Source organism: Streptomyces sp. TRM68367, assembly GCF_014495685.1.
Classification (GTDB): Bacteria; Actinomycetota; Actinomycetes; order Streptomycetales; family Streptomycetaceae; genus Streptomyces.
Genome location: NZ_JACTVI010000029.1, coordinates 1 through 57,671, shown reverse-complemented (window position 1 = coordinate 57,671; position 57,671 = coordinate 1). Strand labels below are relative to the sequence as shown.

Genomic DNA, 57,671 nt, shown 5'->3' with positions numbered 1-57,671 from the left:
GTCGGCGCCCTCGAAGATGGCGTCGGCGATGCCGAGCTCGTGGACCTGCTTGCCCTTGAGCTGCTTGTTCTGGTTGAGGCTGTTCTCGATGACGACCGAGACGGCCTTGTCGGCGCCGATCAGGTTCGGCAGCAGCGTGCAGCCGCCCCAGCCGGGGACCAGGCCGAGGAAGACCTCGGGCAGGGAGAAGGCCGGGAGTGCCTTCGAGACGGTGCGGTAGGTGCAGTGCAGGCCGACCTCGACGCCGCCGCCCATGGCGGCGCCGTTGTAGTACGCGAAGGTCGGGACCGCCAGCTTGGACAGCCGCTTGAAGACCTCGTGGCCGCCCTTGCCGATGGCGAGCGCGTGGTCGTACTCCTTGAGGATCTCCACGCCCTTGAGGTCGGCGCCGACCGCGAAGATGAACGGCTTGCCGGTGATGCCGACGCCGGCGATGTCGCCGTCCGCGGCCTCCTTCTCGACCTGGTCGATCGCGGCGTTCAGGTTCGCGAGCGAGGCCGGGCCGAAGGTGGTCGGCTTGGTGTGGTCCAGGCCGTTGTCCAGGGTGATCAGGGCGAAGCGCCCCGCGCCCTGCGGCAGGTCGAAGTGGCGTACGTGCGCCTGGGTGACGACCTCGTCCGGGAACAGGTCGGAGGCCTGCTTCAGAAGCTCGGCGGTGGTGCTCACTTGTCCCCCTCGAAGTGCGGGTTCTCCCAGATGACCGTCGCGCCCATGCCGAAGCCGACGCACATGGTGGTCAGGCCGTAGCGGACGTGCGGCTGCTCCTCGAACTGGCGGGCCAGCTGCGTCATCAGGCGGACGCCGGAGGAGGCCAGCGGGTGGCCGAAGGCGATGGCGCCGCCGTACTGGTTGACGCGCTCGTCGTCGTCGGCGATGCCGTAGTGGTCCAGGAAGGCCAGCACCTGGACGGCGAAGGCCTCGTTGATCTCGAACAGACCGATGTCGGAGATGCTCAGCCCCGCCTTGGCGAGGGCCTTCTCCGTGGCCGGAATCGGGCCGTAGCCCATGACCTCCGGCTCGACGCCCGCGAAGGCGTAGCCCACCAGGCGCATCTTCACCGGCAGGTTGTGCTCGCGGGCGAAGTCCTCGGACGCGATGAGCGAGGCGGTGGCGCCGTCGTTCAGACCGGCCGCGTTGCCGGCTGTGACCCGGCCGTGCACGCGGAACGGGGTCTTCAGGCCCGCCAGGTTCTCCAGGGTCGTCCCCGGGCGCATCGGCTCGTCGGCGGTGACCAGGCCCCAGCCGGTCTCGCCCGCCTCTTCATTGGTGCGGCGTACGGAGATCGGCACCAGGTCGGCCTGGATCTTGCCGTTGGCGTACGCCTTGGCGGCCTTCTCCTGCGAGCGCACCGCGTACTCGTCGGCGCGCTGCTTGGTGATGTGCGGGTAGCGGTCGTGCAGGTTCTCCGCGGTCATGCCCATGAACAGGGCGGACTCGTCGACCAGCTTCTCGGACACGAACCGCGGGTTCGGGTCGACGCCCTCGCCCATCGGGTGGCGGCCCATGTGCTCGACACCGCCCGCGACGGCGACGTCGTACGCGCCGAAGGCGATGGAGCCGGACACGGTCGTCACGGCCGTCAGGGCGCCCGCGCACATGCGGTCGATCGCGTAACCCGGGACGGACTGGGGGAGACCGGCGAGGATGCCCGCCGTCCGGCCGATGGTCAGGCCCTGGTCGCCGATCTGCGTGGTCGCGGCGACGGCGACCTCGTCGATCGTCTTCGGGTCGAGACCGGGGTTGCGGCGCAGCAGCTCCCGGATCGCCTTCACGACAAGGTCGTCGGCGCGGGTCTCGTGGTAGATGCCCTTCGGGCCCGCCTTGCCGAACGGGGTTCGGACGCCGTCGACGAAGACGACGTCCCTGACGGTACGAGGCACGATGGCTCTCCTCCAGATGCGGGATGCTGAGCGCTTGCTTAAGACGCCATGCTACTTATCAGTAACGTAGCTGCCCAGTCCTGGTGGGCCGAGCGGTGAAGGTCACACCTGCGGGTGAGTCTCCAGTGCAGCGCTGGCCGACTACCCGCGGGGCGCTGCCGTAGACCCTCTGGGCGTCAGTACCGGCGTAGGCACCGGATGCGACATCACCCCTTCCTCCATGATCACCCCGAACAGCGTACGCGCCGCATCCGCCCCGAACCCGTGCACGTCATGGCTCATCGCCGACAGCGTCGGATGCGTCAGCCGGCACAGCTGCGAGTCGTCCCAGGCCAGCAGCGACACGTCCTCCGGCACCCGCAACCCCATCTCCGCCGCCACCGACAGCCCGGCCACCGCCATGATGTCGTTGTCGTACACGATCGCCGTAGGCCGGTCCGGCGGCGCGGCCGTCAGCAGCGACCGCGTCGCCCGCGCGCCCGCCTCGCCGGAGTAGTCCGTGGCGACCTGCCGGGCCCCGCCGAGCCGGAGCGTACGCGCCGCCTCGTCGAAGGCGGCCGCACGCATGATCGTGTGGCCGAGCGCCGCCGCGCCGCCGACCCGGGCGATCCGCCGGTGCCCGAGCGCCGCCAGATACCGCACAGCCTCCGTCACGGCCGTGGCGTCGTCGGTCCACACGGAGGTCAGGCCGCCGGTCAGGGAGGGGTGCCCGACGGCGACCACCGGCATCCCGAGCCGTTCGACCGCGGCCACGCGGGGGTCGTCCGCGCGGAAGTCCACGAGGATCGAGCCGCCGATCTGCCGCCCCCGCCACCACGACTCCTGCAGCCCGATCTCCTCGTCCAGATTCCGTACGAGCCGCAGCAGCAGCGAGCAGGAGTGGTCGGTCAGGACGCTCTCCACGCCCGAGATGAACTCCATGAACCAGGGCTCGAGCCCGAGCATCCGCGCCGGCCGGCAGATCGCCAGCCCCACCACGTCCACGCGCGACCCCGCAAGCGTCCGGGCAGTGAGGCTCGGCTCCCAGCCCAGCTCCCGCGCCGCCCGGAATATCCGGTCCCGGGTCGCCTCCGACAGGCCCGGCTTGTGGTTGAAGGCGAGGGACACGGCACCCTTGGACACGCCGGCGCGCGCGGCGACGTCCTTGATGGTGACGCGCGGACCTGAGAGTCCTGTCATCGGTGGGGCTCCATGCAGTACAGGGCTGATCTTGCTGTCCGGGCATCCGGAGTCTGCCAGCCGCGCACCCCGATGGTGACCTGTTCGCCGGGCAGCAGCGTGGCCAGCCCCCGGTCGGCCCGCGCCTCCGGACCGAGCCGGTCGGCCTGGAGCAGCAGGTCCCGTACGAGAGTGCGGGCGGTCACCGTGATCCCGCCGGGCGCCGGCGCCACGTCGAACTCCGGCCGGGGATACGGGATATCCCGGTCCGGCACCGGGAAGTGCAGCGCGCGCAGCCCGTCCGCGTCGGCGACCAGGAACTCCTTCGGCCCGTCGGGCGCCAGCTCGTCCGGTACGCGCACCACGCCCACCGCCCGCCGCTCCACGGACAGACCGGTACGCGTCTCGCCGAGCACCTCGCCCTCGACGGACATCCGGCGCAGGGTCAGGGCGGCGCCCCACTCGCCTGCCGACTGGTTCACGGCGGCCAGCACCAGCCTGCCGTCCCGCACCTGGAGGCTGAGCAGCCGGTCGGCGTACAGCCGCCGCAGCTCGTGGTACAGCGGCTTCTCGCGCCCGTCCCCGTCGATCGCGGCCCAGCTCGTGACCGGCCAGCAGTCGTTGAGCTGCCAGACGACGGTGCCCGCGCACACCGGCCAGTGCGACCGCCAGTGCTCGATCCCGGCGGCGACGGCACGCGCCTGGTTGACCTGCGTGAGGTAGTGCCAGCGGTCGAAGTCCCCCTCGGGGAAGGCGAAGTGCCGCTCCAAGCCCCGCCTGAGCTTGCCGTTGCCGTCGTCCGCCTTCTGGTGGTGCATCATGCCGGGGGAGCCGGGCGCGAACTCCTCGCCGGGCAGGGCGCGCCGCAGCGTGGCGAACGCGGGCGGCGCCTGCCAGCCGAACTCGGCGACGAACCGCGGCACGCTCAGCCGGTAGTCGGCGTAGTCCTCGCGGTTCCACACCTCCCAGGAGTGGTGCGTGCCGTGCGCCGGGTCGTTCGGGTGGTGGGCCCACGACCCGGACCACGGACTGCCCGCCGTGTACGGCCGCGTCGGATCCAACTCGGCCACCACCCGCGGCAGGACGCCCAGGTAGTACCCCTCGCCCCACGAGTCCCCGGCCAGCCGCCGCTCCCAGTCCCAGTCGCGGAAGCCCCACAGGTTCTCGTTGTTGCCGTTCCACAGCACCAGCGACGGATGCGGCATCAGCCGTACGACGTTCTCCCGGGCCTCGGCCTCCACCTCGCCCCGCAGCGGCTGCCCCTCCGGGTAGGCCGCGCACGCGAACGGGAAGTCCTGCCACACCAGCAGCCCCAGCTCGTCGCAGGCGTCGTAGAAGTCCTTGCTCTCGTAGATCCCGCCGCCCCAGATCCGTACGAGGTCCACGCCCGCGCCGGCGGCCTGCGCGAGCCGCTCCCGGTACCGCTCGCGGGTGATCCGGGACGGGAACACGTCGTCCGGGATCCAGTTGACGCCCCGCGCGAAGAGCCGCTCGCCGTTGACGACGAGGGTGAACCCGGTGCCGTGCGCGTCGGCCGACGTGTCCAGCTCGACGCTGCGGAAGCCGATCCGCCGCCGCCACCCGTCCAGCGCCTCGCCGCCCCTGTGCAGCAGTGTCAACTCCACGTCGTACAGCGGCTGTTCACCGTACCCCTGCGGCCACCACAGCGCGGCGTCCGGCACCCGGAGCCGTACGACCCCCCGCGTCCCGTCGATCTCCGCGCGCGCCCGCACCCCGCCGACGTTCGCCTCGACGGCGAGCGGCGCCTCGACCCGGGTCCGCTCGACGTCGACGTGCAACTCCACGACACCGGTGCGCTGTTCGAGGGTGACGAGCGGGCGCACCCGCGCGATCCGGGCCGTCGACCACTGCTCCAGCCGTACCGGCCGCCACATCCCGGCCGTCACCAAAGTCGGCCCCCAGTCCCAGCCGAAGGAGCAGGCCATCTTGCGGATGTACTGGTACGGCTCGGCGTACGCGGCGGGCCGCTCGCCCAGCTTGCCGCGCACCACCTCGGCCTCGGCGTACGCGGACACGAACCGCACCGACAGCCGCCCCGAGAGACCGGTCACGTCGAAGCGGTACGAGCGGTGCATGTTCCGCACCCGCCCGAGGAGCTGGCCGTCGAGCGTGATCTCCGCGGCGGTGTCGAGCCCCTCGAAGACGAGGTCGGTCTGCTCGTGCCGGGACGCGGGCCCCAGCTCCCGCTCGTACGTCCACTCCCGCCGCCCCACCCACGCCACCTCGGTCTCGTTCTGGCCGAGGAACGGATCCGGGATCAACCCCGCCGCCAGCAGATCCGTGTGCACACAGCCCGGCATCGCGGCCGGGAGCGCGTCCGCGGCGTCCTCAGGGTGTCGCAGGGTCCATCCGTCGGCGAGCGGTGTGGCCTCCAGCATGCGCACTCCCTAAACCGGTCCAGCACAGAACTGAGCGTCATGTTCGCATCGTTGGCGGGAATGGGACTTTACCGGTTGAGAAAGCGCTGACAGAGTGCCGAAACCAGCCAACCCGCACGTGCTCTTCCGTCCGTGACAAGAACGGAGCTGATGCACATGAACCGCCGTACTGTCCTGGCACTCGCCGTGGGAGCCGCCCTGGTGGCCGCCGGCTGCACCGGAACCTCGCGCGGGACCGAGGGCGCCGAGGCCGAGGCGCCCACCGACCCGTCGAAGGTGAGAGGGACCATCACGGTCCTCACCGTGCGGACCGACCTCGTGCAGGACGGCACGATGGACCGGTACGCCGCCGAGTTCAGGAAGACCTACCCGAAGGTGAAGGTCGAGTTCCAGGCCCTCACCAACTACGAGTCCGAGATCAAGATCCGGATGAACACGGAGGACTACGGCGATGTCCTGCTGATCCCCGCGGTCATCGAGAAGGACGACTACCCCAAGTTCTTCGCCTCACTGGGCACCCAGGCCGAGCGCAGCAAGAAATACCGCTTCACCGACTACACCACCGTCGACGGCAAGGTCTACGGCCAGAGCCCGGTCGGCGTGATACCCGGCTTCCTCTACAACAAGAAGGTCTGGCGTGAGGCCGGGGTCACCGAATGGCCCACCAGCCCGGCCGCGTTCCTCGACGCCCTGAAGGCCATCAAGGACAAGACCGACGCGACCCCCTTCTACACCAACTTCGCCGCCAAGTGGCCGATGACGCAGTGGACAGACGTCCGCGGCGCGGTCAACTGCGACACCCAGGCCACCACGAAGCTCGCCGAGGGCGACCCGTGGGCGAAGGGCTCCGAGTTGCGCGTCGGCGACACGCTGCTGCACGACATCGTCAAGCAGGGGCTCGCTGAGAAAGACCCGACGACGACCAACTGGGAGGAGTCCAAACCGCGTCTGGCCCGGGGCGAGATCGCCACGCAGTGGCTCGGCACCTGGGCGATCATCCAGTTCCAGGACGCCGCGAAGAAGGCCGGCGTGAACCCGGACGACATCGGGTTCATGCCCTTCCCGGCGAAGAAGAACGGCACCTTCTGCGCGGTCGCCCAGCCCGACTACAACCAGGCCGTCAACGTCCACTCCAAGCACAAGGCGGCGGCCCGAGCCTGGATCGACTGGTTCACCGACAAGTCCGGCTACGTCGAGGACAACCTGGCCGTCTCCCCGCTCAAGGACGCGGCCCTACCCGCGGTGCTGAAGCCGTACCAGGACGCGGGCGTGAAGATCATCGAGGTGGACGACACCGCGGGCGCGAAGCTCAAGAAGCTCGACAACGCCTCCGAGGTCGGCATCTACCAGCCCACCTACCGCCAGAACCTGGTCGACCTCGCCCGCGGCGCGAAGAAGGGCAGCCTGGCTGACTTCTTCGCGGACCTCTCCAAGAAGTGGACCGACACGCAGGCGAGCCTGGGGTCCTGATGACGGACACCACCGAGAAGGCGGCCGCCTCCCGGCCTCCGGCGCCACCGGGCCCGGAGACGGCAGTCGCCGAACCCGCGCCGCGCAGGGCCCGCCTGCGGCGGGTCGTCACCCCCTGGCTGTTTCTGCTCGCCCCGCTCGCCCTCCTGATCACCTTCACCTACGCGCCGATCGCCAACATGGTCGCGTACAGCTTCACCGACTGGGACGGCGTGAGCCCCGAACTGAGCTACACGGGCGCCGGGAACTACGCCGAGATCTTCACCCGCGAGGACCTCTTCCAGGTCTTCTTCGTCAGCGGTTACTACCTGGTCGCCTCGGCCGTGCAGATCGTCCTCGCGCTGTACTTCGCGACGGTGCTGAGCTTCAACGTCCGCTTCCGGAACTTCTTCAAGGGCGTGCTGTTCTTCCCGTACCTGATCAACGGCGTCGCGATCGGCCTGGTCTTCCTGTACTTCTTCCAGGACGGCGGCACCCTCGACTCGGTGCTGAGCCTGTTCGGCGTGCACACCGACCACACCTGGCTGGGCACGCCGTCCTCCGCGAACACCTCTCTCGCGGGCGTGTCGGTCTGGCGCTACCTGGGCCTGAACTTCGTCCTCTTCCTCGGCGCGATCCAGTCCATCCCCGGGGAACTGTACGAGGCGGCCGACCTGGACGGCGCGAACCGCTGGCACCAGTTCCGCCACATCATCGCGCCGGGCATCAAGCCGGTCCTCACGCTGACGGTGATCCTGTCCATCTCCGGCTCGCTGGCGGTCTTCGAGATCCCGTACATCATGACCGGCGGGGCGACCGGCACCGAGACCTTCGTGATCCAGACCGTGAAGCTGGCCTTCCAGTTCAACAAGACGGGCCTCGCCTCGGCCGCCGCCGTCGTGCTGCTGCTGATCATCCTGACGGTGACCTGGGTGCAACGCCGGCTCGTCCCCGACGACAGGGTGGACCTCGTATGACCCGCCGAGCCGTTGCCCGCATCCTCATGTACCTGTCGCTGATCGCCGCGACGGTGATCGTCCTGCTGCCGCTCGGCGCCGTCCTCCTGACCTCCCTCAAGTCGGAGGAGGAGATGGCCAAGGGCAGCGGAGCCCTCTCGCTCCCCGAGGACCCGCTCAACTTCGCCAACTACGTGACGGCGTTCCAGGACGGCCGGATGCTCTCCGCCTTCGGAAACACGGCGATCATCCTGGTCGTCGCCATCGGGGGCACCGTCCTCATCGGCTCGATGACGGCGTACGCGATCGACCGGTTCACCTTCCGTTTCCGGAAAATCGTCGTCGCCCTGTTCCTGATCGCCGCCCTCGTCCCCGGCGTGACGACACAGGTGGCGACCTTCCAGATCGTGAACAGCTTCGGCGCGTTCGACACCCTCTGGGCGCCGATCCTGCTCTACACGGGCACGGACATCGTGTCGATCTACATCTTCCTGCAGTTCATCCGCTCGATCCCACTGTCCCTCGACGAGGCGGCGCGCCTGGACGGCGCCAGCGCCTTCACGATCTACCGCAGAATCATCTTCCCGCTCCTGAAACCGGCGATCGCCACCGTAGTCATCGTCAAAGGCATCACCACCTACAACGACTTCTACATCCCCTTCCTCTACCTGCCGTCCCAGGACCATGGCGTGATCTCAACGTCCCTCTTCCGCTTCAAGGGCCCGTTCGGCGCGCATTGGGAAACGATCTCGGCAGGAGCGGTCCTGGTCATCTTGCCCACACTGATCGTCTTCCTCTGCCTGCAGAGGTACATCTACAACGGTTTCATGCGAGGAGCGACGAGGTGACCCACCTCTAAGGGGCGCGGGGAACCGGGCGACAAGCCACTAGAACCCGCAGCCGCCGTACGACAAAGACTCCTACGGCGGCTAGGCACCCCCAACAGCCAGCGCACCCAGAAGCACCGGCGTCACCAGCTCGACCTGCCACACCCGCGCACCGTAACCGGCCAGCGCAGCCCCCACGGACTCGGCACTCAAGACCTTCGGCGGCTCCCAGCAAACCCGCCGAACCGTATCCGGCGTAATCAAGTTCTCCTGCGGCATATTGAGCTGCTCGGCAAGCGCCGTCACCGCAGCCCGCGCCGTAGTGAGCCGCTCCGCCGCAGCGGGATCCTTGTCGGCCCAGGCCCGCGGCGGCGGTGGCCCCGTCACCGGCTGCCCCGGCGCGGGCAACCGCGCATCGGAAAGCCCCTTGGCCCGATCCACCGCGGCCTGCCACTGCTCAAGCTGACGCCGCCCCATGCGATGCCCGAACCCATTCAACGCCGCCAAAGCCTGGACGTTGCCCGGCAGGGCCAACGCGGCCTCCACAATGGCGGCGTCCGACAACACCTTGCCCGGCGACACATCCCGCCGCTGCGCGATCCGATCCCGCGTCTGCCACAACTCCCTTACGACAGCCAGCTGCCGACGCCGCCGCACCTTGTGCATCCCGGACGTCCGCCGCCACGGATCCTTCCGCGGCTCGGCCGGCGGCGCAGCCGCAATCGCCGCGAACTCCTGCCGCGCCCACTCCAGTTTCCCCTGCCGGTCCAGCTCCTTCTCCAGCGCGTCCCGCAGATCGACGAGCAGCTCCACGTCCAGCGCCGCATACCGCAGCCACGGCTCGGGCAGCGGCCGGGTGGACCAGTCGACCGCGGAGTGGCCCTTCTCCAGGACGTAGCCGAGCACGTTCTCGACCATCGCGCCGAGCCCGACCCGCGGGAACCCGGCGAGCCGCCCGGCCAGCTCGGTGTCGAACAGGCGGCTGGGCACCATACCTATCTCGCGCAGGCACGGCAGGTCCTGGGTGGCCGCGTGCAGCACCCACTCCACGCCGGACAGCGCCTCGCCCAGGCCGGACAGGTCGGGGCAGGCCACGGGGTCGATCAGCGCGCTCCCGGCGCCCTCCCGGCGCAGCTGGACGAGGTAGGCGCGCTGGCCGTAGCGGTAGCCGGAGGCGCGCTCGGCGTCGACGGCGACGGGGCCGGAGCCGGCGGCGAAGGCGGCGATCACCTCCGCGAGGGCGGCCTCGTCAGCGATCACCGGGGGGATGCCCTCGCGGGGTTCGAGCAACGGGATCGGCGCCTCCGTAGCAGAAGATCCGCCGTCGTCCGGAGGAGCGCCTCCGGTGGTTCGCAGTGAAGTGTCTGCTGCGGTCTCTTGGGCGTCGGTCACCTGTCAAGGGTATCCGGGGATGGACGGCGCCCGCCGACGGAACGTTCCGTCGACGGGCGCTCAAGGGTCGTAAACCAGTCAGGCGGGTGCCCTGCCGGGCTCACGGGGCGGGCCGGACCTGAGCCGGGCCAGCGGCCGGGCCCGTTCACGTCGGCGAACAGGGGTGGGAACAGGTGGGGGTGCGGTCAGTGGATGATGCCGGTGCGCAGGGCCACCGCGACCATTCCGGCGCGGTCGCCGGTGCCGAGCTTGCGGGCGATGCGGGCGAGGTGGCTCTTGACGGTCAGCGCGGACAGGCCCATGGAGACGCCGATCGCTTTGTTCGACTGGCCCTCCGCGACCAGTCGCAGCACCTCGACCTCGCGGCCGGACAGTTCGCGGTAGCCGCCCGGGTGACTCGGGGCACCCGGGGGGCGGCGGTGCAGACGCGCGGCGGCGGCGCCGATGGGGGCGGCACCCGGCCGGGTGGGGAGCCCGACGTTCGTACGGGTGCCGGTGACGACGTAACCCTTCACGCCGCCGGCGAGGGCGTTGCGGACGGCGCCGATGTCGTCGGCGGCGGACAGGGCGAGGCCGTTGGGCCAGCCGGCGGCGCGGGTCTCCGACAGCAGGGTCAGGCCCGAGCCGTCGGGCAGGTGGACGTCGGCGACGCAGATGTCGCGGGGGTTGCCGATGCGGGGACGAGCCTCCGCGATGGACGAGGCTTCGATGACATCGCGCACACCGAGCGCCCAGAGGTGGCGGGTGACGGTGGAGCGGACGCGCGGGTCGGCCACGACCACCATGGCGGTCGGCTTGTTCGGGCGGTAGGCGACCAGGCTTGCGGGCTGCTCAAGTAGAACGGACACCAGGCCTCCTGGGGTGCGGGACGGGGCCGGCTCGTGGGGGTGAAGCCGGGACGAACCGTGCTTTCAAGGTCACAGTGGTCTTCGGCAGCAAACCCGGCGTCCTTTAGAGAATGATCACGATTCAGTGAGTAACAATCTGTGCAATTCGGACACGCGATCGATCGCCCGACGAACGAATCGGTTCGGTCGGGCCCGATTGGGTGGCTGATTTTTTCGGAATGTGTCCGTATCGACAAAGTGATCGGTCGGATGGGGTGCATGAGCGGGTCACAGGGTTGACACAGGGAAACAGGGCGGGAACCCGACGGGAACCGCAGGGAACGGCGAACGGGATCAGCAGGACTGCGGGCCGCGCCGCTGGGGCAGCGTCACCACCGACGCGTCGCCCGGACCGGCCGGCGGCAACCCCGCGACCTGGGCGAGCAGATCGCACCAGGAGGCCAGGTGCGCGGCGGTGTCCGGAACGCCGCCCAGGCCCTCGCGGGGCGTCCAGGACGCCCGGATCTCGATCTGCGAGGCCGACGGACGCTCCGCCAGCCCGCCGAAGTAGTGCGAACTCGCGCGCGTGACGGTGCCGCTCGGCTCGCCGTACGTCAGTCCGCGCGCCTGGAGCGCGCCGGTCAGCCAGGACCAGCACACGTCGGGCAGCAACGGGTCAGCGGCCATCTCCGCCTCCAGCTCCGCGCGCACCAGCGTCACCAGCCGGAAGGTGCCCCGCCAGGCGTCGTGCCCGGCCGGGTCGTGCAGCAGTACCAGGCGGCCGTCCGCCAGGTCCTGGTCGCCGTCGACGACCGCGGCCTCCAGCGCGTACGCGTACGGGGCGAGCCGCTGCGGTGCGCGGGTCGGCTCCACCTCGATCTGCGGCCGCAGTCGCGCGGTGCGCAGCGCGTCGACGGCGGCCCGGAAGGGCAGCGGGCCCGCGCCCGCACGCCGACCCTCTTCCTCGGTGTCCTTCGCTTCGTCCATTCCGCCAGCGCCGTCCGACAGTCGTCCCTGAGCCGCAGCCATGCGGGAAGATTAAGGGGAACCGGGCTATGGCGCTGGGCTAGACACCCTATGTGGGCATACGCAGCTGAGGGCAGCCGTGGCTCCCCCAGTGCCCTGAGGCCCAGGGAGGCACCCCACAGGCGTGGGCGAGCGACCCCGCCCCGGGCAACCCCCGCGCCGGGCAACCCCCGCGCCGGGCAACCCCCACACCGGGTAAGTGACCGGCGACCGTCATGCGAGACTTGCCGTCGTGAGTGCCAACGGAAGCCCCTCGGGCCAGCAGCCGACCGCGACGTACGACTCTCCGTTCCTCAAGGCGTGCAGACGCGAACCGGTGCCGCACACGCCCGTGTGGTTCATGCGGCAGGCCGGGCGCTCCCTGCCGGAGTACCGCAAGGTCCGCGAGGGCATCCCGATGCTGGAGTCCTGCATGCGGCCCGAGCTGGTCACCGAGATCACGCTCCAGCCGGTGCGCCGGCACAACGTGGACGCGGCGATCTACTTCAGCGACATCGTCGTCCCGCTCAAGGCCATCGGCGTCGACCTCGACATCAAGCCCGGCGTCGGCCCGGTCGTCGAGCGCCCCATCCGTACCCGCGCGGACCTGGCACAGCTGCGCGACCTGACCCCCGAGGACGTCTCCTACGTCACCGAGGCCATCGGCCTGCTCACCCGCGAACTCGGCACCACTCCGCTCATCGGTTTCGCGGGCGCCCCGTTCACCCTCGCGAGCTACCTCGTCGAGGGCGGTCCGTCCCGCACGTACGAGAACGCCAAGGCGATGATGTACGGCGACCCCGCGCTGTGGGCCGACCTGCTCGACCGCCTCGCGGACATCACGGCCGCCTTCCTCAAGGTCCAGATCGAGGCGGGCGCGTCGGCGGTCCAGCTGTTCGACTCCTGGGCCGGCGCCCTCGCCCCCGTGGACTACCGGGGATCCGTGCTGCCCGCGTCCCGCAAGGTCTTCGAGGCCGTGGCGGCGTACGGCGTCCCGCGCATCCACTTCGGCGTCGGCACCGGTGAACTCCTCGGCCTCATGGGCGAGGCCGGCGCGGACGTCGTCGGCGTCGACTGGCGTGTCCCGCTCGACGAGGCCGCCCGCCGCGTCGGCCCCGGCAAGGCGCTCCAGGGCAACCTCGACCCGACCGTCCTGTTCGCCCCGCGAGAGGCCGTGGCGGCCAGGGCCCGCGAGGTCCTGGACACGGCGGCGGGCCTCGAGGGCCATGTGTTCAACCTCGGTCACGGCGTACTGCCGTCCACCGACCCGGACGCGCTGACCCGGCTCGTGGAGTACGTCCACACGGAGACCGGCCGCTGACTCACCACGGGTGCCGGGGCCGGGCCTGCCTGCCGAACAGCAGGCCGGGCGGCTCCGGCGGCGGTGTCGTGCCGCGGCGCAGCGGCCAGGCGATCAGCATGCCGGTGGCGAAGCCGACGACGTGTGCCACGTACGCCACGGTGCCCGCGTCGGTGACGGCCTGGCCGGAGGAGTACACCGCCTGGAGCACGAACCACGAGCCCAGCACGATCCAGGCGGGCAGCCTGAGCGGCAGGAAGACCAGGAAGGGCACGAGGACCCAGCCGCGCCGTAGGATGCAGCAGCAGATAGGCACCCAGGACGCCCGCGATCGCGCCCGAGGCCCCGAGCATCGGCTGGCCCGAGCCGGCGTTGAGCAGTGCGAAGCCGTACGCCGACGTGTAGCCGCAGACCCCGTAGAACAGCGCGAAGCGGATGTGGCCCAGGCGGTCCTCGATGTTGTTGCCGTACATCTACGCCTGAGGCATATGTGCAGGTCAGAGGCACGATGTTGGGGTCCTGGTCAGCAAAAGGCGGCCGAGAGGAGTTGCCAAGCACCGCCTGTCATGGCCTCCACCGTGTGATTCCGAGACAACGGGGACGTCCTTGACAGTGGATTGGGAGTTGCTGCTCCCACACCCGCCAGTCGTAGCAAGACACTGATGTCGCTCCGGCCTGCGCCGCGCCCTACGGCGCCAGCGCCCGACTGGAGCAGTCGGTGTTCCAGCACGGCGGTGCCGGCGGTTCTTGCCGTGGGAGGGGGAGAGCCGACGGTACTCCATGGAGCCTCGTTACGGCATGGCGCTTCGCTACGACCCGTCGCGCACCGTGCAGGTGACTTCCGGGCCCTCGGCCGGTCCCCTGTTGTCGTCGTAGGTCCGCAGACGCAGCCGCAGCGACTCCGTCACTTCCCTCACCTGGTCGGTGACGGTGGGCACCGTCACGTCGATGCGGCGGGTGCCCTCCGGTTCGAACCGCAGTCCGAAGGCGTGACCGCTTGGCGCTGCCGGACACTTCGGGTCGTCCGGCAACTGGGCAGTCCGGAGCAGTTCCCCTTCCAGGGGGTCGTCGGCGGGTTCCAAGAGGGTGATCCCCCAAGGCAGCAGCTGTCCCTCGGTGACCTGGTCGGCGACCGGCATCACGGTCACCGTGGGCTTGGGTCGTCGTTCTCCACGGTGATTCCGCCCCGGAAGGAGCCGACCACGGCGCCGCGCACGGTCTTGACGGACACCGGGTGGTCGACATCGTCGCCGTAGCCGGTGTTGCCTTCGACCGTCACCGGGATGTCGACGCGGGTTTCCGGCCGGACCGTCACCGAGCGTACGACCGGGTAATCGCTGCCCGGCCTGCCCACGAACAGCCGGACCTCGCCGCTGCCCGAGCCTGACACCCTGACCGGCACGCGGTAGGTGCGTGTGCCGGAGTCGCCCTCCTTGACGGTCAACCGGCCGACGTCCACGCGCGTCGGCTTCGTGGGCTCGGCCGCGGGGGTGCCGGGGCGCCAGCCGTAGGCGTCCATCAGCCAGGCCTTCCCGGACACGTTACGCGGGGTAAGCCGCAGGGTCTTGACGTGGGTGAGGTCGATGCGGGCCCTGGCCGCGGCGGACAGCGGCACGCGGACCTCGCGCGCCCAGTAGGAGGAGGTCCGGCTGGTGCCCGGCAGGCCGTCGACGCGGACCTGACCGAGGGAGGCCTGCTTGCCGGAGGTGTCGGTGAGGGCGACGTCCAGCTTCGTGCCGGTGGTGTTCGGCGGGACGATCACGCGCAGGGTCAGCGCCTCGGCGCCGGACAGGGACACCGGGCGGGCGGGGCTGAGCCGGGTGGCGGTGCCGGGGCGGGTCCAGTTCATGGCCAGTGCGTAGCGGCCCGGCTCCTTGGCGGTCACCATCCTCCAAGGCGCGAAGTGGGGAGAGGCGGATTCGAGGCCGGAGGGCAGGCAGGAGACGCTGGGGCTCGGGTTCACCTGGGAGCACAGCCGGCCGCCGCTGATCGTGGTCGAGGAGTCCGGCCGGAACGCCCCGGAGCGGGCGGCGCCGACGGCGTGGGTGGCCACGCGGGCGGGGCCGGCGGAGGCGGCGCGCGTCGGCGCCCCGTCGAGCAGCAGGCGGACCCGGTCGTCACCGGCGACGAACAGCCTGGCCGCGGCGGCTATGTACGTCGAGCCCGCTCGCTGCTGCTGCCCGGCGGTCAGCCGGCTGGCGGTGCCGGGGGAGCACAGCGGGTCGTGCTCGTCGCCGCCGTAGGAGAAGTCGTCGTCGGCCGGGGCGGTGGCCTGGCCGGGGGTCCACTCGCTGTTGAAGTAGTTGTGGTTCGCGCCGATCATGTAGACGGCGCTGTGCAGGGCCCTGCCGCGGCTGACCCCTCGGGTGCCGTCGACGTAGATCTCGCCCTGGAGGTCGAGGACGTCGCCGTCGCAGCCCGGCAGGATCGTCATGGACGGCACGTCGGGTTCGGGGTTCTGGCCGAAGGCCGTGGGGCCGATCAGGACGGTTCCGCGTATCGTCCAGCGGGTCTGGCCGTGGTAGCCGTCCTGGAAGGCGGGCGGTGGGGTGAGGCTGTCCAGCGCGGCCCGGTTGACGCCCTCGCCGCCCCGGGAATGGCCCACCAGCAGGACTCGGCCGAGGTCGGCCCTCGGCGCCTTCCGCGCGATCGCGGGGGCCGTGGCCGGGTCGGCTGCCCAGTCCGCCCAGCGCGCCAGGTGCAGCCGTACGAGCGAGGACCGGGCCTGTGCGCCGGCGTCGTCGGGTCTCCAGTCCTGGGCGTTGATACCGTTGGCCGAGATCGAGACCGTCAAATAGCCCTGGGAGGCCAGGAGTTCCTGGTCGTGCAGGTAGCCGCGGTGGCTCGGCACCGGCTTCGCGCCCGTCGGGCACGGCCATTCCATGGACAGGTCGTCCAGGTCGTCGCCCTTGAAGCAGGTGGCGTGGCGGCCGTGCAGGAACAGCGCCAGCGGGCGCCGGCCCGGGGCGCCCTGCGGCGCGACGACCTCGGCCCGCATCTCCACCTCGGCGTCGTAGCCGGGCAGGCGCACCGACGGCAGGGAGTACTCACCGCTGACGGTGCGAAACGGGCCGGCGACGCCGGGATCGATGTCGCTCACGGTCGCCGTCAGCGGCAGGGGGCCGGGAGCTGAGGCACCGTCACTTCTCTGGCGGTCGCGCGTGGTCTTCACTCCGGCCGCTTCCAGGCGGCGTCCCGCGGCAACGACCCGCAGGTCGTCCGTCTTGCCGAGGCGTACCCCGGCGAGCGGAAGCCGGAAGGTGCGCCCGTCCGCAGAAGGTTCCGGGGTGCCCAGCGGGCGGTCGCCGCTGTGGAACTCGACCCGGGCATCGCCCGCCGGCACCCTCTCGGGCGAGCGCCACACCAGCTCCCCCGACTGCCAGGAGCCGGTGATCCGCCAGCCTTCTGGAAGGCCCGGGGACAATGGAGTCGACGGCCGCCCGGGCTCCGGTTCCGGTGCCGCCCGCCCCGGCCCCGGTAACCCAGCAGCCACCGCGAGGGCCACTGCCACGGTGGCCGCCGCACGCGGGATACGGATCACTTCTGGTCCTCCTCATGGTCTGTCGGCCCCGGGCAAACCCAGGCCCGGGCTCTCCTGGCGTTTCTCAAGGCGCGCACGGCCGCAGGGAGTTGACCGGTTCGGTGCGGCCGACACTGCCGGTCGGCGGCGATATCGCCGGGTTAACGGGGCTGGCGATGCTGATGGCCCTTCGTTTCCGATCCGGAAGCGTGCCGTTCCCTCACACCCACTGGAGGTAGGCGTGCGCCGCCGTCACATCGCTCCGCTCTTCGCCGCTGCACTCGCACTGCCGGCCGTGCTGCTGTCCGCCGCCGACGCGAGCGCCGCGCCGGTGGACAAGGCACAGGTGCTCAGCTCCTGGACGCAGACCGACGCCGGGAGCTACGCCGCCTGGAACACCGCCCGGGAGAACCAGGCCGCCTGGAGCGCCTACGGCTTCGACTGGTCGACGGACTACTGCACCACGTCCCCTGACAACCCCTTCGGCTTCCCCTTCAAGAACGCGTGCGCGCGCCACGACTTCGGCTACCGCAACTACAAGGCGGCCGGCGCCTTCGAAGCGAACAAGTCCCGCCTGGACAGCGCCTTCTACGCGGACCTGAAGCGGGTCTGCGCCACGTACAGCGGAGCATCCCGCTCGACGTGCGATGCCACGGCCTGGACCTACTACCAGGCGGTCTCGGCCTTCGGTAACTCGGCCGCCGTCGACGGTTCGGCCGTTTCCTGATCCCGTTCGTCGATCAACGGCCCGGGTGTTTCCCGACCTGGGAAGCATCCGGCGCCCCGGACGATTCGCGGAGCATTTCGGCGACACGAAACGCCAGATCCAGTGACTGGCTCCGGTTGAGCCGGGGATCGCATGCCGTCTCGTAACGACGGTGCAGCTGGTCGACCTGAATGTCGTCACTGCCCCCGACGCATTCGGTCACATCGTCGCCGGTGAGTTCCACGTGTATCCCCCCGGGTGCTGTGCCCAAGTCCCGATGGACTTCGAAGAATCCCTCCACCTCGTCCAGGATCGCCTCCATATGGCGGGTCTTGCGGCCGTCCGGAGCGGTGAACGTGTTTCCGTGCATGGGATCGCACACCCAGCCGACCCGAATGCCTTCGGCAACGGTCTTCTCGATGAGCGGGGGCAGCAGGTTCCGGACGTTCGCCGCGCCCATGCGCACCACGAAGGTCAGGCGGCCGGGCTCCCGTGCGGGGTCGAGCCGCTCGACGTAGCCGAGGACCTCGTCGGGCGTGGCCGCCGGTCCCAGTTTCACGGCCACCGGGTTGGCGATCCGGGAGAAGAACTCCACGTGCGCGCCGTCCGGTTCCCTGGTGCGTTCGCCGATCCACAGCAGATGTCCGCTCGTGGCATAGGTTTTCCCGGTCGTCGTGTCCCGCCGCACCAGAGCGCGTTCGTAGTCGAGCAGCAGGCCCTCGTGACTGGCCCACACGTCCGTGGAGCGGGTCGCGCCGGGGTCGACGCCGCAGGCGGACATGAAGGCCAGCGCGCGGTCGATCTCGGCCGCGAGCGCGGCGTAGCGCGAGCCGCCGGGCGAGTCCGCCACGAAGCCCTGGTTCCAGGTGTGGGCCCGGTGCAGGTCGGCGTCGCTGCCGGCGAAGGCGCGCACGAGGTTGAGCACCACCGCCGACTTCTCGTACATGGTCAGCAGCCGCCGCGGGTCCGGCGTACGGTCCTTGGCGGTGAAGTCCAGCCCGTTCACCGCGTCACCCCGGTAGGAGGGCAGCGCCGTCCCGTCGCGGGACTCCACCGCGCTGGAGCGCGGCTTGGCGAACTGGCCCGCGAGGCGTCCCACCTTCACCACAGGGACGGACGCGCCGTAGGTCAGCACCACGGCCATCTGCAGCAGTGTCCGCAGCTTGCCGCGTATGCCGTCCGCGGTCACCGCGCCGAACGTCTCCGCGCAATCCCCGCCCTGCAGAAGAAAGGCCTCGCCGCGCGCGACGGCGGCCAGCTGGGCGCGGAGTTGCTCGCACTCGGGACCGAACACCAAGGGAGGAGCCGCCGACAACTGAGCGACGACGGCACTCAGGACCGACGCGTCCGGCCAGCCCGGCTGCTGTCTCGCGCGTACTCGTGGCTGTTGCTGCGGCTGCATGATGGACGATCAGTCCTTCCCGATAAGGCGACAAGGATTTCCGCTGCAGGGATCCGGGAAATCCGGCGTCCACAGTGAATCCGCATTTCACACCGGCGGGCAAGCGCCGCAGCAGTGGTCCGTATCCGTGCCGCGGAAATGGTCTGGTCCCGTACGACACCGCGGTGATTGTCTGAAGCGCATTCCACCGGACCGAATCCCCGGATCGCGTCCGGGATTCCCGTCGGCCGTCCGGCACCGAATCCGCGAAGGAGCACCATGCACACGTCCGTGCGCACACCGGGCCACGACCCCTTACTCGTTCCGTTCGCCGTGCGGGTCGTCGAGGCCCGGCTGCCGCACCACTCCCCACTCGACCTCCACGCCCTGCTGCGCCGCGAACTCGGCGCCCGTGAGGTGTTCCTGTTCGAAAGCCTGGGCGGGCCCGACGAGCAGCGCGGCCCGACCGTCCTGGGTGTCGGCCGGCTCGCGGAGATCCGGGTCCACGCCCGGCACGTGGAGATCGACGGCCCCGCGGCCCTGACCGAGGCCGTCGCCCGGTGTGCCACCGACGCGGGACTGACCGCCGAACCCCCCGGCGGCGACGGCATCCTGCGGTTCGCGCTGGACGGACGGGACCGGGTGTGGCGCTTCCTGGAAGCCGTCCCCGGCCTGTTCGCGGTGGACACGGCGGTGCCCTCGTCCTCGTACGCCTTCGGATTCCTGACCACCGTGGCCTACGAGGCGGCCCGGCACATGGAGGAACTGCCCTTCGGTGACGGGACGGCGGGCGTGCCCGATCTCGCCCTCACTCTGTTCCGCGACACTGTCCGCTACGCCGAGGGCTCCGACGGCGTACGGCTGCTGCGGGCCGAGTTCCCGGACGGCCCGCTCCTCCCGCCGTCCCACCCGCTCGACCTCGTGGCACTGGCCGAACAGGCGGCCGCCGCCAGGCCGACCGATGTGCCCGAGGCGCCCCGCCCCCGCGCCGTCCGGGACTCGGTGCGGCGCGAGACGTTCCTCGAGCGGGCCCGCACCTGCCTGGACCACATCGGCGTGGGCGACATCTACCAGATCCAGATCGGCCACCGCATCGAGGTGGACAGCGCGTTGACGCCGACGGACGTCTACCGGAGGCTGCGCAGGCGCAACCCTTCGCCGTACATGTACCTGCTGCCGTGCGGCGACGGGGAACTCATCGGAGCGAGCCCCGAACTGTTCTTCCGGATCGCGGGTGACCGGATCACCATGCGGCCGATCGCGGGCACCACCCGCCGCGGCCACAGCGCGGAAGACGACGAGCGGCGCATCAAGGAGATGCTGGCCAGTTCCAAGGAACAGGCCGAGCACATCATGCTGGTGGACCTGTGCCGCAACGACATCGGCCGGGTGACACGGCCGGGCACCCTCCCCGTGGACCGGCTGATGACGGTCGAGGGCTTCTCCCACGTCTTCCACCTGGTCTCGACGGTGACAGGCCGGCTCGAACCCGCCGCCACCGTCTGGGACGCCCTGCGGGCCACGTTCCCGGCCGGCACCATGAGCGGCGCGCCCAAGCTGCGCGCCATGGAGATCATCCATGAGCTGGAGGGGGCGCCGCGGGGCAGCTACGCCGGAGCGGTGGGGCTCGTCGACGTACGAGGATGGGCCGAACTCGCCCTGTGCATCCGGACCATCGTGTACGACGGGCGCACGTACGCGACGCAGAGCTCGGCCGGCATCGTCGCCGAGTCGCGGCCCGAGGCCGAATGGGACGAGACGCTGGCGAAGATGGGATCGGCCTACTGGGCCCTGACCGGCGAGGAACTCGTCGACGACGGCAGGAACGGGGTGTGCGCGGCGAGTGGGGAGCGGCCGGCGTGAACGTACTCATCGTGGACGCGTACGACAGCTTCACCCACATCATCGAGCGGTACGTCCGGTCCCTCGGTGTGCGCACCGACGTCGTGCGGTCCGGTACCAGGACACCCGACGAGCTCGTGGCCGGCCGCCCCGACGCGGTCATCCTCGGTCCCGGCCCCGGGCACCCCGCGGACTCCGGTCACGTGGAACTGGTCCACCGATTCGCGGGCGAGGTCCCCGTGCTGGGGGTGTGCCTCGGGCACCAGGCCGTCGCCCTCGCCTTCGGCGGCCGAGTGCAGGTCGCGGACCACCTGATGCACGGCCGCACGAGCCCCGTGCGGCACAACGGAACGGGGCTGTTCTCCCGTGCTCCGCAGACCGTGGAGGTCACGCGCTACCACTCGCTCGTCGTGGCCGAGCCGCTGCCCACACCGTTGCAGGTCACGGCCCGTTCGCAGGACGACGGATACGTCATGGGGCTGCGGCACCGGGAACTGCCCGTCGAGGGCGTCCAGTTCCACCCGGAGTCCATCACCACCACCGGCGGCCTGGCCATGCTCGCGGACTTCCTGGCCGCGGCGCGGCGCTGACCGGACCTGTCGGTGCACCTGCGGTGCGGCCGGCCGCGGACGCCGGCCGCTCAGGCGGACCGGGCCACGCCCCGTACCGCACCCGGCAGCGCCGCCCGGATCCGGCCGAGTTCGGCGAGGGCGTCGAGCAGAGCCGTGGTGGGCAGACCGGCGTAGCCGATCACCAGGGCCGGTTCCAGCGGCCGGGGCAGCGTGGTGAACTCCCTTCCCCCGCGCACCAGGACGAAACGGCGCAGGGCCTCGGCCACGAGCAGCGCCTCGTCGGTGTGCGGGGGAAGCCGCAGATAGGCGTGCAGGCCGGCCGCGGAACCGAGCAGTGCGGCGCCCGGCAGATGGCGGTGCACTGCCTGGGCGAGCGCGTCCCGCCGGGATCGGTAGCGCGACCGCAGCCGTCGTAGATGACGGTCCAGGGCGCCGCCGTTCAGCAGCTCGGCGAAGGCCAGCTGGGTCAGGGCCTCCGAGCCCAGATCGTGCCGGCTGCGCACCTGCTCCAGCACGGGCATCATGCCCCGCGGCGCCACCAGCCAGCCGAGCCGCAGGGCGGGGACGAGAGCCTTGCTGGCCGTGCCCGCGTACACCACACGGTCGGGCGCCAGCCGCTGCAGGGCCAGCGGATGCGGCCGGCGCTCGAACCAGAAGTCGCCGTCGTAGTCGTCCTCGATGAGGTAGCCCCCCGTCTCCCTGGCCCAGTCGACCAGCGCCGCGCGCCGCCGCGCGGACAGGGTGACGCCGGTGGGGAACTGGTGGAACGGCGTGATCAGCGCCGCCCGCACCCCGCTGCGCGCCAGGGCCGCGACGTCGATGCCCTCCTCGTCGACCGGGACGGGCACCGCGGACAGCCCCGCCTCCCGGACGAAGCGGTGCTGGCGGATCAGGCCCGGATCCTCCACCGCTACCGTCCCGATACCGAGCCGCGGCAGTGCCGAACAGAGCAGGGCCAGCCCGTGCGCGAAACCCTGAACCACCATGATCTGCTCGGGAGTCGCGCGCACCCCGCGCACGCGGCCCAGATAACGCGTGAGCTCCTCACGCAGCGCCCGCACGCCGGACAGCGGCGGATAGTCCAGCTCCGCCCGGCCCACGGTGCGCAGCGTCCGCTGGTAGGCCACGGCCCACTCCCGGTGCGGGAAGTGCCCGGTCACCGCGCCTCCCGTGCGCAGGTCCCAGCGCACCGCGGGAACGCGCCCCTCGTCCAGTAGCGTCGGCACCACCGGCACCGGCGCGAGATGGCCCGCCACCCGGGTCCCCGAGCCCTGGACCGCCTCCAGGAACCCCTCGGCGATGAGCTGGCCGTACGCCTCGACCACCACGCTGCGGGAGACACGCAGATCCTCGGCGAGGGCCCGGCTGGAGGGCAGACGGGTGCCCGGGCGCAGCACCCCCTCCCTGATCTCGCGCTTGACGGCCGTCTGGATCTGACTCGTCAGCGGTTCCGACGACGCGCGTGACACCTTGACGGAGGCCAGCCACACCATCGTCAACTCCCTTCTCTACCAGGACAAGTGGACCGGTGAAGACGCCTCCGACTGGTCTGGCCCGGCCGCTGCGGCGGCTCCCAGACTGATCGGGACGGTGGCCCGGCGGCACGACCGGGCGTGACGACGGGAGGGGACGATCCGGTGACGGCGGCGGAGCGTGACTGGCCGGGCCTGCTCGAAGCGGTCCTGGGGCGAAGAGACCTGACGAGCGAGGACACGGCCTGGGCGATGGAACAGGTCATGCGTGGTGCGGCGAGCCCGGCCAGGCTGGCGGGGATGCTCGTGGCGCTGCGCGCCAAGGGCGAGACCGTCGAGGAGGTGCGCGGGCTCGTCGACGGCCTGCGCGCGCACGCCGTGCCGCTCCACGTGCCCGGCCCCACCCTGGACATCGTCGGAACGGGTGGCGACGGCGCCGACACGGTCAACATCTCGACGATGGCGGCGGTCGTGGCGGCCGGCGCCGGCGCCCGCGTGGTCAAACACGGCAACCGCTCGGCGTCCTCGGCCTGCGGATCCGCCGACGTGCTGGAGCGACTGGGTGTCGTCCTCACCCTGCCGCCGCGCGCCGTCGCGGACGTCGCCGAGGAGGCCGGGATCACGTTCTGCTTCGCACCGCACTTCCACCCGGCGATGCGGCACGCCGCCCCGACCCGGCGGGAACTCGGCATCCCGACGGTCTTCAACCTGCTCGGCCCGCTGTCCAACCCGGCCGCACCCACCGCCCAGGCGGTCGGCACGGCCGACGCGCGCACCGCCCCGCTCATCGCCGGAGTGCTGGCCCTCCGCGGTACCGCGGCGCTGGTCTTCCGCGGCGACGACGGACTCGACGAACTGACGGTCACCACCACCTCCAAGGTCTGGTCCGTGCAGGACGGGACGGTCCGCGAGGAGACGTTCGATCCGCTGGACGCCGGCATCGCCCGGGCCCACCGGGACGAACTGCGCGGAGGCGGCGCCGAGCACAACGCACAGGTCGTACGCGCCCTGCTGGCCGGGGAGCGCGGCGCGGTACGGGACGCCGTGCTGCTGTCGGCCGCGGCGGGGCTGTCGGCGCTGCGCCCGTCACCGCTGCCGGTCGCCGAGCGGATCGCCCGGGAACTCGGCCCGTGCGCCAAGTCCATCGACTCCGGAGCCGCCGCGGACGTCCTGGAGCGCTGGGTTGCCCTCACCGGCAAGCACGCCGCGGCCGCGGACGCCGCCCCCGGGCCGCCCCGCGGCTGAGCCCGCGGCCGGGGCACACCGGTCAGGGCAGGCAGGCCGCCGCCAGGGCGCGGACGGCTTCCGCCGGCCGGCCCCCGCGCACCAGCGCGGTGCCGACGAGGACGGCGTCCGCGCCCGCGGCCGCGCAGGCGGCTACGTCCTCGGGACCGCGGATGCCCGACTCGGCGACCCGCACCACCGTGTGCGGCATCCGGTCCACCAGCCGGGCGAAGGTGCTCCGGTCCACCCGCAGCGTGCGCAGGTCCCGGTTGTTGACGCCGATGACCTCCGCCCCCGCGTCGACGGCCCGGGCGATCTCCTCGGCGTCGTGCACCTCAACCAGCGGGGTCAGGCCCGCGGCGCGCGCCTCGGCCACCAGCGCCGGCAGCCTCGGGCCGTCCAGCGCGGCCGCGATCAGCAGGACCAGGTCCGCGCCGTGCGCCCGTGCCTCCCACACCTGGTAGCGGGTCACCACGAAGTCCTTGCGCAGGACCGGAATGCGTACGTGCGCGCGCACCGCGTCCAGGTCGGCGAGTCCGCCCCCGAACCGCCGCTCCTCGGTCAGCACGCTGACGGCCGCCGCGCCGCCGTCCTGGTAGGCCCGGGCCATGGCTGCGGCATCCGGGATGTCCGCCAGCAGCCCCGCGGACGGACTGGCCCGCTTCACCTCGGCGATCACCCGTACCTCCGCATCAGCCCGCAACGCCCGCACCCCGTCCAGCGCGGCAGGCGCGGCCGCAGCCCGCTCCCGCAGCTCCTCCAGGGGCACGCGTTCGCGCCGCACCGCCAGGTCGGCAAGCACACCGTCCACGATCGACTCGAGCACGCTCATGGTGTTCCGCTCCTCAGCGACGGGGCACGGGGACAAGCCCCGACAACCGCAGAACCAGGTCCTTGACTTCGGTGACGTGCCAGCGTTCCCGCTCCGGTGCGGGATCGGAGCACAGCAGCACGGGGGCGTGGCGCGGGTCGTCGGGCAACCGCCCGTGGGTGCCGCGCACCACCGAGGCGTCCAGCGGCACGACCGTCATGGGAGCGCGCATCCCGGCCCGCTTGCGCAGCAGGGTCAGCGCGGCCCGTGCCCGTACCCAGCGGTCGTGCGGATCGAAGAAGAGCTCCGCCGGGTCGTAGCCGGGTTTGCGGTGGATCTCCACACCTCGGGCGAAGTCCGGCGCACGGGCGTCGTCGAGCCAGTAGTAGTACGTGAACCAGGCGTCCGGCTCCGCCACCGCGACCAGCTCCCCCGAGCGTTCGTGGCCGGCGCCGAGCGCTCGCTGCGCGGCCCGGTCGAGGACCTCGTCCACGCCGGCCAACTCGTGCAGCACATCCCGCACCCGCGGCACGTCCGCCGGGTTGGCGACGTACACGTGGGCCACCTGGTGGTCGGAGACGGCGAACGCCCGCGAGGTGTGCGGGTCGAGGTACTCCATGCCGCGCTGGGCGTACACCGACAGCAGCCCCGCACGCCGTAGCGCCAGGTTGATGTCGACGGGCCGCCGGGCCGCCGTGATGCCGTACTCGCTCAGCGCCACCACCGTGGTGCCGCGGGCCCGCAGTTCGTCCAGCAGGGGAGCGAGGGCGGCGTCCGCCATGCGGGCGGCACGGATCGCCTCGGGGCCGTCGGGTCCGTACCGCTGCAGGTCGTAGTCGAGGTGCGGGACGTAGACGAAGGACAGGTCGGGCGCGACAGTGCGCACCACCAGCCGCGCGGCAGCGGCGATCCACTCGGTGGCGGCGATGCCCGCGCCCGGGCCCCAGTACCGGAACAGCGGAAACGGCCCGAGGGCATCGGTGAGGGCGTCGCGCAGTCCCGCGGGCCGGGTGTAGCAGTCGGGTTCCTTGCGGCCGTCGTAGCGGTAGACCGGCCGTGGGGTCAGCACGGTGTCGACGTCTGCGCCCATCGCGTACCACCAGCACAGATAGGCACTGCGGTGCGAGGGGTCGAGCGTGCGGGCGGCCTGCCACACCTTCTCGCCCGACACCAGAGCGTTGTGCTGCCCCCAGAACCGCACTTCGCCCCGGTCCCGCGCGTACCAGCCGTTGGCCACGGCGCCGTGTTCCCCGGGCGGCAGCCCGGTGATGACACTGGCCTGCACGGTGGAGGTCACCGCGGGAAACACCGTGGTCAGCGCGGCGGTGAAGCCCTCCTCGCCGATCGCGCGCAGCCGCGGCATGTGCGGCAGCAGGCTCGGGGTCACTCCGACCGTGCACAGCACCGCCACGGATCGCCGCGCGCTCACCGGTCCTCCTCCTTCATCGCGAGCTGTGCGAACCGCCCACGCGCCCAATCGAGTTCGGCGGCGATGCCTGCGCTCAGCGCCGTGGGCCCCGACGGCCGCCGGCCGGGCGGCAGCACCTCCCAGGTGTACGTCTCGACCTCGATGTGGTCCGTGACGGCCGCTGAGCGGCCCAGCAACCCGGCGAGCACGGCTTCGAGCACCGGGCGGGTGGACCGCAGCGGGGCCGGGGGATCGGCGTGCAGCGGCACGTGGAAGTGGACGCGCCACGGACCGCGGCCCGGCAGCCCGTCCGGCCCGAGAGCGTCGTCCAGGTCGTCCCGGGCCAGCGGCAGGCCGCTCGTCGCCTCCCTCGTCTGGTGCAGGAACCTCGGCTCACCGAACCCCTTCAGCCGGGCCACCGCCTCCGGGTCCCGCGGGTCCGGGACATGCAGGGCACAGGACGCCTGGAGTTTCACGACGGACACGCCGGACTCGGACAGCCGCGCCAGCACCCGATCGGGCTCCTCGAAGGCCACGGCGAGATGACAGGCGTCCAGACAGACGCCCAGCACGTCCGGATCACGTCCGGCGAGCAGCTCCACCGCCTCCTCGGTGCGCTCCACCACGCAGCCCGGCTCGGGTTCGAAGCCGACGCGGACCGGCCGGCCCTCCTGCGCGGCCACCGCGGCGAGCCCTTCGGCGAGCCCGTCGACAGCCGCCTCGGCATCGGCCTGCCGCCGAGGGGACCACCAGGAACGCCAGCCCAGAGGAAGCGTGGAGATGCTGCCGCGGGCGGCGTCGTCCGGCAACAGCCGGGCCAGGATGCGCGCGAGATCGAGGGTGTGGCGCAGCCGCGCAGGGTCCGCCCAGTCGGGGAGGTAGACGTCCCGCTTGACCGTGGGCGCGTGGAAGCCCCGGTACGGAAAGGCGTTGAGGGAGACGGTCTCCAGACCGCGCACGGCGAGCGCGCGGCGCAGCCGGGACACGGCCGTAGGGTCGGCCGTCAGCTCCTGCGCGGCCTGCCGGGCCAGCCACAGCCCCACGCCGAGGCGGTCCACTCCGAGGCGCTCCCGGACTGGGACGGCATGGCGGTCCAGCTGGGCGACGATCCCCGCCAGCGACTCGGCGGGATGCACGTTGGTGCAGTATGAGAGGTGGACGGCGGTGCCGTCGGGGTGCCGGAACCGCATGGTGCTCAACTCCCCCCGCGTGCTATGGAGTTGCCCGCGTGCGTGACGGTCGGCAACTGATCCGGGACGAGTTCGGGCACGAGCCGCCCGCTCTGTCCGTAGAAGGCGACCGGGTTGCGCCACAGCACCTGGTCCACGTCGTCCTCGGTGAACCCGGCCGCGAGCATCGCCTCGCCTGTCGCCCGGGTGAGCAGCGGATCGCTGTGTCCCCAGTCGGCCGCGGAATTCACCAGCACGCGCTCGGTGCCGTACTCCTGGAGGATGCGCACCATCCGCTCCGGGTCCATCTTCGTGTCGGGGTAGATCGAGAAGCCCATCCAGCAGCCCGCCTCGGCGACCTGGGCGACCGTCACCTCGTTCAGGTGGTCCAGCACCACCCGGCCTGGGTCGATGCCGCAAGCGGCGATCAGCTCCAGCGAGCGCGCGGTGCCGGCGGCCTTGTCGCGGTGCGGAGTGTGCACGAGGGCGGGCAGGCCGTGGTCCCGGGCGAGGGAGAGCTGCGAGGCGAAGGCCTCCTCCTCCTGCGGCGTCCCGGAGTCGAAACCGATCTCGCCGACGGCGACCACCGAGTCATTCGCCAGGTAGCGGGGCAGCAGGTCCAGCACACCGGCGCACCGCGGATCGTTGGCCTCCTTGGGATTGAGCGCCAGCGCACAGTGATGGGCGATGCCGAACTGGGCGGCCCGATAGGGTTCCCAGCCCAGGAGCGTGTCGAAGTAGTCCGTGAGGCTCCCCACGCTCGTCCGGGGCTGCCCCAGCCAGAACGCGGGCTCCACGACACAGCGCACCCCGGCCTCACGCATGGCGCGGTAGTCGTCCGTGGTCCTGGAGATCATGTGGATGTGGGGGTCGAGGATCCGCATCGGGTACCACTCCTGGTCGGGGGGAGGACGGAGGCGGCTGAGAGCAGCGCCAGGGCGTCGGCCGGAACCGCCCGGCCCGCGGCCTGACGCTCCCGCACGAAGTCGCCGACCATCCGCACCAGCTGTGCGTCGCGGCGACGGTCCAGATCGGCGACGGCGGCGAGCGGCACCCCGACGAAGAGGCACTTCAGCACCGCGTGGCGCCACAGACGGGGGCTCAGATGACGCGCCGCGTACGGACCCAGCGCGGCCGCCAGCAGCCGGCTGTCGTTCGTCCGCAGCGCGTCCTCGGTGAGCTCGACCGCGTCCGCGCCGAGGCCGAGCAGCGGCAGCGCCCGCAGGACGGACCGCCGTTCAGCCGCGTTGCCGTACCGGTAACAGGCCACCGTCTCGGCGAGGCGCCGCCCGCCCTCCGCCTCCACGGCCAGCAGCAGGAACACGCGTGCCGCGTCCCCGGCCGTCCAGTCCGCGAGGCCGGGCAGCGGCCCGTGCCCGCACGACCTCCCGGCGGCCGGAAACAGCGCGCCGAGCGCCCCGGCTGATGCGGCGACACGCTGCTCGGCCGTCTCCAGCCAGGCGGCGCCGCCCTCGGTGAGGACCGCCTCCAGTGCGCGGCGCAGGTCCGCGAGGGACGGTGGCGCCTGTCCGGAGCTCACGTCGGCGACACCCGTCGCGCCAGGCGCCGCGCCAGGGGCAACGCGGCGGAGAGCGCTATCGCGGGCAGGGGGGCACCGGCGCGAGCGGTGAGCGCCGCCTGGAGCGGCACCATGGCGTGGATGCCCGCGCCGACGGACTCCCTGATCCGTTCCGCGGTCGGCTTGCGGACGGCCGCCGCTTGCAGGGAGGCGAACCGACCGGCGTACCAGCCCGCCAGGGCGAGCTGAGCAGCCCTGGCCGACCGGGGCCCGCGACCGCGAGGGGGGAGAGCGGTCGTCGCGGCGACCACGGCGGTGGCCAGGAGCGTCGAACGCGGCAGCGCCGCGGGCGCTCCGTGCACCTCGCCCCGGCTGAGCCGGGTCACCGCGGCCGTGTGCGCCGCCATCACCGCGGCCGGGAACAGCGCTCGGACGACACCATCTGCGCCGCCCGCCGCGGCGCCGAGCAGGACGTCGAGACCGCGGGCCGCGGCCATCACCGCCGGGCCGTACGGCCCCGACTTGAGACCCAGGTCGTACGCCCACACCGCCGCCGCGAGAGGCAGGGCTACCGCCAGCGAGCGGCGGCCGCCGCTCGCCGCCGCCAGCCCGAGCCCCGCCGCGGTGCCGCCGACGGCGACCGTTAGCGCGGTGCCCGCGCGGACGCGTCCCGAGGGGACCGGGCGATGGGACCGCTCATGGGCGTCGACGGTCCGGTCGGCGTAGTCGTTGAGGGCCATGCCCGCCCAATACAGACACACGGACGCGGCGGCCGTCGTGGCCGCGGGGCGAAGGGGGAGCCCCGCGGCCAGGGCCCCGGCCAGCGTGTCGCCGGGCACCGTCAACACGGCCGGTGCGCGGACCAGTTCGTACAGCGGACCGGGCATCACGAGGCCACCGAACCGGCCCAGTCGAGCAGAGCCCGGTACTGCGCGTCGAGCCCGTGCTCCGGCCGGGCGAGCGGCTCTCCCGCCGGGGTTGAGCCGGCCACGAAAGGGTCCTTGAAGAAGAAGCCGAACTGGGTCTGCGGGCCGCTCGCCCCCACCCGGTGCGCCGCCGCCATGAGCCGGACCAGATCGAGGACCAGGGGCGCCGCGAGCGCCGAGTCACAGCCCTGCCACGTGAACTGCATCGTCATCCGCACACCGAGGAACCCCTCGAAGCCGATGTGGTCCCAGGCGGTCTTCCACTCCCCGAGGTCAGGCACGTCGTCGATGTGGGTCTCGCCCTCCACGGCGTGGCCGAGGACCTCCTCCAGCACCCGGCTCTTGGACTCCGTCTTGCTCCGCGCGGCCCCGGGTTCCCGCAACGTGGCACCGTCCCCGCCGCCCAGCAGGTTGGTGCCGGACCAGGACCGCACCCGCAGCGCCCGCTGCGCGAACATCGGCGCGAGCACGCTCTTGACGAGCGTCTCACCGGTCTTGCCGTCGCGCCCCGCGTACGGCAGTGCGCGGTCGGCGGCCAGGGACTCCAGCGCGGGCAGCCGGATGCCGGTGGACGGCGTGAAGTTCACGTACGCGCAGCCGGCCTCCAGTGCCGCGTAGGCGTACAGCGAGCTGGGCGGCAGCACGTCCGAGCGCTCCGCCAGCGCTCGCCGCAGCTCCTCGCGGGTGCCGGGGATGCAGGACGGGTCGACGGCCGGTTCGGTCGAGGACAGGTTGACCACGACCACGCGGTCCAGGCCGTGACGCTCGCGGAAAGACCTCAGGTCGGCGGTGAGCGAGTCGGCGTGCCGTGCCTGCGGTGCGCCCTCGGCCGGCCGGGCGCCGGAGCGGATCTCCCGGTCGGCCGTGTCCAGGGCCGCGTCCAGCTGGGCGGTCACCCAGGCGGGCAGCACACCCGCCTCGACGAGCTGCTCCGCGCGCTTGCGCAGGGGCAGGGGCACGATGTCGTGCCCGCCGAAGACCAGTTCGTCGAAGCCGGGAAGAGGCAGCCGGTCCAGCGGTCGGGTCGCCGTGACGCAGCCGGTCGGCCGCGCCAGCCCGGCGGCGAGCGCCGCCGCGCCGGCCACCGTGGTGGTGGCCACCGATCCCCGGGCGCCCACTAGCCAAACTCCGGTCTGCTGCCTCATGGTTCCGCCTCCGGTCGTCGTGCGTGGTTCGGTGTTGCCGGACCAGCATGGGAGGCGCCGGTATGCGCCCGGCAACCCGCCGTTATCGCGCGATCAACCGGCCCCCTCGCCGCCGCCCGGCGCGGGAAAGACACCCGTTGCGAACGCCGAGGCGAGCATGGGCCGCCACGAGTCCAGTGGGCCCATTCCCGCCCGCGCCCAGCCGGCGTGGCTAGGGACGCTCCAGGCCGGGCGCGGCGCGGGCCGCGGGTAGTGCGTGGAGTCCACGGGTCGTACCCGTGCCGGGTCCAGCTCCCGTACAGCTTTCTCGCCCGCGGCCTTGGTACGGCCGTAGGCGTTGAGCGGGGCCGGCGGGGTGTCCTCGGACCAGGGCGTGGTCCCGTGTCCCGGGAAGACGTAGTCCGTGGACACGTGCAGCAGCCGGGCGCCGTGGCGCGCGCAGGCGGCGGCCAGGTGCCGGACGCCGGTGGAGTTCACGGCCGTCGCCGCCGCCTCGTGAGTCTCCGCCGCGTCCACATCCGTCCATGCGGCTGCGTTGATCACGACGCTGTGTCCGCAGACCGCGTCCAGTACCGCGTCGGCGTCCGTGACGTCCAAAGCGTCGCGCCCGAGCGCGGTGGGACGGGCGTCCTCGCCCGCCGCGCGCAGCACGTCGACGAACTCGCGGCCGAGCAGGCCGGCCGCTCCGATGATCAGCCAGCGCGTCATCGGCGCAGGCCCGCCAGCCGTACACCTCGTCCGTGGAGACGTGCACGAACCGGCCGACGCGGTGCTTGCGCGCCGCGTCCAGCAGTGTCTGCGTGCCGAGCACGTTGGAGACGACGAAGTCGCGGGCACCGATGAGCGAGCGGTCCACGTGCGACTCGGCGGCGAAGTGCACCACGGCGTCGTGGCCCGGCATCAGCGAGTCGACCAGGTAGGCGTCGGTGATGTCGCCTTGCACGAAGGTCAGCCCCGGGTGACCGGAGACGGGGGAGAGGTTCGCGAAGTTGCCCGAGTAGGTGAGTTTGTCGAGGACGGTGACCCGGACGTCGGGTGGGGAGAGCAACGCGCCGGTCAGCGTGGCGCGGACGAACTGCGAGCCTATGAAGCCGGCGCCACCGGTGACGAGGATTCTCATGGCTGCCGGAGCTCAGCCGAGCGAGCAGCCCCCGGGGGGCGGCGGCCGTCCGCGCCTAAGCGCCCCCTAAGCGCCCCCTAAGCGGTCGCCTGCACCATGGCTCGCATGCGCGGAATCATTCTTGCAGGGGGCACCGGATCCCGGTTGTGGCCCGTGACGAAAGCGGTGTCGAAACAGCTGATACCGGTCTTCGACAAGCCGATGATCTACTATCCGCTCTCCACGCTCCTGACGGTGGGGGTGAGCGACGTACTGATCATCACGACCCCGTCGGACCAGGCACACTTCTGGCACCTCCTCGGCGACGGCTCCCAGCTGGGGATCAGCATCGAGTACGCGGTCCAGGAACGCCCCGAGGGCCTGGCGCAGGCCTTCATCATCGGCGAGAAGTTCATCGGTGACGGACCGGTGGCCCTGGTGCTCGGGGACAACATCTTCTACGGCACCCGACTCGGCCGCAGCCTGGCCGAGGGTGCTCCCGAACGGGGCGGCCGCATCTTCGCCTGCCCGGTGTCGGATCCCAGCGCCTACGGCGTCGTCACATTCGACGAGCGGGGTCGCGCGGTCTCCATCGAGGAGAAACCGGCCCGCCCCAAGTCCCGGTACGCCGTGCCCGGCCTCTACTTCTACGACAGCCGTGTGGTCGACATCGCCCGCTCCCTCGTGCCGAGTTCCCGCGGCGAACTGGAGATCACCGACGTCAACAGCGTCTACCTGGACCGTGGCGAGCTCCAGGTCACCGTCCTCGACCGGGGCACGGCATGGCTGGACACCGGCACCTTCTCCTCGCTCGTGCACGCCTCGGAGTTCGTCCGGGTTGTCGAGGAGCGCCAGGGACTGAAGATCGGCTGTGTGGAGGAGGCGGCCTGGCGTGCCGGCCGTATCGACGACGCCCGGCTGGCCGACCTCGCGGAGCCGCTGGTGAAGAGCGGCTACGGCACCTACCTGCTGGAGCTGCTGGCAGCCGAACGTGGAGGAACACTGTGAGGATCACCGAGCTCTCCGTCCCCGGGGCCTTCCGGATCTCGCCCTCCCAGCACACCGATCCCCGGGGGCTGTTCCTCGAGTGGTACCGCCCCGACCTGCTCGCCGACGCCCTGGGTCACCGGCCGCCGCAGATGGTCCAGGGCAACCTGTCGGTCTCGGCACGGGACGTCGTGCGCGGTATCCACTTCGCTCAGGTGCCGTACGGCAGGCGAAGTACGTGACCTGTGTCAGCGGTGCGGTGCTCGACGTCGTCGTCGACCTGAGGGCGGGGTCGCCGGACTTCGGCCGCTGGGAGGCCGTACGGCTCGACGACGTGGAGCGGGCCGCGGTGTACCTCCCCGAGGGGTTCGGGCACGGCTTCTGCGCACTGAGCGAGACCGCCACGGTCGGCTACCTGGTGTCCCGCCGCTACGAGCCCGAACGTGAGCACACGGTGCACGTCCACGACCCGGAGCTGGCCATCGCCTGGCCGACGCGGACGGCGCTGCTGTCCGCCCGGGACCGGCGGGCGCCTTCCCTCGCCGAGGTGCGGGCCCGCGGGCTGCTGCCGGAGTACGACGACTGCCGTGCGCTCACGAAGGACCGGTGACCGACCAGGACCTGGCCGCTTCCCCCACGGCCGCGGACCGGGCGAGGGGGATCCGCCAGACGCCCGGCCGTACCTCCACCGCGCCGTCCGTGCCCTCGGCGAACCCGGCCGCCACCGCGCGTCCCGCGCGCCGGGCGTAGGCCTCCAGCCGTCGGTCGGCCAGGGCCACGGCCGCCTCGCCGCAGGCACCGAACAGCTCCGCGGCCTGGGCGTGCCGCCCCTTGGCGAGGGCGAGCAGCGCACGGCAGCGGAGCACCTCGAAGCGGGCACGTTGGTCCCGGTCCCGTCCGGCTGCCTCCTCTGCCTCGGCGATCAGGAACGGCACGTCGGCATCCGCGCCGTGTTCCAGAAGCAGGTCGGCCAGCCCGGTCAGCGAACGGGCCGCCTCCGCGGCGTTGCCCGACCGGCGCGCGGCTGCGAGCGCCTGCCGGTAGCGGTCGATCGCCTCGTCGAACCGCCGTTGCTGCCAGGCCAGATCACCGAGCGAACGCAGTGCCCGGGCGCGCTCCGCCTCGTCGCCCGCCTGCTCGGCGGCCCGCAGCGCCGATCGCTGCGTGGCCGCCCACTCCTCCCAGGCCATGGTGGCCTCGAAGAAGTCGCCGACGGCACGGGCCAGGCGCAGGACCGGGCGCCACTGCTCGGCCTCGGTGGCCGCACGCACCGTCCACACCAGCGCGGCCCGCTGCTCGGTGAGCCAGAGCGGCGAACGCGGCGGCACCAGGCGGCTGCCGCCGCGCAGCCGCTCGGCCGTCCTCGTGTACGCCTCGCACAGCCGCCCGAGGGCCGCGTGCCGCGGGCCGGGGGGATCGTCCGCGACGAGCCGCAGGGCCAGGAGCCGGTGCAGGTCCGGCAGCCGGAAGAGCCCGCGGTCCTGGGCGATCAGCAGTCCGCATCCGGTCAGACGCTCCAGCACGGGCTCGGCCCGGCCCGGCGCGGTGCCCAGCACGGCGGCGGCGGACTCCGTGTCGAAGACGCCCGGTGGCAGCAGGGCCAGCAGCCGGAAGGCGTCGCGTTCGGGCCGGGCGCACTCCTCGTAGCCGCGCAGCAGGGCCGGGCACACCTCGACACCGCCGTGACGTAGCTCCTCCAGCCTGGTCGGCTCCGCCCGCAGCCGCTCCGCGAGAGCGGCGGCCGAGCCGTGCGCACACGCGGCCAGCAGCGACCCCGCGACGCTCAGGGCGAGTGGAAGACGGTCGCACAGGTCGGCGATCTCCTCCAGGACGCCCTGCCCCGCCTGTGCGGCGTCCCCGCCGGCCGCCGTCAGGATTTGCACGGCCTCCGCCCGCTCGGGCGGGTCGAGTGCCAGGGTGGCCGTCGGGCGCAGACCTCTGGGCGGGCACACGGCGGTGACCAGCACGGCGCTGCCGGGCAGCGCGGTCTGCAGCTCGGTGAGGTCGTCGGCGGGGCCGGCGTTGTCCAGGACGAAGAGCATCCGCCGGCCGGCGGTGAGCCCGCGCAGCAGCTGCAGCCGCGCCGTCGGGCTGTCCGGCGGGCGGGCTCCGGCGGCACCGAGCAGGAGCTCGGTGACGTCGCGGCGCTCTGCGCCGGGCGGGATGCGCAGGTCGACCAGGACGCGGCCGTCCGGGAAGTCCTCTTCGAGGAGGTGGGCGGCGCGCCGGACCAGTGCGGACTTGCCGGTGCCGGGTCCTCCGGTGACCAGCACGGTGGCGGAGGGCCGGCCCAGCAGATCGCGGAGGCGGTCCAGTTCGGCGGCCCGGCCGGTGAACCGGTCGTCAGACACGGGCAGTGGGGCGGGGACCTGAGCCGGCGGGTTGTGGGTGGCTGTGATCTGCTGCCGGTGCTGGGCCGGACGCAGCAGCTTGGGGTCGCCTGCCAGCAGGCGCTGCTGCAGGCGCTGGAGGGAGGGGCCGGGCTCGATGGCGAGTTCCTCGACCAGCGTGCGGCGCAAAGCGGTGAACGCCTGCAGCGCCTCGGCCTGTCGGCCGCAGCGGTAGAGGGCGACCATGAGGTGGGCGTGGAGCTCCTCGCGCAGCGGATGCTCCGCGGTCGCGGCCCGCAGTTCGCCCAGGAGATCGTGGTGTCGCCCGAGTTGCAGGTCTGCCCGGATGCGGTACTCAAGGGCCGCCACGCGCATCTCCGACAGCCGGGCCGCCTCCGTCGACAGCAGCGTCCCCTGGGGGGTGTCGGCGAGGAAACGTCCCCGCCACAGGGCGAGCGCCCGGCGCTGCAGGTCGGCAGCCTCCGCGTGCTGCCGTCGCTCGGCCGCGGCCACTCCCTGTTCGTACAGCCGTCTGAAGCAGGTGAGATCCAGCTGCGTGGGGTCGACCTGGACGAGGTAGCCGGGGCGCCGGGTGACGATCGCCTGCTGCGTTCCGTCCTCGCCGGCGAGGAGCTTGCGCAACTGGGAGATGTACACCTGGATGGTCGTGGTCGCGGTGCGCGGCGGAGTCTCTCCCCACAGCTCGTTGGCCAGCGTCTCCGTCGGCACGGTCTCGCCCGCGCGCACCAGGAGCGCGGCGAGGACGGCGCGTTGCTTCGCGGCACGTGGTGTGGCGTCGGTGGCCGACGGTTGCGTGGTCCGGACCTCCATCGGCCCGAGCAGGTGGTATCTCATGGCGATTCGGACTTTCCTCGGTTTCCTCTGCGGCTCTCGGACCGGCGGTGCTGTCCGCGCGGTAGGAGGCCGGGGGCGACAGTGGGGGTGGGGTGTCGGTCAGAGGTCCTGGTGGACTTCGGCCGTCGCCTCGACGACGGCTCGTCCTCCCTGATGGACGGTCAGGACGACGGGCGCACAGGGATGCCCTCGCTCGTCGAGCTGGAGCGTCCCGGGCACCGCGGTGATGTGCAGCTGTGCGCCCGCCACCGCGGAGCCGCGGCGGCGGACGGTGAGGGCGGTGGTCACGCTGCGCTGGGGACGCAGGCCGCAGGTCAGCCGGGCGCACAACAGCGACGCCTGCCGTACCGCCTCCACCAGCGTCAGGTCGGACACCTCCCGGTCCGGGCGGGCGCCCAGCCGGGGAAGGTCTTCGGAGACGAGTACGGGCGAGGTCAGACGTCCGTACGACGAGAGCACGGGGGTGCCGATCAGGACGGACTCCGGTTCGGTGACGCCCACTTCGGCGGGGGCGACGGGGAAGGCAGGGCCCGCGGGCTCCGGTGCGGACAGCGGCACGGACACGCGGAATCCGAGGACCGCCGTGACCCGGGCGCAGGGTACGGAGTTCAGCGAGGCCGCGCCCTCGATCTGAAGCCGGTGCGGAGCCCGGTCCGGGAGCTGGTCCGGACGGACCCGCAGGTCGACGGTGAAGGACGCCGGATCCTGGCCCGCGTGCCAGGCCGCGGGGTCGTGGGCGTCCAGCTCGAACACGGAGAGCCGGGCCGGGAGGTAGGACGGGATGCCGAAGTACCGGTGGCCGATGAGGCCGCCCGTGTGGAGGACGAGCTCCGTGAGGAACCGCGTGTCGTGGAATTGCCCGGTCCGCCCGCCGGCCGGTGCCGTCCCGGCGGGCAGCTCACCGGAGACGGTGAACAGTTCCTCGTACCGGGACGGTGCGTCGACCGCGTAGTACTCCCACGAGGGGGAGCGGTGGACCAGGTGGAACGCGGGACGGGACGGGCGCAGCAGGCAGTTCGGTATGACGCCGTTGTCCACAGCTGCGTGCCCCCGCTCCGGCAGTTCGACCCCAGGCACTCCCCAGGGTGGCCGCCCGTGCTGGTCGAAACCAGTCGACCGCGGTGGCACGAACCTGCATGTCCGCTTGTACCGTCTCGCCCTAGCGGCTTGCACGTCCGCGAGCACCGCCTCGTCCGGGTGGCTCAGACAGGGCCGACCAGTCCCCGGACCGTGGCGTGCACTCCGGCCTGGAAGCGGCTGGCGGCCTTCAGATCCGCGGTGATCTCCGCGATGTGGCGCCGGCAGGTGCGGACCGACATACCGAGCCTGCGGGCCACGAACTCGTCCTTGTGCCCCTCCGCCAGCAGGCGGAGGATCGCCTGTCTCACCTCGTCGATGACCGGTCTGTCCTCCGGGGCGTCGGACTGAAAGGGGGCGGCGGTGCGCCACAGCAGGTCGTGGACCGAGTAGAGGTAGTCGACCAGGGCCGGCTCGCGCACGACCACCGCGCCGCTCGTGGCGGTGGACCTGCGCTGCGGTACGAAGGCGACCTCGCGATCGATGACGATGAGGCGGTCGACGACTTCCCCGGTGGTCCGGAACTCCCCGCCCTTGGCCGAGACCTCGCGGACGAGGCCCTGTGTGCCGGCGTCCGAGCGCGCGGTGTGCTGGTAGATCGTGCGCAGGGTGACGCCGCGGGCCAGGATGGCCAGGCAGCTCTCCTTCGCGGACTCCAGGACGTGCGGCGGACGGGCCCCGCCCGGCTGGACGGTCAGGACCTCGAAGCGGCTGCGCTTGATCAGCGAGTCGATCAACGACTGGATGGTGGCGGGATCCGTGAGGGTGTCGAACGCCTCCACGTGGTTGCGCAGCCGCCGCCCCTCGAAGTAGACCGGCTGCAGTGCGGCGAACTGGTTGCGCAGTCGCGCCATGTGCTGCTCCATCTGTCCCCTGTGCTGTTCCATAGGCCCCAGCAGCTCCGACGACGCGGCCTCCGGACTGACCGGCGTCAGCCTCCGTGGATCTCCGGGCGTGGGGTGCAACAACCGCATCACCCGTAACACCCGCTCCGCCCGCTTGACGTCCTCCGGGGTGAGGTTCAGTTCGGCGGCGATCGCCTCGGCCCTGAACTGCCCTTCGAGCACTGCCAATCGGTAAGCCTCTGCGCTCATGTCGTCGAGCTGGTCGAACTCGGAATCGACGGCGTCCTGCTCCACGGCCCAGCCTCCCCCTGATCATGTGCAGTTGCTGCAGTGCAACTATATGCCAGGGGTCATCCGCCGGGAGATGAGTAACGATGAGAGACGAGAACGCACAACGCCCAGTTGGCGTTCAATCATTCCCATTGTGCTTGTCGAATTGGAGAGAAACGTGCAGCATTCCAAGGCCGCGAACTCCGTCGTCGGCTCCGGGGGCGGGAAGGCACGCGTGCTCCTGGGGGCGGCGGCGGGGACACTCCTCATCGCGGTATTGAGTGGGCTCTTCGGAGCTGTGACCTCGACCGATGCGTCGTATCGGACAGGTGGGCCGACCGATGTCCGATCGATCGCCGAGGAGGGTGAAAGGGACCCCATCTGGGACTGACCGCCTGCCGCCTCGATCGGACGTAACGGGCCCGCCGCATCCCCCGACGGCGGGCCCGTTACTCGTGCCCGACAACGGAAGCCTGAATTCCGCATGAATGCGCATGCGGCCTTCTCCCTCGCGGGTTGCCGCAGCGGTATCCCGTAGTCATTACCGGTTGCTGGTGCGAGCGTGAATCCGCACTCGTTCCGGCCACTTGGCTCGATCATTCGGCCACTTCGCCTGTTCGTCGAAAGCGGCGGCGGACGTCACCGCAGACGGGCCGGCTCCGGCCAGAGCGTGGCTCGGGCATCCAGCCTGCGGGTCCTGCCTCCGCGTTCGGCCAGCAGGGCCACCGGTTCGGTGGCCGTGGTCACCTCGCCGATCACCGCGGCCCCAAGCCCGTACGGATGGGCCCGCAGGGCGCCTCGGACCGTGTCCGCCGCGTCGGCCGCCACGCGCAGACACAGACAGCCCTCGTCGGTGACGTGCAGCGGATCGATACCGAGCAGCTCGGCCGCCGAGTCCACCTCGGGCTGCACGGGCAGTGACTCCTGCGCGACCCGCACCGTGAGGCCGGCGGCGACCGCCTGGGCTTCCAGCACCTTCGCCAGGCCGCCGCGCATGATGCGGCGAACCTGGCGCACTGCGCCCGGTCTCACGGAAGCCACGACATCGCGCAGCATCGAGTGCAGCGGCCGGCACCCGCTCGGTACCAGGGTCTCCAGCCCCAGCCCCTCCCGCACGGACAGCAGGTGCACGGCCCAGCCCCCCAGGGGTGAAGTGAGCAGCAGGAGATCCCCGGCAGCGGTGTCCCGGGGGCGGGGGAGCGGCCCCCGCCGGATGCCCAGCGCTGTCGTGTGAGCGAACAGCCGCTGGGCTTCGCCCGGGCGTACGACCCGGGCGTCGAAGCCGTGGACCCGGACGCCCGCCTCGCTCGCGGTGTCCCGGACCGACATCAGCACCCGGCGCAGCAGCGCGGTCGGCAGCCCCGCCTCGACGGTCAGGCCCAGGGTGATCCAGACTGGCTCCGCGCCCTGTGCGGCGAGATCGTTGACGGACCCGCACACGGCCAGTCGGCCGATGTCGCCGTCCCCGAAGAACGGCGGGTCGACCACGTACGAACCGCTTGCGACCACCGGATCCGCGGCCGGCCCCGCCCAGTCCGCCACCGCCGCCTGCCCGGGCAACTCGCCCAGCACGTCGGCCGCCAGGCGGTCCAGACAGCCGGACGCGTCGTCGTCGAGCGTGATCTGTCCGTTCTCGAGACTGCCTTCGCGCCTCATCCTTCGTTCCCCCCTCCGGTGCCGGACCGCCGTCGGACGACACAGATCCGGTCACATGGCCAGTCTCCCCGTATCGAGTGGCTCCGGCAGTGGGATCGCGTCGTGCGGTCCGCGATCCGCGGTCCGCACAAAGGTCCCTTTAGGTGCCGGGTGTTACTCATGGATGTGGTTGAGCGGCGAGGGTCTCGCCGCTCGTCGAACGGGGAGGCCATGTCTTGAACACATCCATGGCACAGAACACCGGAGAATGCGCTTTCCGCCTGCTGGGACCGATCGAGGTGTCCGTCGGCGACCGGGTTCTGGAGCTGCGGGGACTCCGTCAGCGGGCCCTGCTGACCCGTCTCCTGCTGGCACAGGGCCGGGTCGTTTCCGTGGACGCCCTCGCCCATGACGTATGGAGCGGCAACCCGCCGAGAAGCGCCCGCACCCAGGTATCGATCTGCGTCGCCGCGCTGCGCAGGCTCTTCCGCGACGCCGGCGCGAGCTGTGACGTCATCACCACGGTGACGCCGGGATATCGGCTCGAACTGACGTCCCATTGGACGGACATCGCAGAGTTCTCCGCCAGAACCGAGAAGGGGTACGACCTCGCGCGCCGAGGACTCACCGAGCAGGCGGCCGAACAGCTGCACCGTGCCCTCGCGCTCTGGCGCGGGCGCGCCTTCGGTGACCTGACCTCCCACTTCACCGAGCTGGAGGCCGCCCACCTCTCCCAGCAGCGGATGCTCGCCACCGAACAGCTGATGATGCTCCGTCTGGAGCTCGGCGAGCACCGCTCCCTGGTCGGCGAACTGACCGCGCTGGTCGGCGCGAACCCGTTGCGCGAACAGCTGCGCGCCTGCCTCATGCTGGCGCTGCACCGCTCGGGACAGCGCGCCGAGGCCCTGCGTACCTTCCGGGAGGGCCGCGCCCTCACCGTCGACGAGCTCGGCCTGGAACCCGGCGCCGACCTGCGGGCCGTGCACGAGCAGATCCTGCACGACGAGGCGGAGCCGTCCGCCTCGGCCGACGGGCACTGCGCGAACGCGCCGTGGCAGGCCGCGCCGCCTGCCCAACTCCCCTCGGACAGCGCTGTGTTCTGCGGCCGCCGGGAGGAGCTGCGACGCCTGGACCAGGTGCTCGGCACCGACACATCCGCTCGTACCGCACCCGTCGCCTGCGTCGTCGGCCCGCCCGGCACCGGCAAGAGCGCGGTCGTCGTGCACTGGGGCCACCGTGCCGCGGCCCGCTTCCCGGACGGGTGTCTCTACGTCGACCTGCGCGAGACCACGGGCGATGATCCGGGCCGCACCGCCCAGGACGTGCTGCGGCGCTTCCTGCGCGCACTCGGCGTACCACCGGCCTCGCTCCCCGACGGACTCGAGGAGTGTGCCGCGCTGTACCGGAGTCTGATCGCGGGCCGCCGCCTGCTGATCGTGCTGGACCACGCCCGGTGCTACGACCAGATCCGTCCCCTGCTGCCCGGTGACGGGCTGTGCCGTGTGGTGGTCACCGGCTGCGAACTCCTCATGGACAAGGGCACCGCCGAGGTCGTCCTCCTGGGCGGCCTCGCCCAGGGGGAGGCGGTGCGGCTGCTGGCCGAGACCGCGGGCGCCGACCGGATCGCCGCCGACCCGATCGGCGCCGCCACACTGGTGGGACTGTGCGCGCGGCTGCCGGTCGCCCTGCGCGCCGCCGGGGCCCGGCTCGCGCGCAAGCCCCACTGGACGGTGGCCGACCTGGTGGGGCGGATGTCCGACCGGAGCCGTCGGCTGGACCTGCTCAGTCAAGGTGAGAACTCCGTCCGTGCCTGCTTCGACCGCGCACTGCACACGCTGCCGTTCGAAGTCGCCGGCCACTATCGGGCGCTCGGGCGGCTGTCGGCCTCCGCCTTCAACACGGGGATCGCAGCCGACGTGCTCGGGCTCGGTGGCGGCGAGGCCGAGGACGCACTGGAGCGGCTGGTGGATCTCCACCTGCTGGAGGTGGTGGGCCGCGACCCCCGCGGAGCACTGCGCTACCGCTTCCCGGGACTGCTCGCGCTCCACGCCGCCGAGGCGTACGCGGCTCGGCCGGATGCGCCCACCCGCCGCGGCGAACTCGCCCTGGCGGCGCCCCAGCGCCGTCACTCGGCGATCCAGCGGCACGGCGCGGACCGAGATGCAACGGGCTCCTGACAGAGCTCACGGGGAGGACCGAACGTGATCAGAATCCACTTCACCGCGCAGGACCTGACCCGGATCAGGCTCCGGCCCACCCTTGGCCCCATCGCCGAGACGGTCTTCGCGCTCGGCATGCTGGGACACAACGGCAGCCGGTCACAGGCCCGCTGGCGCAACCAGCTCAGCCGGCACCTGCGCCACCCCACCCCGCTGGCGCAACTGCTGACAGCGGCACAGCGCCGGGTCCAGGCCCCTGACGACCTGCTCTGCCTGATCGACCGGTCACCGGGCGCGGACGATGCGGCGCTGCGCTCCGCAGGGCTGAGCCGCCGCGACGCCGCCGCGGAGATCACACAGGTGTGGCGGTCGGCTCTGGAGCCGTACGCGCATCGGATGCACACGCGGCTCACCACCGAGTGCGACGCCCGGGGCAGGATCACCATGACCGGCGGCGTCGACGGGCTCTTCTCGACGCTCCACCCCCGGATCCGCTGGAACTCGCCGGTGATGGAAATCCCGGGGCCGTCCAGCGAGGTCTTCCTCGACGGCCAGGGCCTGCTGCTCGTACCGTCGCTGTTCCTGCCGCAGAGCAGGCCGGGCGTGCTCATCGGCGCCGAGCCGGAGACCGGGCAGCGGGCGCTGGTGTTCGCGGCACCGTCGGAGGCGCCCGCCGACGCCGGTCTGTGGGACACCCCCGACACCTCGCCGCAGGCCCTGAGTGCCCTGGTGGGCAGGACCCGGGCCGCCGCGCTGCGCGCGCTCACCTCCTCGTGCACCACCAGCCAGCTCGCCGACCTGCTGGGCATCTCCTCCGCGGGGGCGAGCCAGCACACCGCCGTCCTGCGCGAATCCGGGCTCATCACCACCATGCGCAACCGCAACACCGTGGTGCACACGGTCACCCCGCTGGGCATGGCGCTGCTCGGTGTGCCGTCGCCCGCCGAGCGGTCCGCGCCGCCCGCGTCGCAGGAGACGCGCCGGGCCGTGCCCGCGATGTGACCGCATGCCGCGGCATCTCGTGCCGCCGGCGTGCGCGGAGAGAGGACACATGACACAAGTGGACGGAATCCGGCTCGGATACGGCACCAACGGCTTCGCCAACCACCGTCTCGACGACGCTCTGCGCACCATCGCCGACCTCGGCTACACCGCGGTGGCGCTGACTTTGGACCACGCCCACCTCGATCCGTTCGCCCCCGACGCGGCGGCCGAGTCCGCCCGCGTCGCACGGCTGCTGTCCGCACTGGGCCTGCGCTGCGTGGTGGAGACCGGCGCCCGGTATCTGCTCGATCCGCGTCGCAAGCACCACCCGACCCTGGTGTGCGACGAGCCCGGGGCCCGCATCGACTTCCTGTGCCGTGCCGTGCGCGTCGCCGCCGAACTCGGCGCGGACTGCGTGTCGTTCTGGTCCGGCATCAAGCCCTCCACGGTGGCTGCGGACACGGCCCGGGAGCGCATGAGGTCGGGCGTCGGCCGGGTGCTGCAGGAGTGCGAGCGCCACGGCGTGCCGCTGGGGCTGGAGCCCGAACCCGGCATGTTCGTCCAGCATCTGCAGCAGGCGCTGGACCTGCGGACACAGCTGGGTGAACCGGACCTGCTCGGCATCACGCTCGACGTCGGCCACTGTGTGGCCGTAGAGCCGGTGGACGCGGCGGCTTGCGTACGCCGTGCCGCCGCCGGGCTTCTGGTCAACGTGCAACTGGACGACATGCGGCGGGGGGTTCACGAACACCTCGAATTCGGCGAGGGCGAGCTGGACCTGGCGGGCACGCTGAGCGCGCTGCGGGAGACCGGCTACCGCGGCGTAGCCGCGGTCGAGCTGCCCCGGCACAGCCATGCCGCTCCCGAAGTGGCAGGGCGGGCGCTCAGCGCGTTGCGCGCTGCCCTGCCGTCCGACGCCGTGGGCTGACCGCCCCCTCGGGCCGGGACGCTGCGGACGACAGACTCACGGTGCCCCGGGACACCCCCGCCTCGGCGGGGCGGGGGTGTCCCGGGGCACCGTCATCACAGGGCCGCTCGGGCGCCGGTCCTGCGCAGGGCCATCCGGGCCGGCAGGACACTCGAGGCCAGGGCGAGGGCCAGGCACAGACCGATCGTCACCAGCATCGTGGACCAGGGCAGGTTGAGGTGCACCTCGGTACCGAGCTGGGAGGACAGTCCGGACCTCATGCCCAGCAGGGCGATCAGCGCGATGCTCAGACCAAGTCCGGTGCCGATGCCCACCGAGAGGGCCGACTCGGCGGCGACGATGCGCAGCACCTGCCGTCGGGTCGCCCCGGACAGCCGCAGCACACCGAAGTCCTCGGCCCGGTCGGCGGTCGCCATCATGAGCGTGTTGGCGATGGCGAGGCAGGTGTAGCCGAGCGACATCCCGATGAGAATCACCAGGAAGATCTGCACCAGCCGGTCGTCCTCGGCGTCCGTCCGCGACGCGTATTCGGACGTGCTCATCGACTCCGCGCCCAGCGACGCCGGCAGGTCGGGGCGCTGCTTCCCGGAGACGTAGACCACCGGGGTGAGCGCGGAGGGAGAGTGGGCCCGCACCGCCTCCCGGGTCAGCAGCACACTGGCCGTCGACGAGTCGTCCGTGATCTCGGCGACCACCTTCACCTGCACGGTCCTGCCGTCCTCGAAGGTGACGGGGACCGTACGCCCCGACGTCCAGCCGAGCCATGCCGCCGTGGACGACCGTACGATCATGGTGTTGTCGCCCTTGAGGGCGTCAAGGGAACCGGACTTGACCGTCATCTTGTCCCGCGCCTTGGCGATGGCGCCGTCACTCACGCCGACCGCGCCGATGTGGTCGGTGCCGCCAGCGTAGAGCTGGGTGGGCAGCAGCGAGGCTCCGTCCGCCACGTCCGAGACCGCGGCGTCCGACAGGCCCGGTGTGTCGTGCGGGGTGACCACGGAGACGGCCTCCTGGGAGACGGTCTCCTCCAGTGCGTAGCCGCTCGCCCTGAGCTGGAACATTCCGGCGATCAGTACCGCGAAGCCGACGGTGACCAGCACCGGTGCCGCCGTCGACGCGGTACGGCGCACCGCCGTCAGCGAACTCTCCCGGGCGACCATGCTGGTGGCCCCGCTCAGTCGGCCGAGCGGCCACCAGACGGCCTTCACCACCAGCGGGATGACCGCCGGGGCGAACAGGGTGAGTCCCACGATGAGGGCCATCGCCGCATACAAGGCGTTGTTGATCATCTCGTCGGAGGAGCTGCCAGCCGCGACGAGGACCAGGAGCAGTCCGAGGCCGGTGAAACCGATGGCACCGATCCACCGCCAGCGCGTCATCGGGCGCTTCTCCAGCGCAGCCTCCCGCAGGGCTTCCAGCGGAGCGATCCGGGCAGCACGCCGGGAGGCGGACCAGACACCGGCCAGGGCGACGACCAGGCCCAGCGCGAAAGAGCCGAGCAACGGCAGCGCCTGCATGCGGACGGTGAAGCCCGGGGGCTCCAGGCCTCCGTCCACCAGCAGGCCGCCCAGCACGGGAGCGAGCGCACTGCCGAGGACCACGCCGGCCACACCGGCCGCGACGCCCACGGTGAGCGACTCGCCGTACATCATCCGGCGGATCTGGCGGGGGGTGGCGCCGATCGTACGCAGCAGCCCGAACTCACGGCGCCGCTGCACGATGCTGAACGCGAAGGTCGACGCGACGACGAAGACGGAGACGAACGCGGTGAGGCTGGCCATGGCGATCAGGATCTGCAGGCCGATCCACCGGGTCTTCGCCGCGGTCTTGGCCTCCAGGTCCTTCACGCTGTCGCCGTGCAGCACCTTGCCGTCCTTGCCCACCACCTTCGCGGCGGCGCTCGCCACCGCGGCGGGGTCCGCGCCCTTGTCGGTGACCAGGCCGATCACCCGCACCCCGGGCGACAGCGCTTCGGCCGCCGCGTCCGGGAGGTAGAACGACGTGGAGTCGACGGTGCCGGACACCGTGTACGCGGCGGGGCCCGTGGCGGTCAGCAGGGTCACCCGGTCACCGGGGTCGAGGCCGAGCGAGGCGTCCAGGGCGACCTCACGGCCGCCGGTCGGGGCCTGGCCCGCGGTGAGCTTGTCGGGCGCGAGCGCTGCGCTGGACCAGGGGTGTCCGCGTAGCTCCCCGCCCGGATTGTCCACCGGCCGGCCGTCGATGACGACCTGGGCGTAGAAGGACCGGTCGGGGACCGCCGCGGAGACGCCCGGAACCGACCCGAGCTGCCCGACGAGTTCCCGCGTGCGCTCCGGCGACCACGGCCGGTTCTCGGTGAACGTGCCGTCCGACTGGTCGACGGCGGGGCTCTGCACCAGCACCGCGGTGCCCGCATACCGTTCCGGGGCCTCGGGCTGGGCGGAAGTCAGCACCAGGGCGGTCATGCACAGGATGGTCACGCCTAGGCACAGGGCGGTGAAGGTCCCGACGAAGGACGCCCAGCGTCGGCGGATCGTGGCGAGACTCAGCATGCGAGGGCCTCCAGGGACGCCATGCGGGCGGCGATCGTGTCGACACTGTTACGGCCGCGCAGTTCGTCCACGATGCGGCCGTCGGCGAGCAGCAGCACACGGTCCGCATAGGTGGCCGCGGCCGGGTCGTGGGTGACCATGACCACCGTCTGCTGGTGGCGGTCGACGACTCCGCGCAGCAGCGCCAGCACCTCGCGCGAGGTCTTCGTGTCCAGCGCACCGGTCGGTTCGTCCGCGAAGAGCACGGCCGGCTGGGTGATGAGCGCGCGGGCGATGGCCACGCGCTGCTGCTCACCACCGGAGAGTTCGCTGGGGCGGTGGCCGCCCCGATGGCCCAGCCCCACCTCGGTGAGGGCGGCGATCAGGGCCGACCGCTGCGGGCGGCGTCCCGCGAGACGCAGCGGCAGGGCGACGTTCTGCTCCGCGGTGAGCGCCGAGACCAGGTTGAAGGCCTGGAAGACGAACCCGACGCGGTCCCGGCGGAGCAGGGTGAGCGCGGTCTCGTCGAGATCGCCGAGGTCGCTGTCATCGATGATCACTTTGCCGTCGGAGACCCGGTCCAGGCCCGCCGCACAGTGGAGCAGCGTGGACTTGCCCGATCCCGACGGTCCCATGACCGCGGTGAAGGTGCCGCGGGCGAACGTGGTCGTGACGTTGTCCAGAGCGGTGACGGTCTGGGCCCCGGAGCCGTACTGTTTGGTCACGGACCAGAGCTGGACGGTGTCAGTCGAATTCGTCATGCTCCAAGCCAATCGCTGAAGTGGCATGCGGCGCAGGGGCGTTGAATGGAGACTTGGGGTAGAGCCAGCTGTAATAACGCGGCTCACTTCTGCGCCCGGTGCCGGAAGGCGGCGATGCCCGCCGCGGTGAACGCCAGTGCGTAGCCCGTCAGGGCCAGGACGCACAGCCACGGCTGCACGTGGGGGATCGACGGCACCAGCGCGGCCCGCACGCCCTCGGAGGTGTACGTCAGCGGGTTGAGGGCGCTGACCACCTGGAACCAGCGCAGGTCGTCCAGGGACACGAGGGGGTACTGGGTGGCACCCGTGAACATGAGGGGAGCCATGATGAGGGCGAACATGATGCTGATCCGGTGCGGCGGGACGAGTGTGCCCACGGTGATGCCGATGGCGGCGCCGGCCCAGGAGCCGAGCGCGAGCACGAGCAGCAGCAACGGCATCCCGGCCGCACGCCAGGGCGCGTCGCCCAGGACCAGGGCACCGAGCGGGAAGATGCACGCCGAGGCGACGAGCCCGCGCAGCGTGGCCATCAGCAGCTTCTCGACGGCCACCAGGTGGACCGGGAGAGGAGCCAGCAGCCGGTCCTCCATCTCCCGGGTGACACCGAACTCCATCACCAGCGGATAGGCGACGCTCTGCAGCGCGGTGAGGAAGGCGGCCAGGGCCGCGATGCCGGGCAGCAGCAGATCGCCGAACTCGGGCCGGACGTAGTTCAGCGTGCCCAGCACCTTGGCGAAGATGAACAGCATGAACAACGGCGTGAGCGCGATCTGGACCAGCAGGAGCCCGAACTCCTTGCCCGTCACGAAGGCGTCCCGCCAGAGAATCGCGAGGAACACCCGGCCAACCGAGGGCCGGCCGGGCCTGGACACTTCCAGACCCGGCCGGCCGGCGTTCTCGGGCAGCTCCGTACGGTGGGCTGTGGTCATCGCAGTCCTCTTCCGGTCAGTTCTATGAAGACGTCTTCCAGGCTGGGCTCGCGGAGGTGAACGTCGGCCAGCGCGGCGCTGCGGGCCTCGAGGACGGCGACGACCGGCAGCAGCACGGCGGCCGGCTGCTTGGCCACGTACAACCGCATCAGCACACTGTCCGGGCGCTCCCGGCCCCCGTCCGCAATGTGCTCGGCGCGTTCGACGTCGTCGAGGGCGGCCAGCGCCGCGAGCAGGTCGGCGCCCTTGTCCCCGGGGCCGGGGACAGCCGTGATCTCCAGCACCGAGTGGCCGGCGACGCCGCGGGTGAGCACCTCCGGCCGGTCCAGCGCCAGCAGCCGTCCGTGGTCGACGACGCCGACCCGGTCGGACAGATCGGCCGCCTCGTTCATGTCGTGCGTGGTCAGCACGACCGTCACGCCCCGGTCGCGCAGGGCACGGACGCGGTCCCACACGAACAGGCGGGCCTGCGGATCGAGGCCGGTGGTCGGCTCGTCCAGGAACAGCACGCGAGGCTGGTGCATGAGTGCCCGCGCGATCATCAGACGCTGGGCCATGCCTCCCGAGTACCAGTCGACCTTGACGTTGGCCTGCTCGGTCAGCCCGAACTCGTCGAGCAGCTCGGCGGCCAGGGCCCGACGTCTGGCCCGCGGGAACCCGTGGTAGGCGGCGTGGAACAACAGATTCTGACGAGGTGTCAGGTCACGGTCGAGATTGCTTCCCTGGGGCACCACGCCCAGTTGTGCCCGGGCGCACACCGGATCGCTGCGCACGTCCACACCCGCGACGCGCACGGTGCCGGCTGTGGCCCGCACCCTGGTGGTGAGCACGCCCACGGTGGTGGTCTTGCCCGCTCCGTTCGGGCCCAGGAGCCCGAACACCTCACCGGAACCGACCGTGAACGACAGACCGTCCACGGCGTTGACGTCCCGGCGCGGGTAGCGCTTCACCAGTTCATGGACCTCGACGGCCGGATTCACCGCACCTCCCCTTCCTTTCGGTCACCGGTGGACCAGGACCGGTACTGGCGCAGCCCGTAGAGCAGAGGCCGGAGCGGGCCGCTGTGATAGGTCTCGATCCGGAACACCTCGCCGAAGACCACCGTGTGGTCGCCGACCGGCAGGATTCGCTCGACGCGGCAGTCCGCGACGGAGTGAGCGTGGTCGAGCAGATGGGGACCCGCCGCGTCGCCGTCGTCCCGCCAGGCGACGCGGTCGAAGCGGTCCGGGTCGCCCGAGGCGAACAGTTCTGCGGCCGGCCGGCCCTCGTGGTGCAGCAGGTTCACCGCGAACGTGGCGCACTCCAGCACCGCGGACAGGGTGGGACTGCCGCGCCGCAGGCTGACCAGGAGGGTGGGGGGATCCGTGGTGATGCTGGTCACCGAGGAACAGGTCATCCCCCAGGGGCGGCCGTCCCGGCCGGCGGTCGTCACCACGGCGACGCCCGTCGGGAAGGTGGACATCAGGTCCCGGAAGTCCGGGGCCTCGGGGCGCGCCGCCCCGGGCTGGTGAGGTGTCACGTCGAGCAGCGGCTCCGTCATGGCCGGGTCGACTCCTTTTCCCTGCGGGCCGTCGGTTGTCGCCCGGGGTCCGTCGCCTGTTTCCCGGGGGGAGCCGCCACGCGGGCGCCCCGGGCGGCGCGCGCCTCGACGAGGGAGTACACGGGCCCGGTCATCGTCGTCGTCACGAGCGTCATCACCACCATGGCCAGGAACAGGTCGGAGGTGAGGATCCCCGCGCTGAAACCGGCCTGGAGGACGACGAGTTCGGTCAGACCCCGGGTGTTGAGCAGGACGCCGAGACGCAGTCCGTCGACGTGCGACGCGCCGCCCATCCGGGCCCCCGCGTACGTGCCGCCGAGCTTGCCGACGACGGCCAGGAAGACGGTGATGGCCGTCGCGGCCCAGGGCAGACCGTCGAACTCACGAGTGAACACGGTCAGACCGGTCGTGACGAAGAACACCGGCACCAGGGCGCGGCCGACGCCGGACACGGTGTGCACCGCGCGCGTCCACGGCCAGTCGGGCCCGTCCGTCGGCACGGCCACGCCGATCAGCAGGGCCCCGAGAATCTCCGGCAGATCCCACTCGCGCAGCACGGCCGCTGCCCCGGCTGCCAGTACGGCGATGCCGACCGCCGCCACCCGGGGGTGGCCGGCCGCCGCCCGCCGCGCCCACCGGCCGCGCAGCGTCGTGCGCAGCACGGCGAAGACGGCGGCCGACACGCACACGACCAGCAGCAACAGGGGCACGTTCCCCGTCCCGCCCGAGGCCAGGCCCACAGCGACGGCGAGCAGGACCCACGCGGCGATGTCGATCAGCACCGCGGACGTCATGGACAGCCGTCCGACGTGTGTCTCGAGTATCCCGCGGGACACCAGGATCCGTGCCAGCACGGGAACGGCGGTGACCGAAAGCCCCACCGCGATCAGCAGCACCAGGGCCGGGGCGGGCGCGTGGCCGCGCAGGGACGGATCGTGGGTGGACAGCACCCATGCGGCGAGCAGCCCGCCGCAGGCCAGCGGGACGACCACCGCTCCCGCGGCGGTCGTGGCGACCATGCGGCCCCGGACCGATACGGACGGGCTCTTGAGCTCGTGGCCGACCCCTACGAGGAACAGCGCGAGGCCCGCGTGGCCGACGTGGTCCAGCCCGGTGTGGACGTCGGCGGGCACCAGCAGGTCGAGCGCGCCCGAACCGCCGAGCCGCAGCACCAGCGGCCCGGCGATCATGCCCAGTGCGATCTCGGCGACCACGGCGGGTTGCCCGAGCCGCCGGGCCAGGGCGCGGGCCGGCGGCGCGCCGGCCAGCACCACGGCCACGGCGATCGCCACGTGCCCGGTCAGGGCCGCCCAGTGAGGGAGGCTCATCGGGCCCGGGCGGCGCGCCGTTCCGGCGGCAGAACCTGCAGATGGGCGAAGTACTCGTACTGCGAGGGCAGTCGCTCGACCAGCCGCGCGGCCTGCTCCCGCACCAGCGCCATTTCCCGGACGGCCGCCGTGTCGTCGAGCAACGCCAGGGTTGGCGGGGCCTGCACGTCGAGACCGCCGAGACCGAGCAGCATCGCAATGTACGAGTACGACTCGAAGCCGTGGTAGTGCGGGTAGACGCTCTCCGAGTCCGGGAGCTTGGCCTGCCACTGCTCGATCCGCTCGGCGAGGGAGTCGGGCAGCGGCCGCTTCTTCGTGTCCCTCCAGTACTGGTTGTCCTGGCGGGCGGCCGCGTAGTAGTGCAGCACCAGGAACTCGCGCACGCCGTCCATGACATGGCCGACCTGGCGGTTGTAGGAGCGGCGCAGGTTCTCCCAGTCGGCCGTGCCCTCCCCGGGGAAGTGCTTGACCAGCTGCTCGATGGCGTTTTGGATGAAGAAGATGCCGGTGGACTCCAGGGGCTCGACGAAGCCGCTGGACAGGCCCACCGCCACGCAGTTGTTCACCCACGAGCGCTCGCTGCGCCCGATACGCATCCTGATGTGGTTGGCCTCCAGGTCCGCTGCCGCGGGCCCGACGAACTCGCGCAGCGTGCGCTCCGCCTCCTCCGGGCCGGCGTAGTCGCTCGCGTAGACGTAACCGGTGCCGATGCGGCCGAAGAGCGGGATGGTCCAGATCCAGCCGGCGTCCTGTGCGGTCGCGGTGGTGCAGGGCCGGATGCCCCGTTCGGCCATGTCCACCGGGACCCGCAGGGCCACCGCGCTGTCGTTGGGCAGTGTGTCCTGGTAGGACAGGAACGGTTCGGCCAGCGCCTTGTTCAGCAGCATGCTGCGGAAACCGGTGCAGTCGACGAACAGGTCGCCGTGCAGCTCGCCGTGTTCCTTCGTCACCACATGGCTGATCCAGCCCCGCTCGTCGAGCGAGACATCGAGCACGTCGTCGAGCACGTGCCGTACTCCGCGGTCCGTTCCGTACTTGGTGAGGTACCGGGCGAGCAGGCTCGCGTCGAAGTGGTAGGCGTACGGGAACTGCGTGTTCTGCTCCGCGAGCGTCGTGCGGAACGTGCGCTCGCCGCCTTCCTCGCGGAAGTCCTGCTCGAACAGGGTGCCGTCGAGGTAGCGGGGCGAGCGCATGGCGTCGCACAGCGAGGCGATGACGAAGCAGTCGTTGTCGAAGCGGTCGCCGGTCTTGCTGTGCAGCCACCAGTCCGTCAGCGGGAACCCGTCGACGACGCGCAGCCGCTCGAACGGGTGGTAGAAGTGATGGCCCTGGGCGCGCCAGTTCTCGAAGCGGATCGCCAGCTTGTACGTCGCCTGGCACTCGGGCATCCACTCGCGCTCGTCGAGCCCCAGGTAGTCGAAGAAGTGCCGGACTGTGCTGAACGTCGCCTCGCCGACACCGATCGTCGAAACGTTCTTGGATTCCACCAGAGTGACGTCGATACGGTCGCCGAAAGCGGCCCGTAGGTATGAAGCGGTCATCCAGCCGGCGGTTCCGCCGCCTACCACGACCACGCTCTTAGCCATATTCCATCCTCTGTCTCGGCCTGCCGCTGGGAATCGGGAATGTGGCGCCAAAGAATTCCGTGGCAGGATATTCAGGCGATGCTTCCGGGGTGCCACGTTGCTTCTCGAAGCCCCTCCGAGCTGCTCATATGTCCAGCTCCAGGAGGGCTCGCAGCAGGCTACCAGCGGCCGCACGGCAAGGTCACCATGGTTAAGCGGGCACCTAAAGACGCAGCTGGAATGAGCGCCGGAGTAGTTATATGTGCGCCTGTCAAAATCGATGCTTGACGGGGTTGTTGATCCGGGATAGCTTCCCTGGGTCAGCGCTTCGAGACGAATGTCAAACAGGTCCCCGCGGTTATTCTCTGGGTCAGGGCCGGTGAGTCGGAGCCGACGGTCGTGTTCCGGTGACGTGGATTCTCGCAACGGAGGAAACGGCGTATTGTGATCAGCCTCATTGACCAATCGAACGCGGTGCGCGCCTTACGCCGCCATGTGCTCGAACGGCCCGATCAGGACGCCGTGATCCAGGTGCGCGACGCGGACCGGGGGGATGCGCGGCACCGCTCCTACGCCACGTTCGATGCCCAGGCGCGGCGCATCGCCGCCGAACTGCAGCGCAGGTATCCGCCGGGCTCGCGGATCCTGCTGCTGTATCCGCCGGTCGAGTTCATCACCGCCTTCGCGGGCTGCCTGTACGCCGGCATGGTGGCCGTACCCGCCCCTTTGCCGGGACGCTACGGACACGAGCGCCGACGGGTGCGCGGCATCGCCGCGGACGCCGAGGTGGCGGCCGTGCTCACCGACACCGCGAGCGGGCCGGCCGTCGCCGACTGGCTGGACGGCGAGGACCTGCCCGCGCTGGAGGTGCTGGCCACCGACGCGGGGGAGTGGGCCGACCCCGACAGCTGGCGCGAGCCGGACCTCGGGCACGAGGCACTCGCGCTGCTCCAGTACACCTCGGGGTCCACGGGAGATCCCAAGGGCGTCATGGTCAGCCACGGCAACCTGCTCGCCAACGCGACGGCCCTGTACCGGGCGCTGGACGTTCACGAGCACACCCGCTTCGGCGGCTGGGCCCCGCATTACCACGACATGGGGCTGATGGCGCAGACGCTGCCCGCCCTCTTCCTGGGCACGACCTGTGTCCTGCTCAGCCCCGTCACGTTCATCAGACAGCCCTACCAATGGCTCCGGATGATCGACCGCTACGACGTCGGCTGGTCCGCGGCCCCCAACTTCGCCTACGAGCTGTGCTGCCGCAGAGTCAGCGACGAGCAGCTCGCCCGGCTGGACCTGTCCCGCTGGACCCACGCCGTCAACGGCTCCGAGCCCGTGCACGCGGCGACCGTGGCGCGGTTCGCCGAGCGCTTCTCCGCCGCGGGCCTGAACCCCGAGGCGATGTCGCCCTGTTACGGGCTGGCCGAGGCCACCGTCTTCGTCTCGGGCGCGGCTCCCCGTCCGTCCGCCCCGACCCGGGTCGACCCCGAGCAGCTCGCCCGCCACGAGTTCCGGGAGGTGCCCCACGGGGGTACCGGCCGGGAGCTGCTCGGCAACGGCCGGGCTCCGGACTTCGATGTACGGGTGGTCGATCCCGAGACCCACGAGGTGCTGCCCGCCGGCCGGGTGGGAGAGATCTGGCTGCGCGGCGCCAGCGTGGCGCGCGGATACTGGCGCAACGAGACGGCCACCCGCGAGACGTTCGCGGCACGCACCGCCGACGGCGACGCCGGCTACCTGCGCACCGGGGACCTCGGCACCGTCCGGGACGGCGAGGTCTTCGTCACGGGCCGGCTCAAGGAGACCCTGATCCTGCACGGCCGCAACCTGTACCCGCAGGACATCGAACATCATCTGCGCGCCCGGCACGGCGAACTCGGCGCTGTCGGAGCTGTGTTCACCGCGCCGCTGTCGGCCGGCCCGGACGGCGCGGAGGACGCCGAGGAGGCCCTCGTTATCACCCACGAGGTCACCGGCCGGCCGGGCGAGGCCACGCTCCGGGCGCTGGCCTCCGACATGCGCAGGAGCGTCGTCGAGGAGTTCGGCGTCCGCGTCTCGGAGGTGCTGCTGCTCCGCCGCGGCCAGGTGCGGCGCACCACCAGCGGCAAGATCCAGCGCGCCGAGATGCGCCGACTGCGCCTGAGCGGAGAGCTGCGGCCCGAGTACGCCGGCTGACCGCCGGCGCCGACTACCACCACCGCAGTCGCGAACACCCCCGTCACTTCCGCCCGTTGGACCGGGCCGTGGAGAGGAGCTGGTCCGAGATGACCATGCCGGAAAGCGTCCAGGACACCCGCCGTCCGCGATCCGCCGACGCTCTGCGGCAGTGGATCGCGGCGCACGTGGCCGGCCAGGCGCGACTGCCCGAGACCGAGATCCTGCCGGACACACCGCTGGCGGACTACGGACTGGACTCGCTGTACGCGGTGACCCTCGCCGCCGACCTCGAGGACAGGCTAGGCCTCCCCTTGGAGGACACGGTCGTGCTGCAGCACCCGACCATCGGCGAACTCGTCGACTTCCTGTGCGACGAACTCGAGAAGGAGCGGACGGAAGGTGTCTGACGTGCGTGAGGTGGGCCGACGCCCCGCGACCGCCGCCCAGGTCGGCGTCTGGGTGGCCCAGCAGTTGCAGCCCGGAGAGCCGCTGTACAACTGCGCTGTCCGCTTCGACATCGACGGGGACGTGGACGAGGCCGCCCTGCTCGGTGCGGTGCGCACAGCGGCCCGGGAGGCCGAGGCCGTCCGCATGAGCTTCAGCGAGGACGCCGACGGTCTGTGGCAGACGCCGTCCGACGCCGAACCGCCGCTTCACCTGGTGGACCTGCGGCCGGCCGGCGATCCGGCGGACGCCGCCGAGCAGTGGATGCGGGCCGATCGCGCCACGTACGCCGACCCGTCCCGCGACCCGCTGGTGGTTCACGCCCTCCTGCGCACGGCCGACGACCGGTACACGTTCTACCTGCGCTACCACCACATGGTGATGGACGGCTGGGCGCAGACCCTGTACTGCCGGCGTATCGCGGAGCTCTATACAGCCGGGATCGAGAGTCGCGAGGCCGCGCCCGGTTCCTTCGGCCGGGTGGACGATGTGCTGCGGGCCGAGGCCGCCTACCGCGACTCCGACCGCTACGCCCGCGACCGGGCCCACTTCGCACGGGAGTTCGCCGACCGGCCGGAACCCACCGGCATCACCGGACGCCAGGCGCCGGCGGCCCCGAGCGCCCTGCGCCACACCGTCCACCTCGACGGGCCCCGGGTGGCCGCCGTGCGCGAGGCCGCGCACCGGGCCCGTAGCCGCTGGCCGGTCGTCGTCATCGCCGCCATGGCCGCCTATCTGCACCGGCTGACCGGCCGGCACGACGTCGTCCTCGGCCTGCCCGTCGCGGCGCGCACCGGGCGCCCCGCACGGACGACGCCGACGATGCTGTCCAACGAGGTACCGCTGCGCGTCCCCGTCAGGCCCGAGGTCTCCTTCGGCGACCTGCTCGCCACCGTCGCTCCCCGGGTGCTCGCAACCGCCGCGCACCAGTGCTACCGGGGCGAGGAGCTCCACGGCGAGCTGGGGCGCTCCGGTTCGGCAGCGCTCACCGGGCCGGTCGTCAACGCCGTCACCTTCGACCAGGCCGTGCACTTCGGCGCGCAGCGGGTCGTAGCCCGGCAGCTGTCCACCGGGCGGGTCAAGGACCTCTCCGTACACGTGTACGCGACCGCCGACCTGGCGGACGGGATCCGGGTCGACTTCGACGCCAACCCCGCGCTGTACACGGAGGCCGAACTGCGCGCTCATCGCGACCGGTTCCTCGGCTTCCTCGACCGGCTGCTGACCGCACCGCAGCTTCCCGTCGGCCGCGTGGAGCTGCTCGACGCCGGCGAACTCCGGCGCGTCCTCACCGAGTGGAACGGCCCGCGAGCGGAGGTCCCCGACGACCCGCTGCCCCGGCTCTTCGCCGAGCAGGCCGCGCTGACACCCGACGAACCCGCCGTCGAATGCGCCGGTTCCGTGCTGTCGTACGCCGAACTCGACGCCCGATCCGACCGGCTGGCCCGTGTCCTCGTCTCCCGCGGCGCCCGCCCCGAGAGCCTGGTCGCCGTCGCCCTGCCGCGCGGTACCGACCTCGTCGTGGCGCTGCTGGCCGTCCTGAAGTCGGGCGCCGCGTACGTCCCGCTGGACCCGGACCACCCCGGGGCCCGCATCGCCACCGTGCTCGACGAGGCCCGGCCCGTCCTGCTGCTCACCGACGCCGGCACCGCACCCCGGCTGCCGGCGACCGAGGAGCCGGTCGAGCGGATCCTGCTGGGCACACCGGATGCCGACGTACCGGCCGACGGACCGCGCGAGAGCGAACTTCCGGACCTTTCGGGGGCATTGCGTCCCGAGCACCCCGCATACGTCATCTACACCTCGGGTTCGACCGGCCGCTCCAAGGGCGTAGTGGTCGAGCACCGGGCGCTCACCGACTACGTCCTGCGGGCGCGCGACGAGTACCCGGCGGCTGCCGGAACGTCACTGCTGCCCTCGCCGGTCACCTTCGACCTCACGGTGACCGCGCTGTACACCCCGCTGATCAGCGGAGGGTGTGTGCGCATCGCCGACCTTGTGGAGGAGGACCTGGTCGGCGCGGCGCAGCCCACGTTCATGAAGGTGACGCCGAGTCACCTGGAGCTGCTCCTGACCCTGCCGGACGAGGCGTCCCCCGACGGCTGCCTCGTCCTGGGCGGCGAGGCCCTCTTCGGCCCGGCGCTCGAGCGCTGGCGGGCCCGCCACCCCGACGCGGTGGTGTACAACGCCTACGGCCCGACCGAGGCCACGGTCAACTGCCTCGACCACTGCATCGCCCCGGGAGCCCCCACCCCGGAAGGCGCCGTCCCGATCGGCCGGCCCTTCCGCAACACGCGGGTGTTCGTGCTGGACGGGGCGTTGCGGCCGGTGCCGGTGGGTGTGCCGGGTGAGTTGTATGTGGCGGGTGCGGGTCTGGCGC

At 71.8% G+C, this 57,671-nt stretch carries 43 protein-coding genes and 4 pseudogenes (1 of these 47 running past the window's edge); 16 read left to right on the top strand and 31 right to left on the bottom strand.

Annotation, left to right across the window (positions count from 1 at the left end):
* The 4 genes from H8R17_RS20215 to H8R17_RS20200 all read right to left on the bottom strand — a co-directional run.
* On the bottom strand, positions 1-666 hold the 5' end (the start) of the coding sequence (locus tag H8R17_RS20215) for a 3-hydroxyacyl-CoA dehydrogenase NAD-binding domain-containing protein (protein WP_187824615.1). 1,464 nt of this gene lie to the left of the window's left edge; 666 of the gene's 2,130 nt are visible here — the first part of the coding sequence; its start codon is at positions 664-666; its stop codon lies off the left edge, out of view.
* Positions 663-1,880 (bottom strand): acetyl-CoA C-acyltransferase, encoded by a 1,218-nt coding sequence (locus H8R17_RS20210; RefSeq protein ID WP_187824614.1) that lies wholly within the window; start codon positions 1,878-1,880, stop codon positions 663-665. Before H8R17_RS20210 ends, H8R17_RS20215 begins: the two co-directional genes overlap by 4 nt.
* A 141-nt stretch (positions 1,881-2,021) precedes the next feature.
* Positions 2,022-3,059 (bottom strand): LacI family DNA-binding transcriptional regulator, encoded by a 1,038-nt coding sequence (locus tag H8R17_RS20205; protein ID WP_187824613.1) that lies wholly within the window; start codon positions 3,057-3,059, stop codon positions 2,022-2,024.
* A complete protein-coding gene (locus tag H8R17_RS20200; protein ID WP_187824612.1) occupies positions 3,056-5,437 on the bottom strand; it encodes a glycoside hydrolase family 2 protein in 2,382 nt (793 codons plus the stop codon). The genes H8R17_RS20205 and H8R17_RS20200 overlap by 4 nt, the downstream gene beginning before the upstream one ends.
* Positions 5,438-5,593: 156 nt before the next feature.
* Here H8R17_RS20200 and H8R17_RS20195 point away from each other — a divergent pair, with 156 nt between their 5' ends.
* Genes H8R17_RS20195 through H8R17_RS20185 form a run of 3 tightly spaced genes read left to right on the top strand, consistent with a single transcriptional unit; the run spans position 5,594 to position 8,690 of the window.
* On the top strand, positions 5,594-6,907 hold the full coding sequence (locus tag H8R17_RS20195; protein ID WP_187824611.1) for an ABC transporter substrate-binding protein: 1,314 nt from the start codon (positions 5,594-5,596) through the stop codon (positions 6,905-6,907).
* Positions 6,907-7,863 carry a carbohydrate ABC transporter permease gene (locus H8R17_RS20190; RefSeq protein WP_187824610.1) on the top strand — a complete coding sequence of 319 codons (957 nt, stop codon included), beginning with the start codon at positions 6,907-6,909 and terminating at the stop codon, positions 7,861-7,863. The genes H8R17_RS20195 and H8R17_RS20190 overlap by 1 nt, the downstream gene beginning before the upstream one ends.
* Positions 7,860-8,690, top strand: a complete 831-nt coding sequence (locus tag H8R17_RS20185) for a carbohydrate ABC transporter permease (protein WP_187824609.1) — start codon at positions 7,860-7,862, stop codon at positions 8,688-8,690. The genes H8R17_RS20190 and H8R17_RS20185 overlap by 4 nt, the downstream gene beginning before the upstream one ends.
* A gap of 81 nt (positions 8,691-8,771) precedes the next feature.
* Here H8R17_RS20185 and H8R17_RS20180 read toward each other — a convergent pair whose 3' ends face one another.
* The 3 genes from H8R17_RS20180 to H8R17_RS20170 all read right to left on the bottom strand — a co-directional run bounded on the left by H8R17_RS20180 (position 8,772) and on the right by H8R17_RS20170 (position 11,917).
* On the bottom strand, positions 8,772-10,061 hold the full coding sequence (locus H8R17_RS20180; RefSeq protein WP_187824608.1) for a ribonuclease D: 1,290 nt from the start codon (positions 10,059-10,061) through the stop codon (positions 8,772-8,774).
* Between the two features lie 185 nt (positions 10,062-10,246).
* A complete protein-coding gene (locus tag H8R17_RS20175) occupies positions 10,247-10,909 on the bottom strand; it encodes a response regulator transcription factor (protein WP_003993737.1) in 663 nt (220 codons plus the stop codon).
* Positions 10,910-11,242: 333 nt separating this feature from the next.
* On the bottom strand, positions 11,243-11,917 hold the full coding sequence (locus tag H8R17_RS20170) for a DUF3000 domain-containing protein (protein ID WP_187824607.1): 675 nt from the start codon (positions 11,915-11,917) through the stop codon (positions 11,243-11,245).
* Positions 11,918-12,146: 229 nt separating this feature from the next.
* Between H8R17_RS20170 and hemE the strand changes: the two genes are divergently transcribed.
* Positions 12,147-13,214 carry a uroporphyrinogen decarboxylase gene (gene hemE, locus H8R17_RS20165; protein ID WP_187824606.1) on the top strand — a complete coding sequence of 356 codons (1,068 nt, stop codon included), beginning with the start codon at positions 12,147-12,149 and terminating at the stop codon, positions 13,212-13,214.
* A gap of 1 nt (position 13,215) precedes the next feature.
* Here hemE and H8R17_RS20160 read toward each other — a convergent pair.
* Together H8R17_RS20160 and H8R17_RS20155 are read right to left on the bottom strand one after the other, a co-directional pair.
* Positions 13,216-13,666: pseudogene (locus H8R17_RS20160) on the bottom strand (rhomboid family intramembrane serine protease); the annotation flags it as partial.
* 336 nt (positions 13,667-14,002) lie between these two features.
* Positions 14,003-16,734 (bottom strand): annotated as a pseudogene (locus H8R17_RS20155) (hypothetical protein).
* A gap of 220 nt (positions 16,735-16,954) precedes the next feature.
* On the opposite strand from H8R17_RS20155, the gene H8R17_RS20150 reads away from it, so the two are divergent.
* Entirely contained in the window at positions 16,955-17,440 is a 486-nt protein-coding gene (locus H8R17_RS20150; RefSeq protein WP_187824605.1) for a phospholipase, read from the top strand.
* A gap of 13 nt (positions 17,441-17,453) precedes the next feature.
* On the opposite strand, the gene H8R17_RS20145 is transcribed toward H8R17_RS20150, so the two are convergent.
* Entirely contained in the window at positions 17,454-18,821 is a 1,368-nt protein-coding gene (locus H8R17_RS20145) for a class II 3-deoxy-7-phosphoheptulonate synthase (protein WP_187824604.1), read from the bottom strand.
* A gap of 258 nt (positions 18,822-19,079) precedes the next feature.
* Here H8R17_RS20145 and H8R17_RS20140 point away from each other — a divergent pair, with 258 nt between their 5' ends.
* Both H8R17_RS20140 and H8R17_RS20135 read left to right on the top strand, forming a co-directional pair.
* On the top strand, positions 19,080-20,663 hold the full coding sequence (locus H8R17_RS20140; protein WP_187824603.1) for an anthranilate synthase component I family protein: 1,584 nt from the start codon (positions 19,080-19,082) through the stop codon (positions 20,661-20,663).
* Positions 20,660-21,232, top strand: a complete 573-nt coding sequence (locus tag H8R17_RS20135; RefSeq protein ID WP_187824602.1) for an aminodeoxychorismate/anthranilate synthase component II — start codon at positions 20,660-20,662, stop codon at positions 21,230-21,232. Before H8R17_RS20140 ends, H8R17_RS20135 begins: the two co-directional genes overlap by 4 nt.
* Positions 21,233-21,282: 50 nt before the next feature.
* Here H8R17_RS20135 and H8R17_RS20130 read toward each other — a convergent pair whose 3' ends face one another.
* Entirely contained in the window at positions 21,283-22,707 is a 1,425-nt protein-coding gene (locus H8R17_RS20130) for a PLP-dependent aminotransferase family protein (RefSeq protein WP_187824601.1), read from the bottom strand.
* 120 nt (positions 22,708-22,827) lie between these two features.
* On the opposite strand from H8R17_RS20130, the gene trpD reads away from it, so the two are divergent.
* Positions 22,828-23,931, top strand: a complete 1,104-nt coding sequence (trpD, locus tag H8R17_RS20125; protein ID WP_187824600.1) for an anthranilate phosphoribosyltransferase — start codon at positions 22,828-22,830, stop codon at positions 23,929-23,931.
* Positions 23,932-23,953: 22 nt separating this feature from the next.
* Here trpD and trpC read toward each other — a convergent pair whose 3' ends face one another.
* The 9 genes and pseudogenes from trpC to H8R17_RS47025 form a co-directional block, all read right to left on the bottom strand.
* Entirely contained in the window at positions 23,954-24,742 is a 789-nt protein-coding gene (gene trpC, locus H8R17_RS20120; protein ID WP_187824599.1) for an indole-3-glycerol phosphate synthase TrpC, read from the bottom strand.
* Between the two features lie 13 nt (positions 24,743-24,755).
* A complete protein-coding gene (locus H8R17_RS20115) occupies positions 24,756-26,150 on the bottom strand; it encodes a nucleotide pyrophosphatase/phosphodiesterase family protein (RefSeq protein WP_399476992.1) in 1,395 nt (464 codons plus the stop codon).
* Positions 26,147-27,319, bottom strand: a complete 1,173-nt coding sequence (gene eboE / locus H8R17_RS20110) for a metabolite traffic protein EboE (RefSeq protein ID WP_187824598.1) — start codon at positions 27,317-27,319, stop codon at positions 26,147-26,149. The genes H8R17_RS20115 and eboE overlap by 4 nt, the downstream gene beginning before the upstream one ends.
* A gap of 5 nt (positions 27,320-27,324) precedes the next feature.
* Positions 27,325-28,182: a TatD family hydrolase gene (locus tag H8R17_RS20105; protein WP_187824597.1), complete on the bottom strand. Its 858-nt coding sequence runs from the start codon at positions 28,180-28,182 to the stop codon at positions 27,325-27,327.
* Complete coding sequence (locus H8R17_RS20100; RefSeq protein ID WP_187824596.1) at positions 28,152-28,838, bottom strand: EboA domain-containing protein; 687 nt, start codon at positions 28,836-28,838, stop codon at positions 28,152-28,154. The genes H8R17_RS20105 and H8R17_RS20100 overlap by 31 nt, the downstream gene beginning before the upstream one ends.
* Complete coding sequence (locus H8R17_RS20095; RefSeq protein WP_187824595.1) at positions 28,835-29,704, bottom strand: SCO3242 family prenyltransferase; 870 nt, start codon at positions 29,702-29,704, stop codon at positions 28,835-28,837. The genes H8R17_RS20100 and H8R17_RS20095 overlap by 4 nt, the downstream gene beginning before the upstream one ends.
* Positions 29,704-30,888, bottom strand: a complete 1,185-nt coding sequence (locus H8R17_RS20090; protein ID WP_187824594.1) for an inositol-3-phosphate synthase — start codon at positions 30,886-30,888, stop codon at positions 29,704-29,706. Before H8R17_RS20090 ends, H8R17_RS20095 begins: the two co-directional genes overlap by 1 nt.
* A gap of 93 nt (positions 30,889-30,981) precedes the next feature.
* Positions 30,982-31,596 (bottom strand): NAD(P)-dependent oxidoreductase, encoded by a 615-nt coding sequence (locus H8R17_RS47030; RefSeq protein WP_262505370.1) that lies wholly within the window; start codon positions 31,594-31,596, stop codon positions 30,982-30,984.
* 16 nt (positions 31,597-31,612) lie between these two features.
* Positions 31,613-32,008, bottom strand: a pseudogene (locus H8R17_RS47025) (NAD-dependent epimerase/dehydratase family protein); the annotation flags it as partial.
* A 105-nt stretch (positions 32,009-32,113) separates the two neighbouring features.
* Here H8R17_RS47025 and rfbA point away from each other — a divergent pair.
* The gene (gene rfbA / locus H8R17_RS20075; RefSeq protein ID WP_187824591.1) at positions 32,114-32,995 is read left to right on the top strand and encodes a glucose-1-phosphate thymidylyltransferase RfbA; all 882 of its coding nucleotides are present in this window, start codon (positions 32,114-32,116) and stop codon (positions 32,993-32,995) included.
* Positions 32,992-33,584: pseudogene (rfbC, locus tag H8R17_RS49305) on the top strand (dTDP-4-dehydrorhamnose 3,5-epimerase). Before rfbA ends, rfbC begins: the two are co-directional and overlap by 4 nt.
* On the opposite strand, the gene H8R17_RS20065 reads toward rfbC, so the two are convergent.
* From H8R17_RS20065 to H8R17_RS20050, 4 genes are all read right to left on the bottom strand, one after another.
* Entirely contained in the window at positions 33,568-36,159 is a 2,592-nt protein-coding gene (locus tag H8R17_RS20065) for a BTAD domain-containing putative transcriptional regulator (RefSeq protein ID WP_187824590.1), read from the bottom strand. The pseudogene rfbC and the gene H8R17_RS20065 overlap by 17 nt on opposite strands.
* Before the next feature lie 99 nt (positions 36,160-36,258).
* Positions 36,259-37,236: a hypothetical protein gene (locus H8R17_RS20060; protein WP_187824589.1), complete on the bottom strand. Its 978-nt coding sequence runs from the start codon at positions 37,234-37,236 to the stop codon at positions 36,259-36,261.
* A gap of 125 nt (positions 37,237-37,361) precedes the next feature.
* Entirely contained in the window at positions 37,362-38,375 is a 1,014-nt protein-coding gene (locus H8R17_RS20055; RefSeq protein WP_316959462.1) for a hypothetical protein, read from the bottom strand.
* A 615-nt stretch (positions 38,376-38,990) separates the two neighbouring features.
* The gene (locus tag H8R17_RS20050) at positions 38,991-40,007 is read right to left on the bottom strand and encodes an AIR synthase related protein (protein ID WP_187824588.1); all 1,017 of its coding nucleotides are present in this window, start codon (positions 40,005-40,007) and stop codon (positions 38,991-38,993) included.
* Positions 40,008-40,234: 227 nt separating this feature from the next.
* Between H8R17_RS20050 and H8R17_RS20045 the strand changes: the two genes are divergently transcribed.
* From H8R17_RS20045 to H8R17_RS20035, 3 genes are read left to right on the top strand one after another with little or no spacing between them, the layout of a single operon-like run.
* Positions 40,235-42,163, top strand: coding sequence for an AfsR/SARP family transcriptional regulator (locus H8R17_RS20045; RefSeq protein WP_187824587.1), 1,929 nt, complete (start codon positions 40,235-40,237; stop codon positions 42,161-42,163).
* Between the two features lie 24 nt (positions 42,164-42,187).
* Positions 42,188-43,147: a helix-turn-helix transcriptional regulator gene (locus H8R17_RS20040; protein ID WP_187824586.1), complete on the top strand. Its 960-nt coding sequence runs from the start codon at positions 42,188-42,190 to the stop codon at positions 43,145-43,147.
* A gap of 49 nt (positions 43,148-43,196) precedes the next feature.
* Positions 43,197-44,057 carry a sugar phosphate isomerase/epimerase gene (locus H8R17_RS20035; protein WP_187824585.1) on the top strand — a complete coding sequence of 287 codons (861 nt, stop codon included), beginning with the start codon at positions 43,197-43,199 and terminating at the stop codon, positions 44,055-44,057.
* Positions 44,058-44,152: 95 nt separating this feature from the next.
* Here H8R17_RS20035 and H8R17_RS20030 read toward each other — a convergent pair whose 3' ends face one another.
* The 7 genes from H8R17_RS20030 to H8R17_RS20000 form a co-directional block, all read right to left on the bottom strand.
* The gene (locus tag H8R17_RS20030) at positions 44,153-46,588 is read right to left on the bottom strand and encodes an ABC transporter permease (RefSeq protein WP_187824584.1); all 2,436 of its coding nucleotides are present in this window, start codon (positions 46,586-46,588) and stop codon (positions 44,153-44,155) included.
* Positions 46,582-47,328, bottom strand: coding sequence for an ABC transporter ATP-binding protein (locus H8R17_RS20025; protein ID WP_223125257.1), 747 nt, complete (start codon positions 47,326-47,328; stop codon positions 46,582-46,584). Before H8R17_RS20025 ends, H8R17_RS20030 begins: the two co-directional genes overlap by 7 nt.
* Positions 47,329-47,411: 83 nt before the next feature.
* Positions 47,412-48,257: an ABC transporter permease gene (locus tag H8R17_RS20020; RefSeq protein ID WP_187824582.1), complete on the bottom strand. Its 846-nt coding sequence runs from the start codon at positions 48,255-48,257 to the stop codon at positions 47,412-47,414.
* A complete protein-coding gene (locus H8R17_RS20015; protein ID WP_187824581.1) occupies positions 48,254-49,237 on the bottom strand; it encodes an ABC transporter ATP-binding protein in 984 nt (327 codons plus the stop codon). Before H8R17_RS20015 ends, H8R17_RS20020 begins: the two co-directional genes overlap by 4 nt.
* Positions 49,234-49,797 (bottom strand): flavin reductase family protein, encoded by a 564-nt coding sequence (locus H8R17_RS20010; RefSeq protein WP_187824580.1) that lies wholly within the window; start codon positions 49,795-49,797, stop codon positions 49,234-49,236. Before H8R17_RS20010 ends, H8R17_RS20015 begins: the two co-directional genes overlap by 4 nt.
* A complete protein-coding gene (locus H8R17_RS20005) occupies positions 49,794-51,125 on the bottom strand; it encodes a cation:proton antiporter (RefSeq protein WP_187824579.1) in 1,332 nt (443 codons plus the stop codon). The genes H8R17_RS20010 and H8R17_RS20005 overlap by 4 nt, the downstream gene beginning before the upstream one ends.
* Complete coding sequence (locus H8R17_RS20000) at positions 51,122-52,711, bottom strand: tryptophan halogenase family protein (RefSeq protein WP_187824578.1); 1,590 nt, start codon at positions 52,709-52,711, stop codon at positions 51,122-51,124. Before H8R17_RS20000 ends, H8R17_RS20005 begins: the two co-directional genes overlap by 4 nt.
* Before the next feature lie 423 nt (positions 52,712-53,134).
* Between H8R17_RS20000 and H8R17_RS19995 the strand changes: the two genes are divergently transcribed.
* The 3 genes from H8R17_RS19995 to H8R17_RS19985 all read left to right on the top strand — a co-directional run.
* The gene (locus H8R17_RS19995; protein ID WP_187824577.1) at positions 53,135-54,865 is read left to right on the top strand and encodes a fatty acyl-AMP ligase; all 1,731 of its coding nucleotides are present in this window, start codon (positions 53,135-53,137) and stop codon (positions 54,863-54,865) included.
* An 89-nt stretch (positions 54,866-54,954) separates the two neighbouring features.
* A complete protein-coding gene (locus tag H8R17_RS19990; RefSeq protein ID WP_187824576.1) occupies positions 54,955-55,254 on the top strand; it encodes an acyl carrier protein in 300 nt (99 codons plus the stop codon).
* Positions 55,247-57,671, top strand: a 2,425-nt coding sequence (locus tag H8R17_RS19985; RefSeq protein WP_187824575.1) for an AMP-binding protein, incomplete at its 3' end; no start/stop codon positions are given. The genes H8R17_RS19990 and H8R17_RS19985, both read left to right, overlap by 8 nt.

What these genes read in the sequence shown, in the direction of transcription:
- H8R17_RS20190 (WP_187824610.1), top strand. Translation starts at nt 6,907, where the DNA reads ATGACGGACACCACCGAGAAGGCGGCCGCCTCCCGGCCTCCGGCGCCA.
- H8R17_RS20095 (WP_187824595.1), bottom strand. Translation starts at nt 29,704, where the DNA reads ATGCCCGGTCCGCTGTACGAACTGGTCCGCGCACCGGCCGTGTTGACG.
- H8R17_RS20010 (WP_187824580.1), bottom strand. Translation starts at nt 49,797, where the DNA reads ATGACGGAGCCGCTGCTCGACGTGACACCTCACCAGCCCGGGGCGGCG.
- H8R17_RS20185 (WP_187824609.1), top strand. Translation starts at nt 7,860, where the DNA reads ATGACCCGCCGAGCCGTTGCCCGCATCCTCATGTACCTGTCGCTGATC.
- H8R17_RS20140 (WP_187824603.1), top strand. Translation starts at nt 19,080, where the DNA reads ATGCACACGTCCGTGCGCACACCGGGCCACGACCCCTTACTCGTTCCG.
- H8R17_RS20050 (WP_187824588.1), bottom strand. Translation starts at nt 40,007, where the DNA reads ATGAGGCGCGAAGGCAGTCTCGAGAACGGACAGATCACGCTCGACGAC.
- H8R17_RS20005 (WP_187824579.1), bottom strand. Translation starts at nt 51,125, where the DNA reads ATGAGCCTCCCTCACTGGGCGGCCCTGACCGGGCACGTGGCGATCGCC.
- H8R17_RS20000 (WP_187824578.1), bottom strand. Translation starts at nt 52,711, where the DNA reads ATGGCTAAGAGCGTGGTCGTGGTAGGCGGCGGAACCGCCGGCTGGATG.
- H8R17_RS20105 (WP_187824597.1), bottom strand. Translation starts at nt 28,182, where the DNA reads ATGCGGATCCTCGACCCCCACATCCACATGATCTCCAGGACCACGGAC.
- H8R17_RS20025 (WP_223125257.1), bottom strand. Translation starts at nt 47,328, where the DNA reads ATGACGAATTCGACTGACACCGTCCAGCTCTGGTCCGTGACCAAACAG.
- H8R17_RS20205 (WP_187824613.1), bottom strand. Translation starts at nt 3,059, where the DNA reads ATGACAGGACTCTCAGGTCCGCGCGTCACCATCAAGGACGTCGCCGCG.
- trpC (WP_187824599.1), bottom strand. Translation starts at nt 24,742, where the DNA reads ATGAGCGTGCTCGAGTCGATCGTGGACGGTGTGCTTGCCGACCTGGCG.
- H8R17_RS20145 (WP_187824604.1), bottom strand. Translation starts at nt 18,821, where the DNA reads ATGCAGCCGCAGCAACAGCCACGAGTACGCGCGAGACAGCAGCCGGGC.
- H8R17_RS20130 (WP_187824601.1), bottom strand. Translation starts at nt 22,707, where the DNA reads ATGGTGTGGCTGGCCTCCGTCAAGGTGTCACGCGCGTCGTCGGAACCG.
- H8R17_RS20030 (WP_187824584.1), bottom strand. Translation starts at nt 46,588, where the DNA reads ATGCTGAGTCTCGCCACGATCCGCCGACGCTGGGCGTCCTTCGTCGGG.
- H8R17_RS20065 (WP_187824590.1), bottom strand. Translation starts at nt 36,159, where the DNA reads ATGAGATACCACCTGCTCGGGCCGATGGAGGTCCGGACCACGCAACCG.
- H8R17_RS47030 (WP_262505370.1), bottom strand. Translation starts at nt 31,596, where the DNA reads ATGACGCGCTGGCTGATCATCGGAGCGGCCGGCCTGCTCGGCCGCGAG.
- H8R17_RS20035 (WP_187824585.1), top strand. Translation starts at nt 43,197, where the DNA reads ATGACACAAGTGGACGGAATCCGGCTCGGATACGGCACCAACGGCTTC.
- H8R17_RS20200 (WP_187824612.1), bottom strand. Translation starts at nt 5,437, where the DNA reads ATGCTGGAGGCCACACCGCTCGCCGACGGATGGACCCTGCGACACCCT.
- eboE (WP_187824598.1), bottom strand. Translation starts at nt 27,319, where the DNA reads ATGCGGTTCCGGCACCCCGACGGCACCGCCGTCCACCTCTCATACTGC.
- H8R17_RS20090 (WP_187824594.1), bottom strand. Translation starts at nt 30,888, where the DNA reads ATGAGGCAGCAGACCGGAGTTTGGCTAGTGGGCGCCCGGGGATCGGTG.
- H8R17_RS20170 (WP_187824607.1), bottom strand. Translation starts at nt 11,917, where the DNA reads ATGGCTGCGGCTCAGGGACGACTGTCGGACGGCGCTGGCGGAATGGAC.
- H8R17_RS20045 (WP_187824587.1), top strand. Translation starts at nt 40,235, where the DNA reads ATGGCACAGAACACCGGAGAATGCGCTTTCCGCCTGCTGGGACCGATC.
- H8R17_RS20195 (WP_187824611.1), top strand. Translation starts at nt 5,594, where the DNA reads ATGAACCGCCGTACTGTCCTGGCACTCGCCGTGGGAGCCGCCCTGGTG.
- H8R17_RS19990 (WP_187824576.1), top strand. Translation starts at nt 54,955, where the DNA reads ATGACCATGCCGGAAAGCGTCCAGGACACCCGCCGTCCGCGATCCGCC.
- H8R17_RS20020 (WP_187824582.1), bottom strand. Translation starts at nt 48,257, where the DNA reads ATGACCACAGCCCACCGTACGGAGCTGCCCGAGAACGCCGGCCGGCCG.
- rfbA (WP_187824591.1), top strand. Translation starts at nt 32,114, where the DNA reads ATGCGCGGAATCATTCTTGCAGGGGGCACCGGATCCCGGTTGTGGCCC.